The organism is Microvirga arabica (assembly GCF_016811235.1).
Lineage (GTDB): Bacteria > Pseudomonadota > Alphaproteobacteria > Rhizobiales > Beijerinckiaceae > Microvirga > Microvirga arabica.
In genome coordinates this window covers 115,344-158,856 of sequence record NZ_JAFBID010000006.1, presented here as the reverse complement: position 1 = coordinate 158,856, position 43,513 = coordinate 115,344, and the positions used below count along the sequence as shown (strand labels likewise).

The 43,513-nt window shown below is 59.6% G+C and carries 37 protein-coding genes, 2 tRNA genes and 1 pseudogene (1 of these 40 running past the window's edge); 18 read left to right on the top strand and 22 right to left on the bottom strand.

The features are described from left to right. From JQC81_RS05360 to JQC81_RS05350, 3 genes are all read left to right on the top strand, one after another. A partial coding sequence (locus JQC81_RS05360; RefSeq protein ID WP_203270779.1) for an electron transfer flavoprotein subunit alpha/FixB family protein occupies window positions 1-369 on the top strand: 369 nt, incomplete at its 5' end. Between the two features lie 72 nt (window positions 370-441). Further along, window positions 442-1,323 (top strand): 3-hydroxybutyryl-CoA dehydrogenase, encoded by an 882-nt coding sequence (locus JQC81_RS05355; RefSeq protein ID WP_203270778.1) that lies wholly within the window; start codon window positions 442-444, stop codon window positions 1,321-1,323. A 155-nt stretch (window positions 1,324-1,478) separates the two neighbouring features. Beyond that, window positions 1,479-2,048, top strand: coding sequence for an HNH endonuclease (locus JQC81_RS05350; protein WP_203270777.1), 570 nt, complete (start codon window positions 1,479-1,481; stop codon window positions 2,046-2,048). 19 nt (window positions 2,049-2,067) lie between these two features. On the opposite strand, the gene JQC81_RS05345 is transcribed toward JQC81_RS05350, so the two are convergent. Together JQC81_RS05345 and JQC81_RS05340 are read right to left on the bottom strand one after the other, a co-directional pair. Then, window positions 2,068-2,568, bottom strand: coding sequence for a disulfide bond formation protein B (locus JQC81_RS05345; RefSeq protein ID WP_203270776.1), 501 nt, complete (start codon window positions 2,566-2,568; stop codon window positions 2,068-2,070). A 68-nt stretch (window positions 2,569-2,636) separates the two neighbouring features. After that, window positions 2,637-3,218, bottom strand: coding sequence for a YqaA family protein (locus tag JQC81_RS05340; RefSeq protein WP_203270775.1), 582 nt, complete (start codon window positions 3,216-3,218; stop codon window positions 2,637-2,639). A gap of 143 nt (window positions 3,219-3,361) precedes the next feature. On the opposite strand from JQC81_RS05340, the gene JQC81_RS05335 reads away from it, so the two are divergent. Both JQC81_RS05335 and JQC81_RS05330 read left to right on the top strand, forming a co-directional pair. After that, window positions 3,362-3,446: transfer RNA gene (locus tag JQC81_RS05335), tRNA-Leu, on the top strand. A gap of 270 nt (window positions 3,447-3,716) precedes the next feature. After that, window positions 3,717-3,911 carry a hypothetical protein gene (locus JQC81_RS05330; RefSeq protein WP_203270774.1) on the top strand — a complete coding sequence of 65 codons (195 nt, stop codon included), beginning with the start codon at window positions 3,717-3,719 and terminating at the stop codon, window positions 3,909-3,911. 134 nt (window positions 3,912-4,045) lie between these two features. Here the strand turns inward: JQC81_RS05330 and JQC81_RS05325 are convergent, their stop codons facing one another. The 8 genes from JQC81_RS05325 to JQC81_RS05290 form a co-directional block, all read right to left on the bottom strand. Then, entirely contained in the window at window positions 4,046-4,792 is a 747-nt protein-coding gene (locus JQC81_RS05325; RefSeq protein ID WP_203270773.1) for a DUF1236 domain-containing protein, read from the bottom strand. Between the two features lie 211 nt (window positions 4,793-5,003). Continuing rightward, window positions 5,004-5,552, bottom strand: coding sequence for an RNA pyrophosphohydrolase (locus JQC81_RS05320; protein WP_203270772.1), 549 nt, complete (start codon window positions 5,550-5,552; stop codon window positions 5,004-5,006). A 225-nt stretch (window positions 5,553-5,777) separates the two neighbouring features. Then, window positions 5,778-7,100 carry a S41 family peptidase gene (locus tag JQC81_RS05315; protein ID WP_203270771.1) on the bottom strand — a complete coding sequence of 441 codons (1,323 nt, stop codon included), beginning with the start codon at window positions 7,098-7,100 and terminating at the stop codon, window positions 5,778-5,780. Next, entirely contained in the window at window positions 7,100-8,443 is a 1,344-nt protein-coding gene (locus JQC81_RS05310; protein WP_203270770.1) for a murein hydrolase activator EnvC family protein, read from the bottom strand. Before JQC81_RS05310 ends, JQC81_RS05315 begins: the two co-directional genes overlap by 1 nt. Before the next feature lie 2 nt (window positions 8,444-8,445). Then, a complete protein-coding gene (rlmH, locus tag JQC81_RS05305) occupies window positions 8,446-8,940 on the bottom strand; it encodes a 23S rRNA (pseudouridine(1915)-N(3))-methyltransferase RlmH (protein ID WP_203270769.1) in 495 nt (164 codons plus the stop codon). A 15-nt stretch (window positions 8,941-8,955) separates the two neighbouring features. Next, window positions 8,956-9,336 carry a ribosome silencing factor gene (rsfS, locus tag JQC81_RS05300; RefSeq protein WP_190846999.1) on the bottom strand — a complete coding sequence of 127 codons (381 nt, stop codon included), beginning with the start codon at window positions 9,334-9,336 and terminating at the stop codon, window positions 8,956-8,958. Between the two features lie 98 nt (window positions 9,337-9,434). Continuing rightward, complete coding sequence (locus tag JQC81_RS05295) at window positions 9,435-10,091, bottom strand: nicotinate-nucleotide adenylyltransferase (RefSeq protein ID WP_203270768.1); 657 nt, start codon at window positions 10,089-10,091, stop codon at window positions 9,435-9,437. Continuing rightward, a complete protein-coding gene (locus JQC81_RS05290; protein ID WP_246520256.1) occupies window positions 10,088-11,329 on the bottom strand; it encodes a glutamate-5-semialdehyde dehydrogenase in 1,242 nt (413 codons plus the stop codon). The genes JQC81_RS05295 and JQC81_RS05290 overlap by 4 nt, the downstream gene beginning before the upstream one ends. A 187-nt stretch (window positions 11,330-11,516) precedes the next feature. Between JQC81_RS05290 and JQC81_RS05285 the strand changes: the two genes are divergently transcribed. Further along, window positions 11,517-12,281, top strand: coding sequence for a DUF72 domain-containing protein (locus tag JQC81_RS05285; protein ID WP_246520255.1), 765 nt, complete (start codon window positions 11,517-11,519; stop codon window positions 12,279-12,281). Here the strand turns inward: JQC81_RS05285 and proB are convergent. The 5 genes from proB to rplU all read right to left on the bottom strand — a co-directional run bounded on the left by proB (window position 12,251) and on the right by rplU (window position 16,068). After that, the gene (gene proB / locus JQC81_RS05280) at window positions 12,251-13,366 is read right to left on the bottom strand and encodes a glutamate 5-kinase (RefSeq protein WP_203270765.1); all 1,116 of its coding nucleotides are present in this window, start codon (window positions 13,364-13,366) and stop codon (window positions 12,251-12,253) included. The two genes, JQC81_RS05285 and proB, sit on opposite strands and share 31 nt — an antisense overlap. Continuing rightward, complete coding sequence (obgE, locus tag JQC81_RS05275; protein ID WP_203270764.1) at window positions 13,363-14,397, bottom strand: GTPase ObgE; 1,035 nt, start codon at window positions 14,395-14,397, stop codon at window positions 13,363-13,365. The genes proB and obgE overlap by 4 nt, the downstream gene beginning before the upstream one ends. 147 nt (window positions 14,398-14,544) lie before the next feature. Beyond that, entirely contained in the window at window positions 14,545-15,195 is a 651-nt protein-coding gene (locus tag JQC81_RS05270) for a GNAT family N-acetyltransferase (protein ID WP_203270763.1), read from the bottom strand. 179 nt (window positions 15,196-15,374) lie between these two features. Next, window positions 15,375-15,641 carry a 50S ribosomal protein L27 gene (gene rpmA / locus JQC81_RS05265; RefSeq protein ID WP_036355650.1) on the bottom strand — a complete coding sequence of 89 codons (267 nt, stop codon included), beginning with the start codon at window positions 15,639-15,641 and terminating at the stop codon, window positions 15,375-15,377. 34 nt (window positions 15,642-15,675) lie between these two features. Beyond that, window positions 15,676-16,068: a 50S ribosomal protein L21 gene (rplU, locus tag JQC81_RS05260; protein WP_203270762.1), complete on the bottom strand. Its 393-nt coding sequence runs from the start codon at window positions 16,066-16,068 to the stop codon at window positions 15,676-15,678. 266 nt (window positions 16,069-16,334) lie between these two features. Between rplU and JQC81_RS05255 the strand changes: the two genes are divergently transcribed. The 3 genes from JQC81_RS05255 (at window position 16,335) to JQC81_RS05245 (ending at window position 19,719) form a co-directional block, all read left to right on the top strand. Beyond that, window positions 16,335-16,424: transfer RNA gene (locus tag JQC81_RS05255), tRNA-Ser, on the top strand. 415 nt (window positions 16,425-16,839) lie between these two features. Continuing rightward, window positions 16,840-19,236 carry a type IA DNA topoisomerase gene (locus JQC81_RS05250; RefSeq protein ID WP_246520247.1) on the top strand — a complete coding sequence of 799 codons (2,397 nt, stop codon included), beginning with the start codon at window positions 16,840-16,842 and terminating at the stop codon, window positions 19,234-19,236. Window positions 19,237-19,398: 162 nt separating this feature from the next. Continuing rightward, window positions 19,399-19,719 (top strand): hypothetical protein, encoded by a 321-nt coding sequence (locus tag JQC81_RS05245; protein ID WP_203270760.1) that lies wholly within the window; start codon window positions 19,399-19,401, stop codon window positions 19,717-19,719. Window positions 19,720-19,904: 185 nt separating this feature from the next. On the opposite strand, the pseudogene groEL reads toward JQC81_RS05245, so the two are convergent. The 3 genes and pseudogenes from groEL to JQC81_RS05230 form a co-directional block, all read right to left on the bottom strand. Beyond that, window positions 19,905-20,072: pseudogene (gene groEL, locus JQC81_RS05240) on the bottom strand (chaperonin GroEL); the annotation flags it as partial. 24 nt (window positions 20,073-20,096) lie between these two features. Then, window positions 20,097-22,433 carry an AAA family ATPase gene (locus JQC81_RS05235; protein ID WP_203270759.1) on the bottom strand — a complete coding sequence of 779 codons (2,337 nt, stop codon included), beginning with the start codon at window positions 22,431-22,433 and terminating at the stop codon, window positions 20,097-20,099. After that, on the bottom strand, window positions 22,423-22,677 hold the full coding sequence (locus JQC81_RS05230; protein WP_203270758.1) for a hypothetical protein: 255 nt from the start codon (window positions 22,675-22,677) through the stop codon (window positions 22,423-22,425). The genes JQC81_RS05235 and JQC81_RS05230 overlap by 11 nt, the downstream gene beginning before the upstream one ends. A gap of 526 nt (window positions 22,678-23,203) precedes the next feature. On the opposite strand from JQC81_RS05230, the gene JQC81_RS05225 reads away from it, so the two are divergent. Both JQC81_RS05225 and JQC81_RS05220 read left to right on the top strand, forming a co-directional pair. Then, window positions 23,204-23,905 (top strand): GxxExxY protein, encoded by a 702-nt coding sequence (locus tag JQC81_RS05225; RefSeq protein WP_203270757.1) that lies wholly within the window; start codon window positions 23,204-23,206, stop codon window positions 23,903-23,905. Next, window positions 23,906-24,436, top strand: a complete 531-nt coding sequence (locus tag JQC81_RS05220; RefSeq protein ID WP_203270756.1) for a restriction endonuclease — start codon at window positions 23,906-23,908, stop codon at window positions 24,434-24,436. It abuts the gene before it with no gap. 364 nt (window positions 24,437-24,800) lie between these two features. Here the strand turns inward: JQC81_RS05220 and JQC81_RS05215 are convergent, their stop codons facing one another. Next, window positions 24,801-25,649 carry an NYN domain-containing protein gene (locus JQC81_RS05215; protein WP_203270755.1) on the bottom strand — a complete coding sequence of 283 codons (849 nt, stop codon included), beginning with the start codon at window positions 25,647-25,649 and terminating at the stop codon, window positions 24,801-24,803. Window positions 25,650-25,975: 326 nt separating this feature from the next. Between JQC81_RS05215 and JQC81_RS05210 the strand changes: the two genes are divergently transcribed. The 6 genes from JQC81_RS05210 to JQC81_RS05185 all read left to right on the top strand — a co-directional run bounded on the left by JQC81_RS05210 (window position 25,976) and on the right by JQC81_RS05185 (window position 31,954). Further along, entirely contained in the window at window positions 25,976-26,968 is a 993-nt protein-coding gene (locus tag JQC81_RS05210) for a site-specific integrase (protein WP_203270754.1), read from the top strand. Window positions 26,969-27,139: 171 nt separating this feature from the next. Continuing rightward, on the top strand, window positions 27,140-27,640 hold the full coding sequence (locus JQC81_RS05205; RefSeq protein WP_203270753.1) for a hypothetical protein: 501 nt from the start codon (window positions 27,140-27,142) through the stop codon (window positions 27,638-27,640). Next, window positions 27,637-28,341 carry a hypothetical protein gene (locus tag JQC81_RS05200; RefSeq protein WP_203270752.1) on the top strand — a complete coding sequence of 235 codons (705 nt, stop codon included), beginning with the start codon at window positions 27,637-27,639 and terminating at the stop codon, window positions 28,339-28,341. The genes JQC81_RS05205 and JQC81_RS05200 overlap by 4 nt, the downstream gene beginning before the upstream one ends. A 1,253-nt stretch (window positions 28,342-29,594) precedes the next feature. Further along, entirely contained in the window at window positions 29,595-30,233 is a 639-nt protein-coding gene (locus JQC81_RS05195) for a uracil-DNA glycosylase family protein (protein ID WP_281400228.1), read from the top strand. A gap of 124 nt (window positions 30,234-30,357) precedes the next feature. Then, entirely contained in the window at window positions 30,358-31,380 is a 1,023-nt protein-coding gene (locus tag JQC81_RS05190) for an HNH endonuclease family protein (RefSeq protein WP_246520246.1), read from the top strand. Further along, window positions 31,370-31,954: a class I SAM-dependent methyltransferase gene (locus JQC81_RS05185; protein ID WP_203270750.1), complete on the top strand. Its 585-nt coding sequence runs from the start codon at window positions 31,370-31,372 to the stop codon at window positions 31,952-31,954. The genes JQC81_RS05190 and JQC81_RS05185 overlap by 11 nt, the downstream gene beginning before the upstream one ends. A 436-nt stretch (window positions 31,955-32,390) precedes the next feature. Here the strand turns inward: JQC81_RS05185 and JQC81_RS05180 are convergent, their stop codons facing one another. Together JQC81_RS05180 and JQC81_RS05175 are read right to left on the bottom strand one after the other, a co-directional pair. Continuing rightward, on the bottom strand, window positions 32,391-33,293 hold the full coding sequence (locus tag JQC81_RS05180; RefSeq protein ID WP_246520245.1) for an HNH endonuclease: 903 nt from the start codon (window positions 33,291-33,293) through the stop codon (window positions 32,391-32,393). A 357-nt stretch (window positions 33,294-33,650) separates the two neighbouring features. After that, the gene (locus JQC81_RS05175; protein WP_203270749.1) at window positions 33,651-38,774 is read right to left on the bottom strand and encodes a RecQ family ATP-dependent DNA helicase; all 5,124 of its coding nucleotides are present in this window, start codon (window positions 38,772-38,774) and stop codon (window positions 33,651-33,653) included. Window positions 38,775-40,062: 1,288 nt separating this feature from the next. On the opposite strand from JQC81_RS05175, the gene JQC81_RS05170 reads away from it, so the two are divergent. After that, the gene (locus JQC81_RS05170) at window positions 40,063-40,500 is read left to right on the top strand and encodes a hypothetical protein (RefSeq protein WP_203270748.1); all 438 of its coding nucleotides are present in this window, start codon (window positions 40,063-40,065) and stop codon (window positions 40,498-40,500) included. Window positions 40,501-40,597: 97 nt separating this feature from the next. Here JQC81_RS05170 and JQC81_RS05165 read toward each other — a convergent pair whose 3' ends face one another. Continuing rightward, a protein-coding gene (locus tag JQC81_RS05165) for a DEAD/DEAH box helicase family protein (protein ID WP_203270747.1) crosses the window boundary here: on the bottom strand, window positions 40,598-43,513 show its 3' portion. 456 nt of this gene lie beyond the right edge of the window; 2,916 of the gene's 3,372 nt are visible here — the last part of the coding sequence; its start codon lies beyond the right edge, outside the window; the stop codon is at window positions 40,598-40,600.

Here is a 43,513-nt window from a genome sequence, read left to right as displayed (position 1 = left end):
GCTAAGATCATTATCTCGGGCGGGCGATCGCTGGGTTCGGCCGATGCCTTCAAGCAGTACATCGAGCCGATCGCCGATAAACTCGGCGCCGCCATGGGCGCGTCGCGCGCCGCGGTGGACGCGGGCTATGCTCCCAACGACTGGCAGGTGGGCCAGACCGGTAAGGTGGTGGCGCCCGATCTCTACATTGCGGTGGGTATTTCAGGCGCCATTCAGCACCTGGCCGGTATGAAGGACTCCAAGGTGATCGTGGCGATCAACAAGGACGAGGAGGCTCCGATCTTCCAGGTGGCCGATTACGGCCTCGTCGGCGACCTCTTCACCATCCTCCCTGAACTGAAGGAGGAGTTGACCAAAGCCGGTCAATAAGGTCAGGAATAGTGACGGACCGGGCGGAACCTCCGCCCGGCCGTTGTGACGGTTGAATGCAGGCAGCAATCGATGGGCATTGAGATCAAGACGGTTGGCGTGATCGGCGCGGGACAGATGGGCAGCGGCATTGCCCATGTCTGTTCGATTGCGGGGTTCAACGTCCGGCTCAACGATCTCGCCGAGGAGCGGATCAATACCGGCCTCGCCACCATCAACGGCAACATGGCCCGTCAGGTCTCCAAGGGAGCCATCACCGAGGCCGATCGGCAGGCGGCGCTCGAGCGCATCAAGCCGGCACGCTCCTATGACGACCTGGGCACCTGCGATATCGTCATCGAGGCAGCAACGGAAAACGAGGAGGTGAAGCGCAAGATCTTCACCAATCTCTGCCCGTCGCTCCGGCCCGACGCCATGGTGGCCACCAACACCTCGTCGATCTCCATCACGAGGCTCGCGGCCGCCACGGACCGGCCCGAGAAGTTTATCGGCATTCATTTCATGAACCCGGTGCCGGTGATGCAGCTCGTCGAGCTGATCCGCGGCATCGCCACCGATGACGCGACCTACGAATCGTCCAAGGAATTCATCCACAAGCTCGGCAAGACCTCGACGGCTGCCGAGGACTTCCCGGCCTTCATCGTCAACCGCATCCTGCTGCCGATGATCAACGAGGCGATCTATACCCTCTACGAGGGCGTGGGCTCCGTGGAGGCCATCGACACGGCCATGCGGCTCGGCGCCAATCATCCCATGGGGCCGCTCCAGCTCGCCGACTTCATCGGCCTCGACACCTGCCTGTCGATCATGCAGGTGCTGCACGAGGGCCTGGCCGATTCCAAATACCGCCCCTGCCCGCTCCTAGTGAAATACGTCGAGGCCGGCTGGCTCGGCCGCAAGACCAAGCGCGGCTTCTACGATTACCGGGGCGAGAAGCCGGTTCCGACCCGCTAAACCTCGCCCGAGGCTCTCAATTCGGCGAGCGGCGCATCCACATCCTGTGGGTGCGTCACAGACGTCCTAGCCTTTGATCTTCACAACAGCGTCACACTGCCTATAGTCTAATCAGACGGGATAACAGTCTTCTCTTTTTCCCAAGAGGAGGTGAGGTGACGATACACGTCCAACCTGTTGTGCGACCGGAGGCCTGCCCGGCCCTCGTGCTCAATGCTGATTACCGGCCTTTGAGTTACTACCCCCTGTCCATCTGGAGCTGGCAGGATGCGATCAAGGCGGTGTTCCTCGACCGGGTCAACATCGTGTCGGAATACGACAAGGTCGTGCGAAGTCCGACCTTCGAATTTCGCCTCCCCTCGGTCATCTCCTTGAAAACCTACGTCAAGCCGTCCCGGCACCCGGCCTTCACCCGCTTCAACGTCTTCCTGCGCGACCGTTTCAGCTGCCAATATTGCGGCATCCGCGAGGACCTCACCTTCGACCACGTCATTCCCCGCTCCAAGGGCGGGCAGACCACCTGGGAAAATGTCGTCGCCGCCTGCGCGCCCTGCAACCTCAAGAAGGGGGACAAGCTGCCCCGCGAGGTTGAGATGTGGCCGCGGCAGAGCCCCTTCGCCCCCACGATCCACGACCTCCATTCCAACGGACGCCTGTTCCCGCCGAACTATCTCCACGACAGCTGGATGGACTATCTCTACTGGGACAGCGAACTGGAGCCGTAAGGCCCTGGCCTGCAGGCCATCAGCGGCCGAGGAAAAATCCCTTGCCGGCCGCCGCCTTGGCGGCGAAGGCCGCAAGCGCCAGCGAGATCAGCACGTTCCATCCCGCCAGCGAGAGGCCGAGAAAGCGCCACGCGGCCTCCGTGCAGCTGACCACGCGGGTATTCTGCAACTGGTTCAGGAAATCGCCCACATTGCCCGCGCCCTGGCCCGCCCCGCCGCCGCAATCGCTGGGCCCCGCGAAGACACCCCACTCGACGCCGGAATGGTAAGCGCCGAGCCCCGCGCTCACGACGAAGACCAGGGCGAGGAGCCACAGGCCCGCCCTGGTCCAGCGCGGCGGCAGGAGGGCCGCTACAACCCCGAGCGGAATGGCGATGTAGTAGGGATTGCGCTGGATGAGGCAGAGCTTGCAGGGCACATAGCCGAAGACGTGTTCGAATACGAGCGCGCCACCGACGGTAGCCGCCGCTGCCAATGCGACCGCGAGAGCGGCCTGCCTGACCTTGAGCTGAACCCACATTCGAAACCTCGATAACCTCGTGCATGAAGGTGGGGAAGAGCCCGCTCCCCGCAATGCCTGCTGCAGGCTTAAAGGAGAAACTTGATCGCGGCAAAACCGCCGATGAACAGGACGACGCCCAGCGCGGCAAGCAGGTTGAAATGGCGGTCGATCAACGCCTTGATGGTCGGGCCGAACTGGCTCATCAGCAAGGCGATGAAGTAGAAGCGTGCGCCCCGGGCCAGGATCGAGAGCAGGATAAACCACAGCAGGTTGTAGCCTGCGAGTCCCGACATGATGGTCACGAGCTTGTAGGGGAGCGGCGTCAGCCCGCCGAGCAGGATCACCCAGGACCCATATTCCTCATACCACGCCCGGAAGAGCTCCACCTTGCCGGAGAGCCCGTAGAACTCGATCAGCCAGAGGCCGACCGTATCGTACATCAGCAAGCCGATCAGGTAGCCGAACACCCCGCCCAGAACCGATGTGACGGTGCAGATGGTACCATAGAGCCAAGCCCTTTCCGGACGGGCGAGCATCATCGGAACGAGCATCACGTCCGGTGGGACCGGAAAGAAGGAGCTTTCCGAGAAGGACACGGCCGCCAGCGCATAGGGCGCCCTGGGCCGCGCGGCGAGGGAGAGGGTCCAATCGTAGAGACGTCTGAGCATGGGGATCCGACCGGGTTGAGGGGCTTAACGCCCGCGCCCTTTGAGCACACGACGCTCCGAAAGGCGAGAGGCCAGCCTGCGGCTTCCCTTCACATCTGGCACATTGACCAGCCTCAATGCCTCATGGTACGTCGCAGGTCCTTGCCCCTGTGGCGGAATTGGTAGACGCGCTCGACTCAAAATCGAGTTCCGCAAGGAGTGCTGGTTCGATCCCGGCCAGGGGCACCACTTGCCTTCAAGTGGCACGGCAGAACGCCGACACAAATTCAGAGAAAACGAGACGTTGAGCTCCCACCGCTCTTGGGGCTGCGCCGCGCATGGCCGCCGCCTTGCTCATCTCTATGGATTATTCCTTTCGGGCTACCTCATGTTCCACGTTGCACAGGCGGCTACGTTTGGAACAAATGCCCGCGCTGGGGATGCCGGATGCGAGTGAGGTCTTGGACAGAGACCACGCTGCATGAAGAACGCAGTCGAACCAAGCCGGGAGGGGCTATCATGGACCATGAAATCGAAGCCGTCGCGCGTGCGCTGTATTCTGCCGAAGATGATGCTCAGGTGTGGGATTGCGAACCGGAGGTCATCAAGCAAGAATTCAGGGAGTTTGCACGAACCGCCCTGGCGATGCTGGCGCAACAGCGCAGGCAGGAGCGCTACGACAGGCAGGCTGTGGTTTTTCCCTATGCCGCATAGGCTCCTGCGCCCATTGCAGTGGAGCGTTTCCAACACCTGAGACGAACAGCGTCATCGCATCCACAATGAGAACGCCCGCGGCTCGAGTGAGCCGCGGGCGCCTGGTTTCAGAAGCGTCGTCGCTGTGCTGCTGATCAGCCGCGACGCTCGATCACCGTCACGATGCGACGGGTGCGGGGCTCGAGGATCACGACCTGATCGCGCACGACGATATATTTGCACTCCGGCAGGCCGGTCAGGATGCGCTCGACCGTATCCGGGCAGTCGTACAGGGTCGTCACCGAGGCCGGGATGGTCGAGCCGACGCTGACGCTGAACTCCACATTGGTGAGCGGCTGCACGTTCACGCTGGTAAACGACCGCGAGATCTGCGTCCGCTGCTCCGAGGTCACGTTCACGCTCGTGGAGCTTGACGAGTTCGTGCTGCCCGTCGTGTTGGTGTTGGCGGCATTGCCGGTGCTGTTGGACGCATTGCCCGTGGTGCTCTGGCTGCCGCTCGTGCCGCTGGAGGCCGTGCCGGACGTCGTGCCCTGCGTCGTCCCTTGCGCTGTGCCGGAGGTGCCGGAAGTACCGGACGTGCCCGACTGGGCGCTGTCGGTGGAGCTGCCGCCCGTGGTCGAGGTGCCGGAGGAGCCGCCGGTGCTGCTGGAAGCGGAGCCAGATGAGGTCGTTCCGCTGGTCGAGCCGGATGCACCGCCCGAGGTCGATCCCGCGGCTCCGCCGGACGAACCGCCGGGCGTCATGATCGTGGAGCCGCCCGAGGCACCGCCCGAAGCGCCGCCGGTGCTGCTACCGCTCGAGCTGCCGCTCGTCTGGGCCATCGCAGCCACGCTCAGGGAAAGGGTCGCTGCCGCTACGCCGGCCAGTAAAGTGACACGCATTGGATGAAACCTCCCTATGATGGAGGGCCGACAATGGCCCTCTGCATGCCTGTCAACGGGGGTTTGAAGCTAGGGTTCCGTTCCCATCCTTAAGTGTTGGCGGCGTACATCTGCGGTTCATGAACATGAACGAAAAACCTGAAAAAGCGGGCTTTTCTGCTCTACGCGCCGTGCCGGTCGGCGTGGATCCGGGTCCGTGAAGACAGGTTCGTCAGGGATGAGCGGTGCTGTGCAGACGGTCCGGCACGAGCGGCGCAAAAGCCGTTACCACCTTCTCGTAAACAGGTCGCTTGAATGGGATGATCAGCTCCGGGAGGCGGCGCATGTCTTCCCAGCGCCATTCGTCGAATTCGGGCCTGTGACCGCCTCCGCCCGGCTGGTGGATGTTGATCTCGCTGTCGTGGCCTTCGAACCGGAAGGCGAACCACTTCTGGTTCTGCCCGCGGTAGCGCCCACGCCAGGCACGCCCTGCCACCATGGTGGGCAGATCGTAGGCGTACCATTCCGGCGCCTCGGCCATGAGGCTCACGGAACGGACGCTGGTCTCCTCATAGAGTTCGCGCAGGGCAGCCCTATAGGGCTCCTCGCCCGGGTCGATCCCGCCCTGGGGCATCTGCCAGGAATAGCCGTCGGACGCCGCATCGGCCTCGGATCGGCGCCGGCCGATGAAAACCAAGCCTTCCTTGTTGATCAGCATCACGCCGACGCAGGAGCGGTAGGGCAGATCCTTTCTGGCCTGTGATCCTCTTGCGCTCCTCATCAGACACTCTCTCCCTCGGTGACGGAACTCAGGTGCGGCCGGTTCTTATTAGTGCCGGTGCTTGGTCATGGTTCCGAAGCAAGCCGAGAGAGTGCCGCTTCATCGGCCCCTGCACAAGCCTTTCCGCAGGGCTGTGGATGCCGCAACAGAAATGGGCCCGGCAGGTTTCCATCCCGCCGGGCCCACTTTGCATTACTGTTTCTCGAACGAAAGGACGAGCCGCCCTTAGTTCGGATTTGGTCGCGCAGTCGTGTTGGTCGCATCCTTTCGGACGCCGCGCAGCAGGTCGTAGGCGGCGATGAGCTGCTTGTCCTTGCTCGCATCCGGCGGGATGTAGGCGGAGGATCCACCGCGCTCTTCCTTGTCGCCGCCATTGCTCAGGTGGCCGCGCAGACCGGCTTCGCCCTTGGTCTCGTCCTTGCCCTTGAGCTCCTCGGGGATGTCCTGCAGCACCTCGACGTCGGGATCGATGCCCTTGGCCTGGATCGAACGGCCGGCCGGGGTGTAGTAGCGCGCCGTCGTCAGGCGCACGGCCCCGTTGCCGCCGAGCGGAATGATGGTCTGCACGGAGCCCTTGCCGAAGGAGCGGGTTCCGAGAACCGTTGCACGCTTGTGGTCCTGCAGGGCGCCGGCCACGATCTCGGACGCCGAGGCCGAGCCGCCGTTCACGAGCACCACCAGGGGCTTGCCCTTGGTCAGGTCGCCAGCCTTGGCGCTGAAGCGCTGGGTGTCCTCGGCGTTCCGGCTGCGGGTCGAGACGATCTCACCGCGATCTAGGAAGGCGTCGGAGACCATGATCGCCTGATCGAGCAGGCCGCCCGGGTTGTTGCGCAGGTCGATCACGAAGCCCGCCACCTTGTCGGCGCCGATGTCGCTGGTGAGCTTCTCGATGCCGGTGCGCAGGTTTTCGTAGGTCTGCTCGTTGAACTGAGTCACGCGCAGCACGCCGATATCGCCTTCCACGCGGGCGCGGACCGGCCGCACCTTGATGGTCTCGCGGGTCAGCTTCACCACCACTGGATCCTTGGCTTCCTTGCGCTGGATCTTGAGGGTGACGGAGGAATTGACCGGGCCGCGCATCTTGTCGACCGCTTGGTTCAGGTTGAGGCCCTGGACCGGCTCGTCGTTGATGTGGGTGATGATGTCGTTGGCCAGAACGCCGGCCCGGGAGGCCGGGGTCTCGTCGATCGGGGTCACGACCTTGACGAGGCCTTCCTCCATGGTGACCTCGATGCCGAGGCCGCCGAACTCGCCGCGGGTCTGCACCTGCATGTCGCGGAAGCTCTTGGCATCCATGAAGCTCGAATGCGGGTCCAGGGAGGTCAGCATGCCGTTGATGGCAGCCTCGACCAGCTTGGCCTCTTCAGGCTTTTCGACGTAGTCCGTGCGGACCTTCTCGAAGACGTCTCCGAAAAGGCTCAGCTGACGGTACGTGTCGGCCGAGGCGGCAACCGCGCTCATGCCGGACAGGAGGCTCGTCTGCGACACCATGGTCGCGCTACCCGCACCGATGGCCGCACCGAGAATCAACAGTGATAGTTTGCGCATTATCCGCGAACCTTTTCGCTTTGCGATTTTGCCCACCAGGGACTTGGGTCAATCGAACCGCCGTCTTTCCTGAACTCAACATAGAGGACGGGATTGTTCTTTTCTATGGCGGCACCGATCAAACTCATGAGAGGAGCCTCTCCCATGGTCGCAACGGGCTCGCCGGCGAGCACGAACTGCCCGACATCGACGTTGATTTGGTCCATACCGGCCAGAAGAACATAGTATCCCCCACCGGCATTGATGATCAAGAGTCGACCATAGGAGCGGAAGGGGCCCGCGAAGGCCACCCACCCGTCCGCCGGTGATACCACGGTTGCATTCTGCCGCGTCGTGATCGAAATGCCACGCGTCGTTCCGCCGTACCCGTCGGAGGCGCCGAACTCCAGGGTGGTCTCGCCGCTGACGGGGCGCGGCAGCAGGCCCCTGGCTTCCGCAAACGGGATCTTCGGGGCCAGCCTGGCCGGGTCCCGGAAGGCCAGCTGGGCGAACTTCTCGCGGGTCTGGCGCTCCTGGGCCTCGGCGGCCCTGCGGGCCTCCTCCGAGGCTCTTTGCGCCCCTGCGATTTCCGCTTCCATGCGGTCGATGAGCTCTTTCAGCGTTCCGGCCTGCCGGGCCAGCTCCTCGGCCTTTTGACGCTCGGCACCCGCATCGCGCTCCACCTCGGCGATGCGGCCCTGGCGGGCCTCCATGAGGGCGGCGACGCGCTCCTGCTCGCGGGTGAGCGCCGTCAGCTCCCCATTCAGGGTCGTGCGGTCCGCGGTGATCGCCTCCTTCAGGCGCACCAGCTCGGTCAGGTCCGTGGCCAGGATCTCGGCCTCGACGCGCAGTTCGGGAAGAACGGCCCCCAGCATGATCGAGGCGCGCACCGCCTCAAGCATGTCCTCGGGCCGCACCAGCACGGCCGGCGGCGGGCGGCGGCCCATCCGCTGCAGGGCGGCGAAAACCTCGATGATGACACCCCGGCGGCTCTGCAGGGAGCGACGAATGGCCGCTTCGCTGGAAGTCAGGGTCTGAAGCCGCTGCTCCAGGCTCCGGATCCGGTCTTCGGTGCCGCGCACGCGCTCGGCCGTGCCGATCAGAGCCGCATTGAGCTTGGCCCGGTCCGCCTTGATGGACTCGATCTCGGCCTCCAGGCGTCGGCGGGCCTCGGCATTGGCCGTGATCGCCTCCTCCAGAACCTTCAGATCCTGCTCCCGGCGCGTCTTTTCCTCGGCCGTTTCAGCCGGAACTGCAGGCGCAGGCGCGGGCTGCTGGGCTCCGGCGGGGCTCAGGCTGGCAGCAACCATCAGGGCAGCAAGGGCGAAAACCTTGCGGGACAGAAGGGATTTGAAGCGGATCATCCTCAGGAATCATCGTGGCCGGCGCGATGATAAGGGTGTCCGGCAATGATTGTCAGGGCCCTATAGAGCTGTTCGGCCACAAGCGCCCGCACAATCTGATGCGGCATCGTGAGCGCCCCGAAGGACACCACGAGGTCGGCGCGCTGGCGCAGCTTGGGATCGAGGCCGTCGGGCCCGCCGATGACGCAGGCAATTCCGGCGCGGCCCTCGTCCCGCCACTGCCTAACTTTTTCCGCGAAAGCCTCGCTGGAGGGGCTCTTGCCGCGCTCGTCGAAGGCGATCAGCACGGAGGAGCCGACCTTTTCGAGCAGGGCCGCGGCCTCTTCGGCGCGCCGGTCGTCGTCCCGTCGCGCGCGGCTTTCCGGCAGCTCGACCATGTCGAGCCCGGCCAGACCCAAGGTCCGGCCCATGCCCTCGACCCGCTGCCGGTATCGCTCGACCAGATCCCGCTCGGGGCCGCTCTTGAGACGGCCCACGGCCAGCAAGCTCAGTCGCACGATAGATGCCTTATGCTAGCTGGCGCGATCCTGGGGACGATCGGCGCCCCACATCTTCTCGAGGTTGTAGAAGCCACGAACCTCGGGGCGGAAAACGTGGATCAGCACGTCGCCGGCATCGATGAGCACCCAATCGCAGGCCGGCAGGCCTTCGACGCGCGCGTTTCCGAACCCCTTGTCCTTGAGGTCCTTGATGACGCGCTCAGCGATCGCGCCGACATGGCGGTCGGAGCGGCCCGAGGTGACGATCATGGTGTCAGCAAGCGAGGTCTTTCCGGCCAGGTCGATCTCGACCGTGTTTTCGGCCTTCATGTCCTCGAGGGAGGCCAGGGCAGCGGCCCGGATGTCCTCTGCGGCAGGAGCGTCCGCTCCGGCGAGAGGAGGAAGCGGGTTCATGTCCGCTTCGACGGAAGATAGTCGGTTCAGGTTCAGACCCTTTCTCAGCGGCACTCGGAGGTGCCGACCCTTAAGATAATGCGGGAAGGCCCCATTTTTCAACGTCCCCCGATGGGAGAAGTTCGTCGCAACCGGCGCAGCTCTGTGGATGACAGATGTGACCTGGGCCCGTGCAGGAACGCCCAGGCGGGCGGCTTCAGGCCCGGCAGGGCGAGGGCATCGGCCTCGGCGATCCGTCCTTTGGCCAGAGCCACGGCGCTGCGGGAGCGGGTGGCCTTCAGGGTCCAGCCCGGCCGGTCGATGATGGCCATCGGCATCATCCGGGCGATGCGCCGCCAGCCCCGCCAGCGGTGGAAGCTCGCCAGATTGTCCGCCCCCATGATCCACACGAACCGGACGTTCGGGTAGCGTCGCTTGAGGTAGGACAGGGTATCGACGGTATAGCGGGCGCCGATCTCCTCCTCGAAGGCGGTCACGTCGATGCGGGGGTGATCGGCCACAGCCCGGGCTTCCTCCACCCGCATGGCCGTGGTGGCGAGCTCCCCCGTATCCTTGAGGGGGTTTCCCGGCGTGACGATCCACCAGATCCGGTCGAGCCCGAGCCGCTTCAGGGCCATTTCGCTCACATGGCGGTGCCCGGCATGGGCCGGGTTGAAGGAGCCGCCATAGAGGCCGATGCGCATGCCGGGAGCCACCCGCGGCAGACGGGCCAGGCCTGAGGGCCTGATGCGGAAGCGGGAAGTCGAAGGCTTCACGGACGCGTCTGGCCCGAGCCACGGATGCGGTACTTGAACGAGGTCAGTTGCTCGACCCCCACTGGCCCACGGGCATGCATGCGCCCGGTGGCGATGCCGATCTCGGCCCCGAAGCCGAACTCGCCGCCATCGGCGAACTGGGTCGAGGCGTTGTGGAGCACGATGGCTGAATCCACCTCGGCCAGGAAGCGCTCGGCCGCGGCCTCGTCGTTCGTCACGATGGAATCGGTGTGGTGGGAGCCATAAGATTCGATATGGGCGATAGCCTCGTCGAGCCCATCAACGACGCGCACGGAGATGATGGCGTCGAGATACTCGGTGCGCCAATCCTCCTCCGTCGCCGGGGCAACGCGTGGATCAACCGCCTGCACCGCCTCGTCCCCGCGCACGGCGCAACCGGCATCGAGCAGCATCGCCACCAACGGCTTCAGGTGGGTGGCTGCGCAGGCGCGGTCCACCAGCAGCGTCTCGGCCGAGCCGCAGACGCCGGTGCGGCGCAGCTTGGCGTTCAGCACGATGGCCTTGGCCATATCCAGATCGGCTTGAGCATGCACGAAGACGTGGCAGATGCCCTCCAGATGCGCGAAGACCGGCACCCGAGCCTCCTCCTGCACCCGCGCCACAAGGCTTTTGCCACCGCGCGGCACGATTACATCGATGTTGCCGTCGAGACCCGACAGCATGGCGCCCACCGCGGCCCGGTCGCGGGTCGGAACGAGACGGATCGCGTCGGCCGGGAGACCCGCCTGCTCCAGCCCCTCGCCCATGGCCTGCGCAATGGTGAGCGACGTGCGGAAGCTTTCCGAGCCGGTGCGCAGGATCGCGGCATTGCCGGCTTTGAGGCACAGCGCCCCCGCATCCGCCGTCACGTTCGGGCGGCTTTCGAAGATCACGCCGACGACCCCGAGCGGCGTCGCCACGCGTTCGATCTGCAGACCGTTCGGGCGCTCGAAGCGCGCCAGCACCCGCCCGACCGGATCGGGCAGGTCGGCGATGCTCTCGACCGCAGCCGCAATGGCCTCCAGCCGCTCCGGGTTCAGCATGAGCCGGTCGATGAAGGAGGCAGGCTGCCCCTTGGCCTGCGCCTCGGCCAGATCCTGCTCATTGGCGGTGAGGATCGCACCGGCCTGAGCCCGGATGCGGGCGGCCATAGCGCGCAATGCAGCATTCTTGTGCTCGGGGGTGGCAAGTGCCACCTGCCTGGCGGCCACCCGCGCACGGCGGCCGATTTCGCGCATGAGAGCGGGAACGTCCGGATTTCCGACCGAAGCCGCACCTGGCGCGTTGAGATAGTCGGCGAGCACTTCAGAAATCAAGGCGCGAATGTCGTCCATGTCCAAGTCCCAGCCCCTGATGGCCTCAGGGGGAATGCCTCATTCGGAACCCATAGCACGGCAGGCAGCCTTGGAGCCAAGCCGCTCCACCTTGCCTGAGATCCGCATCGGAACCTCGGGCTGGCACTATCGATCCTGGCATGGACCTTTCTACCCGGCGCGCCTGAAGATCAAGGATTTCCTGTCCTACTACGTCCAGCGCTTCGACACGGCGGAGATCAACAACTCCTTTTATCGCCTCCCTACCGAGCGGGCCGTGCAGGCCTGGCACGATTCCACGCCCAAGGGGTTCCTGTTCGCCTGGAAGGCTTCGCGCTTCATCACCCACATGAAACGGCTGAAGGAAATCGAGGACAGCATCGATCTCGTGTTCGGCCGCATGAGCAGCTTGAGCGAGAAGTTCGGCCCGGTCCTGTTCCAGCTGCCGCCCACCTTCAAGGCCGATGCCGAGACGCGGGAGCGGGTGGCCCGCTGCCTGTCCCTCGTGCCGCAGGGACGCCGCTGCGCCTTCGAGTTCCGCCACCCGAGCTGGTATGAGGAGGACACCTTCCGGATCCTGCGCGATCACAACGCCGCTTTGTGCATCTCCGACCATGCGGATGCGCCTGCACCCTGGGAGGCCACCGCCGATTTCGTCTATGTGCGCGCGCACGGCACCAACGGGCGCTATGCGGGCAGTTACTCGGCCGAGACGCTGCAGGACTGGACCCACCACATCGCCGGCTGGCGCAGGGACGATCGCAGCGTCTATGTGTATTTCGACAACGACATCAAGAGCGCCGCCCCCGGCGACGCGCAGACCCTGCTGAGGCTTCTGGATGAGGATCAGTCGCTGAGCGCCATGTCGTCCCGGTGAACCATCTCGGTGCGGCCGGGATAGCCGAGGATGCCTTCGATCTCGCGGCTCGGGCGGCCGATGATGCGCGCGGCATCCTCCGCGTCATAGGCCACGAGCCCCCGGCCGAGCACGCGGGCTTCGCTGCGGATCGTCACCGCGTCGCCGCGATGGAACGAGCCCTCGATCCGACGCACGCCTACCGGCAGCAGGCTCGCGCCGCTCTGCAGGGCTCGTGCCGCGCCCTCATCCACAATCAGTGTGCCGCGCGGCTCGAGCGCGCCGGCGATCCAGGTTTTGCGGGCAGTGGCGGGATTGGACGGCGTGAGGAACCACGTGCAGCGGCCGCCCTCGGCCACGCGCTTCAGGGGGTTCTTTGTGCGCCCGTCGGCGATGATCATATGCGTGCCGCCGGATGTCGCGATCTTGCCGGCTTCGATCTTGGTGCGCATGCCGCCGCGCGACAGTTCGGAGGCCGCGCCGCCCGCCATGGCCTCGATGGCGGGCGTGATGCGCTCGACCACCGGGATGTGCTCCGCATTCGGATCGGATGCGGGCGGGGCCGTGTAGAGGCCGTCGATGTCGGAGAACAGCACCAGGAGATCGGCGCCGATCATGGTGGCGACGCGGGCCGCCAGCCGGTCGTTGTCGCCGTAGCGGATCTCGGATGTCGCCACCGTGTCGTTCTCGTTAATCACCGGAACGGCGCGCATCTCCAGTAACTTCAGGGTGGTGGCACGGGCGTTGAGATAACGCCGCCGCTGCTCCGTGTCGGAGAGCGTCACCAGGATCTGACCGGCCGTGATGCCGTGATGGGCCAGCACCTCCGACCAAGTGCGGGCGAGCGCGATCTGCCCGACAGCCGCGGCCGCCTGGCTCTCCTCGAGCCGCAAAGGCCCGGAGGGCAGCCCCAGCACCGTGCGCCCCATGGCGATGGCCCCGGAGGAGACCACGAGCACGTCGGCCCCCTGCGCATGCAGATCGGCAATGTCCTCGGCCAGCGCGGCCAGCCAGGCATGGTTCAGCCGTCCGCGCGCCCGATCCACCAGCAGGGCGGAGCCGACCTTCAGGACGACGCGGCGGAACTGGCTGAGTTGCGGGCTCACGGGTGCCACTCGTCCTGGGACTGAACGGGCTCCTCCTCGACCTTCGCCTGATCGATGACGGTCAGCAGCGCCTGCAGCACCTCCTGGACACCCTGACCGGAGGCCGACGAAATGACGTAAGGAGTCCGCTTGCTGGCTTTCTTCAGCTTCTTCAGTTGCTCCTTCAGCGTCTCCTCGTCCAGGGCATCCGCCTTGGAGAGCGCCACGATTTCGGGCTTCTCGTCCAGGCCATGGCCATAGGCCTCGATCTCGTGGCGCACGGTTTTGTAAGCCTCGCCCGCATCCTCGCTCGTGCCTTCCACCAGATGCAGCAGCACCCGGCAGCGCTCCACGTGGCTTAAGAACCGGTCGCCGAGGCCCACGCCTTCCGACGCGCCCTCGATCAGGCCCGGAATGTCGGCCAGCACGAACTCGCGGCCATAGGCCCGCACCACACCAAGGCCGGGGTGGAGCGTGGTGAAGGGATAATCGGCGATCTTGGGCTTGGCTGCCGTGGTCGTTGCCAGGAACGTGGACTTGCCGGCATTGGGCAGCCCGACGAGGCCCGCATCCGCGATGAGCTTGAGGCGCAGGATGAGCGTGCGCTCGATACCCTCCTGGCCGGGATTGGCCCGGCGCGGGGCGCGGTTGGTCGAGGTGGTGAAATAGGCGTTGCCGAAGCCGCCATTGCCGCCCTTCGCCAGCAGCACCCGCTGGCCCACATGGGTCATGTCGGCGATGACGGTCTCGCCGTCCTCCTCCAGGATCTCCGTGCCGGCTGGGACTTTCAGCACCGCATCGGCGCCCTTGGCGCCGTGCCGGTTCTTGCCCATGCCGTGCCCGCCGGTCTTGGCCTTGAAATGCTGCTGGTAGCGGTAGTCGATGAGGGTGTTGAGCCCCTCCACGCATTCCGCCCACACGTCGCCGCCGCGGCCGCCATCGCCGCCGTCCGGGCCACCGAATTCGATGAACTTTTCACGGCGGAACGAGATGGCGCCGCCACCGCCGTTGCCGGAGCGAATATAGATCTTGGCTTGGTCGAGAAATTTCATAACCCGCATCCTTTACGGGACTGTCGCAGTTTTCGCAAAAGCGGATCTGCTCTCGCGGTTAAAATGCGGCCATCCACGTCTCTCATGCGGGAGCAACGCGGACAAAAGAGAAGCGCTCCCGAAAGACTTCTCGGGAGCGCTCCGATATTAGCTGGCGAGGGACACCCCCCGCTCCACCTCGACCTCAACGGAAAGAGGCTCACGGACGAAGCCGGTCTGACCCCAGGCCTTCAGGCTCTCCCAGGTGCGCCGGTCGAGCCGGAAGTGATCCACCGGATAGAGGCCGCACCGGGCCGGCAGCTCGGAGAGCCCGGCACCCTGATAGGCGAAACCGCACTTCTCCAGCACCCGCCGGGAGCCGGGATTGATCACCCGGGCGCAGGCCGTGACCTCGTCCTCCTCGCCATAGGCGAAGAAGGCGTCGATCAGCGCGCGGGCGGCCTCCGTGGCATAGCCCTTGCCCCAGTAGGGAGTGCCGAGCCAGTAGCCCAGGTCGGGCTTGCCGGTGTCCGGGCTCGGACCGATCCCCACCATGCCGATGAGGCTGTTGGGCTTGCCCTTCGGCGTGATGGCGAGCTGCAGGCCATGGCCGTCCGCATTGGACCGCCGGGACTGGAAGATGAACCGCTCGGCATCGTCCGGGTGGTACGGATGCGGAATTCGCGCCGTCATCTCCGCGACCGCTTTCTCCCCGGCGAGGCGTACGATGGCTTGAGCATCCGCAAGACGGGCCCAGCGCAGCCACAGGCCACGGGTCTCGAGGCGGAAAACATCGTCACGGGTGAGGTCGGGAAACATCGTCTTGCTCCGATCCGAATGGGCCTCCCTGGCCCGGAAAACACGAAGGGGAGGTGGACATCCCACCTCCCCTGTCGGTTCTTGGATCTGAGCTTGGCCTTTTCAGGCCTACTTCGGAGCTTCTGATCCGCCGGGTCGGTGTGATGCCGGCGGGAGCTCCTTCGTTTTGCTCTCGCCGTTTATTCTGCTGCCTCTTGGGCCGGTACGACCGATACAAAAGCTCGGCCTTGACGCGTCAGGAATCGGACTCGGCCATTGGCCGTGGCAAAGAGGGTGTGGTCTTTGCCCATGCCGACATTCGCGCCGGCATGCCATTTGGTGCCACGCTGACGAATAATGATGTTGCCGGCGACAACCTGCTGATCGCCGAAGCGCTTGACGCCCAGGCGACGGCCTGCCGAGTCGCGACCGTTGCGAGACGAACCGCCTGCTTTTTTGTGAGCCATGGGTTACTCCCGTGTCCTGTGTGAAGCCGAACGCTTATTCAGCGGTGGCCGGCGCAGCTTCGTCAGCCGCAGCCTTGGTGGTCTTCTTGGCCGCAGCCTTCGTGGGCTTTTCGCCACCGGCGAGGATCTCGGTGATCCGCACCACGGTATAGTCCTGGCGATGCCCGCGCTTGCGGCGCGAATTCTGGCGACGGCGCTTCTTGAAGGAGATGACCTTCTCGCCGCGGGTGTGTTCCACCACTTCGCCTGCCACGGTCACGCCCTCGATGAGGGGGGCGCCAACCTGGGTCGAGCCGTCGTTCGTGACCATGAGAACCTGGTCGAACGTGACGGCGGTGCCCGGCTCGCCTGCGAGCGTGGCGACGGTGATGACGTCGTTGGCGGCAACGCGATACTGCTTGCCGCCGGTCTTGATCACTGCGAACATCTTGATCCTCGTGTTCAAACCCAATTCTCAGCGGGGAAAGCCCCCCGCCGGATTGGCTTTTTGGCAGTTTCCGGCTTCGGTTCACGGCACGCTCAAGCTTGCCGCATGGATACAAGCGGGCACGCGTGCCCGCTCATAGAGGACGCCTATCTACGGGCGACCCCGGCCTTTGTCAATCAAAAACCTTGCTTTTGGCGCTTGAAGAGCCGCAAAGCCCATGATATCCACCCCGCCTCAACCAGCGGGCCTGACGGCCTTCGCACCCCGGAGAGGTGGCAGAGTGGTTGAATGCACCGCACTCGAAATGCGGCATACGGGCAACCGTATCGGGAGTTCGAATCTCCCCCTCTCCGCCATTTAATTCAATCAAAATAACAACTTAGCTGCCTCAACTTCCGCTGCTGGATTGAAGTGCGAGCTGCTGTTTCTTGGATAAAGTGTGACGGTCACAATCGCGGCACTCGTCCTCTAACCTGGTTCCTGCCCGGCTATTCCCCCTAGCCGGACAACGCTGCTTCTGCCGTGCAGGCTCTGAAGACATCAGAGAGCGCCCTGTCTCCGGTTAGGTGAGAGTGCCGTTAGCGCTGCTCAGCCTCCAGTCCTATCCTTCCGTTGACCAGCAATGTCACTGCGAGTAGTGTTCTCTATCCGTTCTCGATTGCAGGCTCGCGTCCGCTTTGGACTGAAGACCGCAATCTTATTGCAATATTGTAGGTTATGACCGCTCAATCAGCCTCACGCACGCTGTTCTTCTTTGAGAAGCCCTCAGCCATGCGCCAGCTGCAGCGGTTCTTCAAATCACCGAGCACGGTCTGCGTCTCCGCCGAGGGCCATCTCTTGGCTGCCGAGGAACCCGGCAATGTTCGGGATGAATGGAAGTCTTGGCGCCTTGATACGCTGCCGATTGTGCTCGAGCGTATTCCTGTTACATACGGCACCAGCCGCTCCGGCCAGTCGCACAAGCCGAAAATCGAGGCAATCAAGCAAGCTCTTCAGGGCGTGGAGCGCGTCATCATCGCCACCGACCCAGGCCGCGAGGGCTCGATGATTGCTTGGGAGGTGCTTGAGCATCTTGGCTATCGAGGTCGGGTAGATCGCCTCAAGCTGGGTGCTCTCGATGAAGTCTCAATCCGACGTGCCTTTGCGGCGATGGCCAAGGAGCCCGATTCCGGCGAGCGGGACTATGCTGCCTATCTAGAGGCCCTATGCCGCCAATATGAGGACTATCACCTGGGGCTCAACGGCACGCGCGCCATCTCTTTAAGGCTCCGGCCGCCAGCTTTCAGACAGCCCTGGCGCTTCGGTGGTGTGCAGACTCCGACGCTCGCGATCCTGGCTGACCTCGAGAAGCGCATCCGTGATTTCATCCCGCAAGATTATTTCAAGATTGCTCTGACTGTCGCGACAGATGGCGGAGCTGAGATCACCCTCTGGCATGCGCCAAAGGACAAGATCCTCGACAAGCAGGTGGCCGAAACGGTTCAGCAGGCGGCCGCAATCTGGTCGGGCCCGCTTGGCGTCGACCAGAAGGACGTGCGTCGATCGCCCCCTCGCTTGTTCTCCAAGGACACTCTCGCACGTCGCTGCGCCAAGCGCTTCGGCTGGGATCCACAGCATACGGCGAAACTCGCTCAGGAGCTCTACGATCAGGGCTACCTGACCTATCCTCGCACTGAATCCGAGCACCTGCCTGAGAGTCAGACAGGTGATGCCAGCGCGGTTATTGAGAGCGTCGTCGGCGCCCTGTCCGATCTTGCCAGCCTTGTGCCAGCCGCGAGCAACCTCGTGTTCCGAAAGGGCAACAAGGGCCATTACGTCAAGGATCCCGGCGAGCACCACGCCATCGTGCCGCTGCGCAAGGTGCCCCAGCTAGGGAGCATTAGCGGAGATCATCTTCGCCTCTGGGAGCTGGTCGCCAAGAGCTTTCTAGCAGCGCACCTGCCCGACGGCATCGACGCTCGCACTACGGTCGTTGTTCAGGTCCCAACACCACTTGGTCAGAAGCGCTTCTCGGTCAGCGGCAGCGTGATCAAGTCGCCTGGCTGGCGGGCAGTGTATGGAGCCGAGGCTGACGAGGAGAACGAGGCTGTCCCAGGCAAGGCCAAGCCGGACGAAGAGCCCACCACCGGACGTCTCCCGCCGATCCGCGACAACGAGCCTGGAAAGGCAGCCGACGCTCGGATCGAGACAGCGAAAACTGAACCACCACGCCGGATCACACGCGGCGAGTTGCCGGTCGTGATGGGTCGCCTCGTCGATCAGGTGGAAGACCCCAAACTCAAAGCGGCTCTCGAGAACCCGGCCAACCCAAATGAGCCCAAGGGACTCGGGACTGCCGCAACCCGCGACACGATCCTGCCGAAGCTCCAGAAGAGCCAATATGTTGAGTTGCTGAAGGGTAAGGATCCGCCGATCCAGGTGACGGAAGTTGGTCTCGCATTCATTGCAGCCGTCCGGCGTGTTTTTCCCGCCTATGGCGACCCGGTCGGCCGGGCGATGTTCGAGGCGGATCTGGCTGAGATCGGGCGTGCATCCACGCGAACTGAGGCGATCGGCAGAGCCACAGCCTATCAGGAGCGAACCCGCAGCCGTGTCAGGGAGCTGATCACGACGATCGGCCAATCGGACGCGGTTGCTCTCGATCCAGCTTCTATCCCAACGCTCTCCGCAACGGATGGGAAGCCGCCAACCAAGGCGATGATCACTTTCGCGACCTCCATTGCTGCCCAGCGTGGCCTCAAGCTCCCCCGCGGGCTCAAAAGCAATAGTGCAATCTGTCGAGCCTTCCTTGACCAGCATGTCCCGCAACGATCATCTGGGCCTGCAAAGGATGCTCCGCAGGCGGGGCCGCGTCCTCCGAGTGAAGCAATGGTGCGCTATGCTCGGTCGCTTGCCGAGCAGCAGGGGATTGAATGTCCACCAGCAGTGTTAGCTGACTTTGCCGCTTGTCGAACTTTTCTCGACGAGCACTCATCAAAAGCACAGCGTCCTCACGAAATGAACCGGACTGTCACTCCCAAAGGCCGACTTCCCGCTGTCCGGATGGGCAGTGCTAGTGATGGGCATAAGCGGTTGTCTGCGTCTGCGAGAAGACCTGCAGATACAAGAACTGAGGCCCCTCGTCGTCGCACACGAGCACGCACTGTAGCTTCCGGCAGGGACGAATAGCCAAATTCTCTGACGGCACTTACGGACCTGCTGCTCCAATTCCTGTATCACAGCCTCTCTGCGCGACAACGCTTGGAGGGCGCATCGCGCCCTTGACATGCAGAATCTCTGGCCAGACAGTCGCTCATTGGCCCCAGCCCAGTTTTCACCGAGGGCACTGCTATGACGATCGACATTGACCAGCTGACCGAGGCCGAGCTGATCGATCTCAATCACCGCATCGTCGAGCGCCTGCGCTTTCTCGACCAGATGCGCGCTCATGTGGAGATGCTGGATTTCAAGATTGGGGACCGGGTCACCTTCCAGCCTCCTGGCCAGGGCCCACTTGAGGGCATGTTGACGCGCTACAACAAGAAGACAGTGACGGTAATCACCGATACTGGGCAGAAGTGGAATGTCTCGCCCACCCTCCTCAGCAAGGTCAAACCACCCAAGGGCAACAACACGGCCGGATCCAACGTGGTCCCGCTGAATAAGCGCTGACGCGACGATTGCCTCGGGCGTGGTTGGACGAAGAACCTTAGCGACCGGATCTCACAGCCCGCGCAGTGCGGCGCACCTACCCATCCAATCTTCGCCTGTGTGATCGCCTATAGAGAATTCACAACACAAACGAAAAAGCCCCGGAGTAATCCGGGGCTTTTTCGTCGGGATGGTGGGAGCAAGACTTAGAAGTCCATACCTCCCATGCCGCCGCCCATGCCACCACCTGGCATAGCCGAAGCAGATTCCTTCTTCGGAGCGTCGGCCACCATGGCCTCCGTGGTGACCACGAGACCAGCGACCGACGCTGCATTCTGCAGAGCCGTGCGGACGACCTTGGCCGGATCGACTATGTAGATCTAAGAACTCCGACCTTACTATGATAGCCAGCGAACTGAGCCACAGGAGCACCGAAGATGTTGGCCCGGGACTTTCGCATGCCATACGGGCGTCTTGCACGCCACACAAGCGAGCGTCGAGATTACGGCTTCACATTGGTTGATCAGCTGTTCCGCTTCAGCACGAGCTACACGTCTTCCATGAGAAGCTGAATTCCCCCAAGGCACCAAAAGTGTGGCGGCCGCTTGTGCAGCCTCTATTGGTGCCTGCCATTTTTTACACGACCCATCTGCCTCATAGCATTTGAGCTTATCGTTCGCCCGACCTCTGAATCGATTCAGAAGGTCAAGAGCATTTCGCAGCTCATTTCGGGAGCCTCTAATGTGAGGGACTGGCACCTCAAGCAACTCGGCAATTATTGCCATATGCACATCCATAAGTCCGCGCGCTTTGTTGGCCGCAGCAGACGGGTCTGCATCTAGCAGGGCACGAGCAACACTAAATTCCTCACCCCGGGTATCCCACGACGATCCTAATGAGGGCGACTGCCATGGAATCAAGGTCTTGAAGCTCCACTTATCACGCGGGAGTCTATAACTCAGCTCAGTAAACCACTGATCATCATGGGTGAAGACAAGCACTTGCCGATCGCCAAACTCCGACGCAATCACATTGGCAACAAAGCATCTGTGCTCCCTATCAAAGCTCGTAACTACATCGTCCAAAATAAGCGGATGTTCAGGTTGAGCCCGTTTCGCAAACGCGAAGAAGATTGCAAGTCCGAGACTGTTGCGATGCCCCTCCGAAAGGGTGATGCGAGGGCTGGCCTGCTCCTTGCCATGGAATCTCAGGCCAACATCGATTGCCTTATCATCGTCATTATCACCGAGGCACAACTTAACTTCGTCTATTGGCTCTCCTGGGTGAAGTAGCCCCCATATCCGCTGTATATCTGAGCTAAGTTCATCAATGAGGGTCTGGGTCCTCGCATTTACTTCCTTTCTGACTTCACTCTCGAAATGCCCAAGAAAGGCAACCAGCGGCTCAATCTTTTCAACATGCCTCTCAAGAGCTCGCAGCTCAGGAATACCGCAAGCAGCTTCTACCATTCTCTGTTCGCGGAAAAGCTGCTCAACCGATGGTGCAGTTCGTTTAGCCGCCTCCTCAACGTGCGAGCACAACAACGGAACGCTCGCAACAAGGGAGCTCAGGTTGGGGAGCACAGCCTCATTCAAAAGTATGTTTTGATCAAAGGCCATGATCGCTTCAACTTGACTTTTAAGCCTTTCCTGATTGGAATGCGCTCGCCAAGCATCGACTGACGGGCGATTCAAGGCTGCCTTGAAATGTGACAGAGCATCTGCGAGCTTCCTATACGCAGCTCGACGCGCGTCATAAGCTAGTGCTGCCGCTTCGAGCCGATCAAGTTCTCGAGTGATATGTGTTTTGAATTGGCTCGCTTCGACGTTACTGCCACATGCAGGACACTGAACCTCTCCGCTCGAGCCAAGACCTGTATTGAATCGTGCCGCGGCACGTAGCACGGAGAGCCGCTCCATCAAGAAGGGCTCGCTGTGACCTGCTACTTTTCCATCAGCAGAGATGGCCTGAGACAGGGCGTCTCTGACATTCGCATCACAAGCATTCCGCAGCGCTAACAGGCAGGCTTTTTCAGCATCGAGTTCGCCTATGCGTCGAGAAACTTCGGCTGATAGCGCTGGGAGCGCCGACTTTAAACTGACTGGCGCTGCAGACGCAGGAAAATAGGTGCGATGCAGGTCCTTAATGGCGCTACCAATAGAATCCCACTCAGTTGATCCGAAGGCCGCATATAGGCGCTTCCGGATCTGATCAATCTGCCCCTTTATATGATCGAGGCTTACCTCGTCCTTTATTTTCCGGGCTATAGAGCGAACAGCGTGAGCAGTCGTGTCAAACGAGCCTAAACCAAGGAGAGGGAGGACGGCTGAGTATTTGGTCGACTTGTTGGCGTTTATGAAATTGGAGACATCCTCTTGCCTTAAGACAATGCGCTTCAAGTCCCAGTTACCTAACGTGTCTCGGTTCGCAAAAGTTGTCCGGCCAGTTGGACCGATAGAAGCACTGACATCTGCGCTTCCGATCCTGATATGAACTCTTGATGTGGCGTCAGAGGCGTGGGTGTTGATAACCGCCTTCTCGAGCTTACGACCACTATACTCGTGAGCCAGGTGCCCGATCTTCCCGCCTGATATTATGAACTCGACTCCATCCACGAATGATGATTTGCCGGATCCGTTGGGACCATAAACGGCAACGCTGCGGCCACGGGTATCTAGAGTAATCCCCGTGGCTGCACCGCGGAACCACTCGAGAGTTATGGTGTCAATCGGCATTATCAGTCTCACCGTTGACTACTGCCAACAACTCTCTTGCAATCGTCGTCACCTCTGCGGCTGTAATCATGCCAGACGAAAACTTTTCTCGCGTGAGTTCTACCAGTCTGGAGACCACCTCATCTGATACGTGCACTTTCGAGCGAGCGGCAGCAACTCGACGCTCAACCCAGTCAGTAATACGGACCTCACTTTGCAGTTCGGGCTCATCCGCCTGCAGTTCAGATACTTTATCAAGCTCCATATGCCCCAGCCTCGACCCACGACGGGTCCTTCATACCCTTATATTTTAGGCGCTTCAGAACTGGTTGGCCCCTACGGTAACCCCACCCTGAACACGCTGCGGAGGACTATGGACCAGCGAATCTCGATTCACGAAATGTTCTAATCTGCCGCTGGGGAGCAGACTGGCACGTGTTTCAAGGCTACGCCTCACTTGGGTTGGCTTATCCACATATGAGGGCTCCGGACTCTTGTATGTCTATGGAACCCGTGCGAAATTTCCCTTAGCTGGTTATAAATAACGTTTGATGATAGACACCCCTACAAAACCACCGACGTGCTTTGTCTCAGCTCCATTTGGGGTTGACTTAGGCGGCATCCGGAGCGCTCTAGAAAAAGCTGGATTCCAGTTAGCGAGACAGCAAGTGCCTGCTCCTGCAGGTGCGATGTCGTTGGACGCCATAGGAAACGTTCTCCGAAGGGCCGACCTTGTATTGGCGATAGTGCCCTCCCCTCCTGAAGCAGCGAACGTCCTATTCGAAGTCGGAGTGGCAGTTGGACTCAATAAGCCAGTTTTCTTGATCGTCTCCGAGCCGCGGGATCTGCCTTCAACATTGAAAGGCTTACCTTACATCCGAGCTCCCTACTTGGAAGATGATGACGCACTAGCATCTGCCTTGCTGCCGCTAACGGAGAATTTGAACAAGCTGAAGCCACGAGCAATCGCGCGACGCCAGGCCAAAGGTGTAGATCCTCATGGCTCCCGATTGATTAAAAGCGGGCACAGCGGGATAGCCCAGGCAGAGCCGCCCTCGGGTGGCATGCAGGTTAAGCTGGTGGAGCGAGAGACGCTCGAACGCCTATCCCAAGCTTTCGTCTCATCAGGAGCTACAGTTACACTGGAACCCAAGTCAAAGGATAAAAATGACACGTTCCGTCCAGATCTTCTTGTATGGGATTCGAGATTACCCTCTGACTTCGGGAACTTGCTAGTTGTTGAAATAAAGCACGGTTCTGATGATAAGCTGGACATTGCCGCTAAAAGACAGTTATCCGAATACCTCTCTGCGTCTCACCTAAGGACAGGAATTTTGGCCGTTAATAGAGAGCCGGCTCGCCAGCTTGAGTATACGGGCAGTGGTTATGTATTCGTTCTTTCGGTCGAAGCTTTGCTTGATGCAGTAAGCGGCAAGAGACTGCCGGAACTACTGCGTAGCATTCGCAACCGCGCGGCTCACGGTCCGTTCTAAATGCCTCGATTCCCTGCTTCACGAGTAACTGGCCTCCTGAACCGGTCACAAGATGCTACGCTCGATTCGCAGCAAAAGGGGGCACTCTTTGAGGACTTAACGGCAGCAATATTCGGCAGCGTTCCAGGAGTAACGCTAAAAAAGCGTGACCTCCTCAATGGACCGGGGAGTGAGGAGATAGATCTCTTCTTCTTCAATGTTCCATCAAAGGCTGGTTTTTACTTCTTACCGTTTTATCTACTAGTTGAATGCAAGAATTGGTCATCTGCTGTAACCAGCCAGGATGTCGCTGCTTTTGTAGATAAAGTGGAACGGAGACACCTCGACCACGGATTTCTATTTGCTGCAAATGGCGTGACTGGGGATCCAACAGACTGGTCTAGAGCGCAGGACAAGATTAGGCTGGCATTAGTGAACAAGGGAATCCATATCCTTGTATTTGATCTTTCTGATATTAGCGCCATTACTTCTTCGAAAGTGCTCGTCGAGATGATGATCGACAAGCTATGCGACCTAAAGGCCAGCGTCTGACCGTCATATGACCCGCTGCAGCTGAAAGCCTTCGGTGACAGACGAATAGAAGCGGACCAAGCCGCTGATAGGCAATACTTATATATCGTTTCGGTAACAGCCTGTAACTTGCGCTTTGGCCAGCACTTTATAGGCAAGCGCGTAAACCGCATTCGTAGTGCGGCCTACGTGCGGTCCCATAAAGGGTTTGAGCTCACTATTCCTGGCAAAATTTCTTCATATTTTCAGTAAGTTACAATTTTTCACAGCTCAGAAAGCAATTGAATGTGCGAAGCTGGGAGAATCTCCATCGATCGAGCGGCGCATTAGCGGCGCACCCGCATACCAGTGATGAAGAGAGCAAAATTCACCAGGGGCATTAACCTTAGTGACTTTTGAGGCGCACTCGGACGAGGGTTTGAAACGCAGCCCTGATCTGCCTCTTCTCATCGATGGCAAGGTCACGACCAATTGCATCCCGGCACCGCGGTAACAGCTTCCGGTCGAACTCGGATGGCACCCCGCGGTCTGTTCTCCAATATACTCGAATTGCCTCGAGCTCAGTCGCCTCCAAAGCCTCGACAAGCAGCCTTACTTCAGCTTCAAGTCGATGATCTTCGCAGAGCTGCCCTGCAGATTGCTCGCGCGCTCGGTCGACAGCTGGCTCACTCACAGCTTCATGTTCCTGCTGAGGGCGCAGCGCGAGAAAGCGCCTGACCGTTTCCGCAGGCCATTCAGTAGTTGTATCTGCTTCTTGCAGCAACTGCTGTGATTGATTGGCTCGGCTCGGCTCAATGCCAAGCAAATGGACCCTTACCCCATAGTTCTGGGCTATTTGAACGCCTACCCGGACATCCTCATCTCCAGAGATAAGGACAGCATCACAGATGGCCTTCTGCCGAGCGAGTTCGATCAAATCAGTGACGATCAGAGAATCGACACCCTTCTGCTGCCCCACACTGTTGAGAAATCCCAAGCGGAGCTTAACATCATCTTGATGCGCCATGAGTGCCTGTTCAGCAGTTGGCCTACTCCCAGTTGCCGTGCCATCATACCAGTATATTCTAAGTAGTGAACAATTTGCGGCACGTGTCTCAGCAACGCGCTTAAACTCTTGCACGACAGCGGGAGCATCAAGAACAAGATCAGGGCGGGACCGCTTACTGCCTGCGATTGCTACGCTTCCCTGTGCAAATAGGTAGCCAGCATCGACGAAAACAGCCACGCGATCCATACACGCCCACCAGAAATAGCAAGGGCTCCCGCAGGAGCCCTTTTGTATGCCGGCGCGGCCTCAGTGAAGTAGAAGTAGCAGGGCACGCCGGAGTGAGTCTTATATATCGCACCCAGCGGGGGTGCGCAATCGAAAACGTTCGAGTCACGTTTTAGTTCAGCCGACCTTGAGCAAGTGACACTGCCCAATGTTACCCTACAGGTAAGCGCCCCCTGCCTAGGAAGCAATCTCAGAAAGCAGCAAGTTCATAGGTTAAAAATCCTGAAAGCCCTTGGCGGGCCTGCACCGGTGTCCTACGCATTCTGAACTGATCCGTTGAGGGTGCGATGGCGACAATTCGAAAGCTACGTGGGCGCTGGCAGGCTGCGGTTCGACGCAAAGGCATGAAGCCAAGGGCCAAGTCATTTGACACAAAGGCAGAGGCTGAGCGCTGGGCCCGTGAGCTTGAAGCGGAAGTCGATCGCTTCGGGCGCGCGTCTGACACTCGTCCTGCCGAGAACATCACCCTAGGCGCCCTCCTTCGTCGCTATCGCGATGAGGTCTCACCAACCAAGAGAGGCGCCCTCCAGGAGATTCAGCGCATCGACGTCCTTGTTCGGCACGACATCTGTCATCGCACACTGGCAGGTCTTAGCAGCGCTGACATCGCCAGTTATCGTGACGAGCGTATGAAGAAAGTTGCATCCTCTACCGTCGTTCGCGAACTCGCGATTATTTCTCACGCAATCGAGGTCGCTCAGCGTGAATGGGGCTATCACCTCGCCTTTAATCCAGTAAAGCGGGTTCGCCGCCCCATCGTTGCAAATGCACGCAGCCGGAGATTGGAAGGCGAAGAAGAGCAGCGCCTTCTCGACGCGTGCGAGACGGGTCGGACACCTTGTCTCAAGTCGCTGCTGATCGTCGCGATTGAGACCGGGATGCGACGGGGCGAACTTCTCTCGATCACATGGGCCGATGTAGATCTCAATGCCCGCATCGTGCACCTAACGCGAACTAAGAATGGTGAATCTCGCGATGTGCCACTGTCGTCGCGTGCCATCAAAGCAATACAAGCCCTCAGGTCCACCAATACGTTATCTACGGAGCGCTTGTTTCCCTTGACGCCTGGAGCCCTCGAGCAGGCATGGACTCGCCTAAAGGCCAGAGCCAATGTAGCAGGCCTTCGTCTCCATGACCTTCGTCACGAAGCTGTCTCTCGCCTATTCGAGAAAGGCCTGAGCACCATTGAGGTCAGCGCGATCTCCGGACATAAAGAACTCCGAATGCTCTCTAGATACACCCATCTTCGCGCAACAGATCTTGCTACCCGCCTGAATTGAACCTAAATTGCAGCATTCAGATGTAAAGTAAATCAATATTGATTTACTTTACATCTGCTTCATATTTTCCAAATAATTCCATTATTTCTGGAATAAGAGCTTGTTTGGTCATTAAGCTACCCCAATTAGACAGCAATAAAACCCATCTTGCTGTCATCATGGGGAGCCATCATGACTGAAGGCGACGAAACTGCACCTCAACGTTGCGCTGTAGCGGAGGCGATCGCAATCGTCCGAGAGTTCAATGACGCGATCGAGCACATATGGAAGCAATTCTCGGGGAAAGAGATCGATCAAGCGATCTATGTCTGCCAACGAGACTACCAGGAGGATGACGACAGTTCGCTAGAAGTGCTCTTTTTATTATCCGCTTTACAAGCAAAGTTGCGGCACCTGACGAACGGGGTGGATGGAGCAATTTCGGCCAAGAAATCATCCGAGCCGTTCATGTCTATTAAAGAACAAGGAAGACTCTTAGCCGAGTATGAGGCTGAAGTCCGCGAGCGGCGCAATGCTAGGCGTCGTCAGAGGAGAAAGGATGCGCGTGAGCGGGCAGCCTCTAGGCAGCTCAAAGGCGCGCTCAAAGCCGCTCAGGGCCCGTCTGAGGAGACCAGTCCCCCAAACGATAAGCGTAGATCAAACCCAAGAGCTAGCAAGAGGCGGACGCCATGAATGATGACTCTGATCACAACCATGGTAACTCCAAGCGTTTGTCTTCGCATCCATTCAGCTTCTTGACCGAGGAAGATGTTTGCGAGGTTGACCGCCTTGATTTGCCGCTTGGAGAACATCAAGCGTGGATGTGGAACCGCGGTGTGAGCCGGATGATCAAGGCCATTTTTCCCGACACAGCCAATTCTACAGATACCTGGCACACGGCTGCTGATCAGAACAAACTGCCAAGGATCAATTATTACGCTTTGTGGCGCTCAGAACAGGAGGCCAAGACGAAGCGCCGTAAAGCGTGGAAAGATGCAGCTCGTCATGCGGCCAAGCGTGCTGAGCGAGAGTCAGAAGGATTTAAAGCTCTTGATGCGATCAAGCAAGAAGGTGCGCTACGTCTGAAGCTTCTTCGCGCAGGCACGAAGAAGCCTCGCAGCGACAAACGCTTGGAGCAGTTGCGGGGCCAGGAAGAGGTCTACGTCAAAACATGGACAGCTACTCAGCTCGCTAACCTGACGTTCGGTCCGGGGGTGAGCGCCGCGAAGATCGCAGCGCGCTATAGTGAGCATTTCCCGGGCGAGGCAGTTACTCGTCATCAGATCCGCACGTGGAGCAAGACGATCAATGAGCTGGAGCAGCCGGGCGGTGTCTGGGCTCCGGACTGTCTGATCGCTCGTCTCGAGAAGGGCAAAGCTGCGTTATCCAAATGACGCAGCCCCGCGCAGCCTGATCTTAAAGGCTCTTTCAAACCTTGCGTGGTCCAAGACAAGCAAGTCCCTGGGCCACGTAGCTTTTTTGGAATACCGGATGTTCGCCATTCCTCTATATAGAGGATGTAATCAATATATAGAGTATATAAGTATATTAACGACGTTTCCCTTTCACGGCGAGCTCCGCTCGCCTACGACGATCCTGGTCGCTTCGCTCCCGGATCGTCATGCCTTTGAGCTCCCTCTCCGGAGAGGATTACCAGGGTAAAGAAAAAGCAGGGATAGAAGGAAGAGACGCCACGGATCTCCTTGTGGGCTTCGCCTGCTTGATCTCCGGATCGCAAGTGGCGCCCCTCCGGAATACCGGCCGCCACGTATCACTGGCCTTCCAATCTCCACTCCCGGCTCGTGGGACCCATGCTCCTCCAGCACCTCGAGGGAGGGCGCCCTCGCGCGGAAGGAGCCTCAAAGAAGTCCACGGAGGGCCCTCTTCTTCTCCGGCTAGCCAGTAGCCTAAATCCCCTAAACCGCCACCAGCGGGCTTCGGAGGGGACTCTGCAACGCGTCTAATCTCGGAGCATAGCTCAATTGCCCACTCACCCTCACGTGCACCCATGAAGGCGAAGTCCTAGAAGGATCGATGCCCCTCGGAGGCCTTCCATTCTGTGTCGGCTACACCTCGACGCTCGTCCTGGGATGTCATCTTCAGCAGGAAGCTGGCAAGCGGCGTCTTCGAACCGTCGAACGAGCCACTAGTTGAAGCTGGTTAACGCTAGTCACGGTTAAAAAGACTGCGGGAAAATACCACCTCCGCTTAGGGAATACCTCTGAGCGGGCGCGCCATTGATTGTCCTCGCCGATGCCGAGCGTCTCGTCCTGCACGAACGCCGAAAAGACCAGAAACAAGCCATTCCGACGAGCGCACCAGGTTATAAAAGGCACCTTCTGTCTTGATCCTGTCTGATCCGGACAATTTGGCGAGGCTCTATCCGGTCAAAGCGGGTCGGAGGCAAGTTAAGTTCAAACAGCCTCTCCGAGGTATTTTGACCGCTTCGGACTTGGTTCGGTTGCTTCCGCTCGCTGCCATGAACCCCCGGTCTCCGCGAGACCCATATAGCCCAGAGATGCCCGATATCTCCCTTGCTGGATATCGAACCACGTGACGGCGTATGGCATAGTCCCTTAGGGACCTTGGCCTAGGATCTGAGCTATGGCAACGTCGGAAGGTGCAACGACGACTTTCGGGGCTTAGGATGGCACTTCCGTTTCACGACTTCTATACGGAGATACTTGAGGGATACCACGGTGCGAAGGTCAGAAATGAGCCAGGCTGTCGGCCCAGGGGCACCTTCACCCGCGCGAAACCAGGATCTCTCAAGTGGATGTTCGTTCTACAGAATCCTGGTGATCCTGTCGCGAAAGAGAAGAGTCTCGAAGCTGGAGCAACACCCCGTCAGTTAGTTGAGAGGCTCTGGATGCTTTCTGGGGAAATCCTAGAGAGGGATAGTCCGTTCTCTGATACACTTTCAACGGCTCGAATCGAGGCATGCCGCTTGTCCCGCTTATCACCATTAGAGCTTACACGGCACGCCATTTTCACGAATCTAGTTCGCTGCACAACATTCAAAAAGGTAGGGCAGAATGCCGAAAAGCCCAATGCCGAAGCGATCGAGCTGGGTGCTAACTGGCTCAAGAGAGAGATCGCCTTTTGGCAGCCTCAGATCATCATCGCTTATGGAAGCGTTGCTCGCGACGGGATGACCAAATACAATATACCTTTTGATGATGATCTACCACATCCAACGGCTCAGGGTAAATGGCTGAACCAAAACCTGCGGCGTCTAAGAATCGAGGAGGTCCACGAAAGATTGAAGGCCCTCAAAAAGCTCTAGTTAGATTCCGCTGGATTGAACAATAATGTTCATGCACCTTCACAAGTGTTCCACAGCTTCGGCGGGGCAGCAGGCCGTATGGCGGGTCTAACTTGCCTAAATCAATTTCAATGCGGCTGGCTTGATGATGATACACTTTCTTGATGTTGAGCCCACGCTCGCAAACCAATGGCGAGCGATCATCCTCTTTGGGCGCAACGCGGCCTCATACAAGTTTGCCCTCTCGAAAGTGCTGCTGTCGCTCTCGCCGTCCAGTGACTTGATCAAGTTGGAAGAGCTTGCACTACCCTTCGCACGTGAGGTTTGTGCTCACCTCAGGATTGCACCGCGCCAGGCAACAAACTCCTCGAGCCGCTTCCTAGAGGCGTGCAAGCAATGGAACGCCAGGGAGCTAACAGACGATCAACTGCGAAACGCGACAGCGAAACTCGGGTTCGTGAACGTCATAGATGCCTTCCACAATCTCGATGCTCGCAAACTTCCAAATCGATTCTTTGTCGATGAGCGACGAACCAATGGCGGCATTCGCTTAACAGACGATTTCTGGCGTCTCAACGCTGCCTCATCACCCGAGGGGCTAAAACATGAAACAGAATCTCGTTGGCGGCTGGTTGAGACTGCTTGGGAGCTTGGACTTAATCGCTCGTTAATCGCTTTCGATGCCCAGACAGAGGACCTCTTCGTCAGTCAATCTCATAGACGGCAGGCTGTTACCTCTTGCCGTCATGCTTTGAATGGTTATCAGAAAGGGCACTGCTTCTACTGCTATGCGCCTATCTCTATTGTTCCAGGCGACTCAGCATTGGCTGACGTCGATCATTTTATCCCGCATGTTCTCAAACCATTCCTTCCCGGCAATCTAGATGGAGTCTGGAACCTTGTGCTTGCGTGTGTTGGCTGCAATCGTGGCATGGAAGGCAAGTCAGACAGGATCCCATCCATCGCGTCGCTGGGGCGGCTTCACGCTCGCAATGAATACCTGATCCAGAGCCATCATCCACTTCGGGAAACTCTCATAATGCAAACAGGCCGATCAACACCGGAACGTGCTAGTTATCTCCAGACGGTGCACTCGGAGGCGAAACGTTTGCGGATCCATGATTGGGAGCCAGAGCAGCAAGGGAGGCCAGTTTTTGATGTCAGTTGAATTCTACAACCTGAATGCAGGCAGCTTTTTCGCCCTGACGGTCGCCGCGGACATGAGTGAGGCTCAAAATCGTTTTCTGTGCCATGTGCCGAAGGCTGGGCGCATTCTCGACGCAGGCTGTGGATCGGGCCGAGATGCTAAAGCCTTCGTGGAGCGAGGCTACGAGGTTGAAGCTTTCGATGCGTCCGCAGAGATGGTTCGTATGTCCTCCGAACATAGCGGCTTACCAGTCCGGCAAATGACATTTGAGCAGGTTGACTGGGACAATCACTTCGATGGTATTTGGGCAAGCGCCTCTCTACTCCATGTTCCTCGCTCCGACTTGTCACGCATTATCGCTAAGCTTCGACGGGCTCTGAAACCTGAGGGGATTCTGTATCTTTCCTTCAAATACGGAATGGACGACCGTGAGAAGGATGGAAGGCGCTTCACAGATATGAATGAGGAAGCTCTTCAGACTGAGCTTAGACGAGCAGGTGACCTTAACCTCATTGAGATCTGGACCTCAGAGGACGTTAGGCCCGGACGAACGGGGGAGCGCTGGCTCAGTGCTCTTTCGCGGCGAGCAGAGTAAGCCTTATGAGTAAGCATGAAACGCCTATGACTGAGGGGTTCTGGGCGACATTAGAGCGTGGAGCTTTCATTCCAGAATACCCCTTGGTGCGAGGGTCGTTTGACAGGGTTCCTCGCCGAGCCGATGCAGTGATTCTACCAGACGAGCCTCGGGGCCGGGCCCGAGTTGCTAACTATCCTTCGTTTGCTGGGCTTAACGTAATCGTGGTGCAGACAAAGACTGGCCGGATGGGCATGTATCTAATGGGGCAGGCATTGTTCTCTGCCCGCCTGGCTCAGGCAGCTGGAGCGGCAACCGTCCGCTCCATTCTCTTGTGCCACGAGACAGATGCGGCGCTCATGCCGCTGCTTACTCCGTTCCCGGAGGTTGAGGTTTGGGTATGTGACCGCGATGATCCAAGGGTTTGTCGACGGATACCGCTAATCGCAGCCAACGGTTAAGCGCCAGCCTCCTTCCGTCGGATAACTTCAATCAAAACGTCGTTCTTCGCTGACCCATGAACACCATGGTGAATTTCTCGATGGCAGCTTGGACAAACTGCTCCGACAAAGCGAGGATCGTCCGGCCCACCATCACTAAGTCGACGCGTATGATGAGGCTCCAAATAGGGCTGCCCTTTCAAGGTCATGAACGGGGCTGGCTTCTCACAGCTTTCACATACACCTGCTGCTCTCGCGAGGACGTAGCGACGCACGGCTTCTGACCGACGGTAAAGGCTGCGCCGAGCCTCGGCGCCAGTGGTCTGAGGCGTGCTTTGTGCGGCAATGAAAGCCCGTCGGCGCAGAGCTGAGAGGTCGGTCTCAGCTTGGTCGGGCAGCTGTTCTGTTTCGATCAGATCGTCTGTGGCGCTACTAGGAACGAGCTCGAATACAATAGCCCGACGCTGATTGCCTTCCCGGTCTGGTGCCATCTCGAAGCTGTAACCAGCACATTCGAACTGCCCTAGAAACCGCACTCCTTCCCGGCCCCTCGTCTGGAAGACGAGGAGGTCCTTGCCGTCCATGAGATGGTCGCGGATGGCGCGATTGCCACGTTGGAAGACCATTTCCCCAACTTGACCCTCGCCAAAGTAGCGAAAGGTGCCTTCGTTCGTCCAGCCGTCCGCATAGCCGTGCTGCTCACCGCTCTCGCCAGTGAAGACGATTACGACGGTGTGCTCACCCGGCGTGCAGATGCCGCCTTGTTGTTGTCCTCCATAGACGGCGTGGATATCACGTCGCCGATTGTAGAGTTGTTGCTCTTGGAAAGGTCCCCACGGCATAATCTTACCTGATTGTAATTTATCTAGCTTAAGTGGCTCATTAAAGCCGTAGCCGGCTTCTGCTGGCAACGACAGCATGATGAAACGAAGCGGTATTCAGGTGAAATAGGTTAACACGAGTAGCGATCAAAGCGGTTCATGAAGGATCTCGCTCAGCTCCAATATAGCCTTAATTCGGGCGCGCCGTTGATTGTTCTCGCTCATGCCCTGCGTCACACTCGGTAGTCACGTGGAAATTGCCAGAAAAAAGTCATTCTCGCGGGAGTCGAAGTTGGCGCAAGTTAAGCCCTGTCGGATCCGGACAATCTGGTGAGGCTCTAGACGTTTTATATTGGTTAGATTCATCCACAATCTTTCTCGCGGCATGGTCTCATTCATAACTCTGACAATTGCAACCAGCCACTTCGTCGTTCCAACGAGATCATGATGCGCCCCTCAATGCCGGAAAACCAACTCTGGGAGGACAACCTCCCAAGCTTCGCGCCGAAGAGCGCCGCGGAAATCCTCTGCGTTGTCGACCTTACGCCAACGGATGATTGCGCTGGCCTTGCCTCGAATGAAGCGCGAGCCGGTGGGCGGCGTGTAGCTCTGAGCCATCCGTCCAATAGTCACTCCCTTTTCATTGCGAATCTCCCAGCGTCCATCGCACTTTATCAGTTCGATAGGATCACCGGTTTGTATCCGAGCGAGAGCCTGATGGGCCGGGTGGTTTGCCGCCTGCCTGCCTACCCAGGACAGATCCACCATGCGTGGTTCTACGGTCTGATACTGCAAACCACAATCCGCCTGGGCTCTCTCATCTGGGGTGATCTGCCGCTGCAGTAAGGTTGCTGCGGCATCTTGCAAGATCGGATGCCGACCCTGCATTGAAACGATCGCGAGGCTGCGCTTTGCCCGCGTCATGGCGACGTAAAACAGCCGGAGTGGGGCATCGCGGTCCTCCCCCTTCGAGGATCGATCCCAGCCGCCGTCAAGGATGACGACATCGTCAAACTCTAGGCCTTTGGCGCGATGCGCGGTCAAAAGCAGCAATCCTCGTTGCTCCTGACGAGTGTCCCGAGTCCATTCGACCACCAGCTCGATGATATCTGCGACCGGAACAGCTTTCCCATCGAGTTCGGCGTCGAGTGCCGTGATACCGTCCGAGATCCGATCCCACCAATGGTTCGAAGGCTGCCTGGAGATAAACCCTCTCACGGCCTCGGCCGCAATCATCTTCGCAGGCTCCGCCTTGAGGAAGTTGAGGAATTCCTGAGCTTCCCGTAAACGCCAGAATGGAGGCATGGCCTCGCTTGCGAGTTGAACCGGGATGTCGAGCGCCTCACAATAGCTCCGCACTGGCTCTAGAAGCCGCCATTCCCGTGCGATGATCGCGGCCTTTGACCAAGACCAGTCGGGGACCAGTTGTGACAGACGGACCAGTTCATCGACGGCGGCGTTGGCCTGCGCTGCAAGGCCCGGTGCTGTGCGCAAAAGCTGAACCCGGCCCTGCGCGACCGGATCCTGCGAGGCCAGCACGCCGCCTTCAGGGGCTTTAGCGCGGGCGCGATTGATGGTGATGTCATGGCCAGTCTTCATCCGATTAGCGGCTGGCGCAATCACGCGGTTTGCTGCATCGATAATTGCCCGCGTCGAACGGTAGTTCTCAATCAGATAGGTGGGCTTCGCTGAGTAATCCGCTTCGAAGCGCCGGATGTAATCGATCGAGGCACCTGCGAAGGCATAGATGTTCTGGTCGTCATCACCCACGGCAAAAAGGCTCAGGCGCTGGTCCGGGTCATCGAACGAGCGGCCTGCTACGGCGGCGATCAGGGCATATTCCTCGGGGCCGATGTCCTGATATTCGTCAACGAGGATCCAGCGATAGCCCTGAATCAGGGTTTCGCGGAGCGCCTCGGCCTCGACCTTCGATAGGCCTTCGCCTTTCAGCAGGGTGACGGCCTCCATTACAATTTTGTCGAAGTCATGTGGGGTATCCGCCTCGACCTGTCCCGCAAAGCTTGCACCGACTAGTCGCATCGCTAGAGCGTGACAGGTCGAGACGGTTACGCTGTTGGCATCATCGCCGATCAGCTCCTTCAGCCGCTTGCGGATCTCGACTGCGGCATGGCGGTTGTATGTTAGAACAAGTATGCCACGCGGATCTTCACGCTTGACCCGGATCAGATAGGCAACGCGATGCACCAGCACCCGTGTTTTTCCGGAGCCGGGTCCTGCGAGCACCAGCACGTTGGTCTGTTCGCGATCATCGGCAACGATCTTCGACTGCACGGAATTTCCGAGACTTTCAACAATCTGCCGCCAGCTTTCCGGTGTGGTTTGACGGTCCAAATCGCCCGCTCGATGCGGCAACCAGCGCTTCAGGAAGGCTCCTTTGTCCAGCTGGAAATAGTCCTGCGCGAGCCTCTCTGCCTCTTTCATCGAGGTCAGCCCGCGCTCGGCATAGGCCGCCATGATATGGGTCTGGACGGTCTGTTCGCAGTAATGATCCTCGAGAGGGAGGAAATCCTTCTGAGTAAACTGTCCACCCCCGGGGCGCAGGTGAACGGTAATCGCGGGGCGGAAGATCGTCAGGCCTCGTCCAAGGGTGATCACGCCCTGTTCATGGAGCCACATGAGTGCCCTGCCGAGCAACTTAGTCACATCCCGGACTGAACCCTTCAGGAAAACGTCCCCTGTGATGGCGGACTGCATCTTGCCCATCGTGGTCTCGACCCGGACATCTTTACCGCGCGTGCCTTTTGCCACTAGCGCTTCGAGATGTTGGATTAAAAGCTCCGCCCCTCGACGCCTGATCTCCGCCGTCCGGCTCACCATTTCCCATGACCGCTGCAGTCGCACGAAGCAAGTGTTTCGATTCACCTTGCGCAAATGAATGTTGCCGCGTCCGCCGTCCTCGTCGCGCCCGTCCTGCGCCAAGCTTCGCAGATGCGCCTCAACCAGGTCCGGGCGCACGCCGAGATGGCCCTGATCGCGTAGAACCTGACAGGTCGCGGCAAGATGCAGAGGCTGCGCTTCGCCGCCCTCAGCATCTGGCGACGCCTCGCGCATAGCGTCGATCAACGCGGCCTCCAATGCCGAAGCGACCTGGAACCGCTGTTTCGACGCCCCCTCGACCCCGACATGAACGAAGATCGTAATGGCCGTATCGTCCGTCGCGATACCAAGTGCTTCGAGATCGGACAATGCCTTCCGAAGTGCGCCACCGGTCAGACCACTGGCGCCGGAAAGCTCGTCGGTCGAGACACCAGCATCGGGGGAGGCCGTCATTAGATGCCGCACCAAATCCAGTAGTTGCTTACGCCGAGTTCTGGTCAGCTCAATCTTGGAGAGAATTTCCTCGGCCTCTGTCAGCGTGCGGATACGCAGCGAGGAAGGGAAGACCTGCACCCGGTTTTCCTCCCGGGTCAGCAGAGTTGATTCTTCGAGCCAGGCAACGGCGGTCTTGACCCGCGTGTCGTCAGTGGCGTTATCGCGCTCGAATTCCTGCGCCGTCTCTTCCCGAACTATCTCGCCCGGGGTGGCGACGACCTCACCATTGTGCTTTCCACGGGTATCCAAGCGCCGGAGCGCCTTCAGGATCGCGCTGATCTCATGGCGCGCCAGACGCGAGCGGGCGCTGAGAGAGAATTGCCGTTCGACATCCTCGGTAGTGAACAAAAGCACGCAGACCGCCGGATCGCGGTCACGTCCGGCCCGGCCGGCCTCCTGCAGGTAATTCTCAAGGGAGCCCGGAATGTCGCCATGCACCACCAGCCTGATATCGGGTTTGTCGATCCCCATACCGAAGGCGTTGGTGGCCGCAATGACCCGCAGCTCACCGACACGGAAACGCTCCTGCACCTCGTGCTTGCGTTCGGGCGTCAGGCCAGCATGGAAGAAGTCCGCTGCTAACCCCTGTTGTTGCAGGAAGCTCGCGACGCGTTCAGTCGTAGCACGCGTGGCGCAATAAACCACGGCGCCTGACGCACCATCGCGCGGCAGGGCGCGTTCAATCATATCAAGAATGTCGGCGAGCTTACGGCTGCGGTGGGTCTCGTGCACCTCGAAGGCGAGGTTCTGGCGGGTCGCACCGCCGTCGAGCAGAAGCAGTTCCACTCCCAGGCGGGACTGGAAGTGATCACGGATGTCGCGCACCACCTCCGGCTTTGCCGTCGCAGTCAGGCAGATCACCGGCGCGGGCTCTTGATCCCCGGAATACTCACGGATGAAGCGCGAGACGTAACGATAATCGGGCCGGAAATCATGCCCCCATTTTGAGACACAGTGGGCTTCATCCAGGATCCAGTAGCCGACCTCGCGCTGCGCCAGGACTGCACGCACTGAGGGGCTGCGTAGCTGCTCGGGTGATATCAGCAGCATGGCCGCTTCGCCCAACCGCACCTGATCCAACGCAGCATGGCGCTCTGGCATTGAGAGAAGCCCGTTGATCGTAACGCAGCCACTGATTCCGTGACGCGCAAGGCCTTGCACTTGATCGGCCATCAGTGCGACCAGAGGCGAGATGACGACGGAAAGTGCGCCGATCTTGTCGAACCGCGCCAGCGCCGGAATCTGGTAACAGACGGACTTCCCGGTGCCAGTGGGCAGGATACCGAGAACGGATTTCCCTCCCATTGCTTCGGCGACAATGCGCTCCTGCAGCGGGCGACCGACATCGTCCTTTGGCTCCGGTCGGAAGCTGTCGAAGCCGAACCAGCGCGATAGGGCTTTCTTCGGATTGTTCTTCTCGCGGCACCAATGGCAGCCTGGGTCGTCGCACGCGCGGTCGCGCAAATGCCTAACGATTAGCGAGGCCTCACGGAACTGCGCCCGCACCCAGGGTGGCATAACGGAATCCCCGCCTGCGACCGAGATCCACGAAAGTGCATAGGCCATCGGCCAACTGAGTTGTGGTGAGGACAGGCGATTCAATGTTTGGTGGATACGCGAAGCGCATGCCTGACCATCAAGCAGCTCCTTCATCGCCTTCTCGGCCTGTGCCACGCCGGGTCGAGGTGCTTTGCGTATGTCGGTAAATAGTGCGTCGAACCCGTCACTCCCCTGCATGCAAGTGGTCAGGTAGTGATAGGCGATAAGAGCGGCAGGCCTCTCCTTCGCCAGGGTTGCAAAGGCTGCGATCTGGTTGGCCAGCACATCGAGCACAAGGCGCGCGTCGAGCTCCGGGTCATTTACATGCCCTGCGTGCAACCGCCCATCGTGATGGTGTTTGACTAGATGGTTGTATGGATTGCGCGGGAAAGCTAGCGGGTTCAGCCAAAGTGTGTCTATTGGCTTTGTGGCTAGTCGCGCGAGGCGGGGCCTCACCGCTACGAGGTGAGGGAGATCAAATCGGATAATGTTGTGACCAAGCAGGAAGTCGGCACCGGAGGCGAGGCTTTCGAGCCGGTCAAGGGCGACCGCCTGGTTCCCATTTCGGAATACCACCTTCTCCTGGTCTTGGCGGCGAACGGCGGCAAAGGCGAAAATCTTCGCTTGACCCGGATCAACCTCAAGGTCGATCGAAAGGCAGCGGTTCAGCAGAAAATCATCAATGTGCCCGGTTGTGGCTCCATCCATGCGCCTGTCTTCTGTCTACGATATTAAGTGCCTGATTTTACGAAATAAGCACGACAGATGAATGGGCGCCAGAGATAAAACATCGTTGCGACAAAGCTTAGCGAGATATGGTTATTTTCGCTTAAGGAAGTTGAGGTGCCGCTGTTCATGCAATTGAGACTTTGGTCTAAACACTCCGCGATCAGCTATACGCTTGAAGCGAGCTTACTGGCCGCCATCCCCAGTGCAACACGTGACCGGAGCACTTATTCCTAACAGCATTAGATTTGAATGTTCTTCTTATCCAACAAGCTGAAGCGCTCATGACTGGTGCGCTTCAATTCCTCAAGTTCTTTTACGGAAGTATCAGCAACAGCGCGTGGTGCTGGCATATTAAGATGGCTCTGCGACTCCTGCCAAAGCTTTTTATCCCAACCAAAGGAATCGCAAGGCGCAGATCTCTGTTGAGCGGTCACTTCGTCGAAGCAGCGGAGCTTAGTGCAAACGTCATTGTTCAAGCGCTTTATGACGGGCGCGCGGCCGTTGACACCTAGGCGCCTCCCGCCTAGGATAGCTGCGATGACTACTGAAATGCCTGACGTCAAAACCCGGCTAGAAACCTTATTCGGTCCTGTGTGGCAGGCCGCTCTAGACCATGCTGGCATCCTTTCTCGTCGCCGTGCTCGCGAGATCGGAGCTGGCGAAGGAACATCCAGCTCATTGGAGGCTATTGTGGAACTGCTTGAATCGCTGCCCCCATCAGATTGGCCCGAGCGCTGGACTGGTCTCGGTAAAAGCTCAGACCGCTGCCCAACACTTCTTACTGAGCGCTTTGCCGACAGATTGCAGAATGGGTGCATCGGACGAGAAGACGCTGTCATCCTCTGGGATGTGCCACTGAGCGACCCAACTAGCCCTCCTATCCTCAATGTCGCTGTTGGTTTTCTGCCGCCAGGAGCGTTTTCTGGCCTACCCCGCGATCACATTGAGCGCACAAGGTGGCGAGTGTGGACTAGGCAATGGTCGCACATGCATGGCTTGCCGCTCGTCTCTGGCGCTCTCCAGACTGCTGGCGCAACACCAGAGGGCAACGTAGCTCAGTGGATCGTGCATACCGGATTTGAGGGTGAAGCTCGGGAGAATGCAATCACGCACCTAGAGGAACGCATCCACGACTTCTCCCGCCATCGTGTTCAGAAATTTGTAGACCAATATCGTGCTCTTTACAGCGGAGACGATGAGGCTTCTGACTAAATACCACTCGAGCTTGAAGCGATAAGGTCAGCTGTGCGCTGCTGGGAGACTCGATATGAAAATCGCCAAATGGAACTGGATAGCTCTACATTACGACTCTATTCAGATTGGCGCATGGATCAATGATGAGACGAGGCAGGGCAAGAAGACGACGTATATGACCACTGCTCATTACGACCCTCGGACATTCGCCCGTATAGGTCCCCAATCGACGGTATCAATCTTTAAGGATGGCAGTTGGGTTGCTTATACCGGCGTTCGCTCCCGCCTCGAGCTTGAGAGCTATGTCACCGACATTTTCAAACGAGAACTTCGGGACTGCGGCATAACGAGGCCTGCTGGTCAGTCTTGGCCGAAACCATGGAGAGAACTCAAAGGTGAGCTCCTCGCAATCATGCAGGACCCAAGGCATGCTCTGATGAGGAACCCATTGGCGAAGGTAGTCGAGGGGCAAATCGACCAAAGGAAGCTAGAAGTTCCCGGCGAGGTTTAGGTGCGAAGCAATCTCCCAAACTATTGAGCTTATAAGGTCTATGGTGGCGCAACCTCATTGAGCGCCGAAGATGCAACAGTAGTAATATCTGGCTTCCTCAGGCGACTGCGGCATCGTTGAGCTGCTCGATCGTCCGAAACAGCTGGGTCACTGTGCTTTCATCAAACACTTGCTCCGGGCCTTGCGGCGCAATGTCCGTGAAGGGACTCTCGTAGAGTGAACTTGGCTCCATCACGCCGCGCGCGGTTAGGTGCTCCACGACCATGCTGATGAACTCGATCTGGTCCTTGGTCGCCATGCTGTTAGCGATGAAGGCCGAGAATGTTTCACTGACAGCCTTGCGCTCTAACCCCACTAAGGACCGGATGAACCGGCCGAGACCCTGGCTCGTCTCCTTAGCGCGCGCGATGTCCTCCGTGCGGGCGATGCCTGCTGTGACTAGCATGGATTCGAGTTCCGAGAGGTCCGTCAATGTCAGTGGTTTGCCGTAGCGCAACTTACGGAGAGCGATATGGTCCTCGTGCTGCTTCAGAAAGGCCCTCGCCTTCTGCTTAAAGCGCACGAAATCAACCTCCCCAACCTGCGGCAATGTATGCTCAACCTCTTCTCCGACTTCATCGGCGAAGTTCGAGTAGACAATTGCCCGCGAGCATTTCTCGATATGCTGGACGAGATCACGAAGGCGCAGACGAACCAACTCTAGGAGAGGCACCGTCACGCCCTCCCACCAGTGGTCGGTTTGCACGGCCTCGATCAGCTCCGCCTGGGCGGCGATACCCGGAATGCCGGATTGATCCTCTAGTGCGGACGCGATTTGGATTAGCTGCTTCCTCAGCCCGTCGAATCGCTTCGAGCCCTGCAGAAGCGCGAGCTTAAGGGAGAACATCAGCAGGTCGAAACGCTTGGCCTCTTCAGTTCCGTGCCGTATCGCGCTTGGCAGCGGCGCGAGCTCGGTCACGAGTTCATCGTGCGCCGAGGCGTCAATAACTGCCCAGGCCTCGGCGCGGGCATATTTCTCAACCGTGCGTCGGCGCTGGCGGACGATAAAGTTGTCCGGGTTCATCCCGGCAACGGTCTCCTGCAGAACTCGGAGCGCATCCTGACGCACCTCGACCTCGCCTTCCACGGCGCCGTTGCTCTTGCTCTGCTTTTCATCAAGTGCCCGCACCAAATCGAGCCGGGCTTGGAACAGCCGCTCGGACAGGGACTTACCTGCGGACGCGTCCTTCAGCTCCGGGTTGGCGCCAAAGAACTCGAGGTTCGCGCAATAGTCGAAGACGCGGAAGAACTCCTTGTCCTGCCCGGGGCCGAAGAGGTCGGGGCAGAGTCGCGTGCCACGACCCATCATCTGCCAGAACTTGGTCTTGGAGCGCACGGGCTTGAAGAAGACGAGGTTCACCACCTCCGGCACATCGATGCCCGTATCCAGCATATCGACTGAGATCGCCACGTGCGGAGCCTTGTCCTTCTCGGAAAAGTCATCGATCAGGCTTTGCGCGTAGTCGGTCTTGTAGGTGATGACGCGGGTGAAGTGCCCGGCAAAATGCGGATAGGCGGCATTGAAGCGCTTCTCGATGAATTCGGCATGGGGCTGGTTCTTCGCGAAGATGATGGTCTTCCCAATGCGGTCACCACCCTCGACCTTCACGCCCTTTTCCATAAAGTGGGCGATGACCTGGTCGGCCGTGTCCTCATTGAACAGCCGCTTGTTGACTTCAGCGGCTTCAACGCTGTCGGGGATCTCCTCCTCGCCCCATTCGAGCGCGTCCCACTGATCTTTCTCCTCCTCCGAGAGGTCATCGTAGCGCAGGCCGGAGCGTATGATCTTCAGCGGGACGGAGATGGCCTGCGGCGGCACCAGGTGCCCATCAGCCACCGCCTCGTCGAGGGTATAGGCGTCCGTAGGCACGCCATCCTCCAGGTCGAACAATGCATAGGTGTTCCGGTCGATGTCCTCCTTCGGCGTCGCGGTGAGGCCGACGAGGAAGCTGTCGAAATACTCGAAGATGGCGCGGTAACGCTGATAGACGGAGCGGTGGGCCTCGTCGATGACAACGAGATCGAAATGGCCGGGGCCGAACTGGCGCGTGCCTTGTGCCTTCCCGTCTATGAGGTTCATCATGGTCGGATATGTGGAGAGGAAGACCCGCCCCTCCACCGTCCGTTCCGTCACGAGGTTCACCGGTGCAGAATCCGGCAAGTGCGCCTTGAAGGCGCCGACTGCCTGGTTCACGAGGGAAACCCGGTCCGCCAGGAAAAGAACGCGCTTCACCCAACCGGCCCGCATCATCAAGTCCACGAGGGCAATCACCGTGCGGGTCTTGCCGGAGCCGGTCGCCATCACGAGCAACGCTTTGCGCTCCAAATGCTCCTCGAAGCTTTTCGCGATGGCGCGGATAGCGCGGTGCTGATAGGGTCGTTCGACGATTTTGCGATCAATGCGCTCTGCGGCGAGAACCTTGCGGCTCGTGCGGCGCTGGATCAGTAATTCGAGCTCGTCACGCTTGTAAAAGCCACCGATCTGGCGCGGCGGGTAGCGGGTGTCGTCCCAAATCCAGTGCTCGTAGCCGTTGGAGAGGAAGATCACTGGGCGCTGGCCGAAGCGCTTCTCGAGGCAGTCAGCGTAGAGCTTCGCCTGCTGCTGACCTTTCTGGGCGCTGTGCTTCGTCGCCTTAGCCTCGACGAGGCCGAGCGGCTTGCCGTCCACGCCCCAGAGCACGTAATCCACATAGCCGATGCCCTGGGCATTCGGCATGCCCTGGACTTCGAACTCAGTATCCTCTGGCCGGTCCAGCGCCCAGCCAGCTTCTCTGAGAAGCAAATCGATGAAGCGGTCGCGGGTCTCGGCCTCATTGTAGTCGTGCCGGTCAGGGATTGCCACGTTAGCTCTTCGGGCCGCCTCTACCTCGGCGCGAAGACGCTTCAGCTCCACGTCGAGATGGGTCTTGTCCCGCAGGAGTGCAGTGAGCTCACCGTCCTTGGCCTCTAACGCCGCCTGCTGCTGTTTGAGGTG

Bases quoted from the DNA above. Each gene is read 5' to 3' on its own strand.
- JQC81_RS05355 (WP_203270778.1), top strand. From the start codon at position 442: ATGGGCATTGAGATCAAGACGGTTGGCGTGATCGGCGCGGGACAGATG.
- JQC81_RS05345 (WP_203270776.1), bottom strand. From the start codon at position 2,568: ATGTGGGTTCAGCTCAAGGTCAGGCAGGCCGCTCTCGCGGTCGCATTG.
- JQC81_RS05340 (WP_203270775.1), bottom strand. From the start codon at position 3,218: ATGCTCAGACGTCTCTACGATTGGACCCTCTCCCTCGCCGCGCGGCCC.
- JQC81_RS05330 (WP_203270774.1), top strand. From the start codon at position 3,717: ATGGACCATGAAATCGAAGCCGTCGCGCGTGCGCTGTATTCTGCCGAA.
- JQC81_RS05325 (WP_203270773.1), bottom strand. From the start codon at position 4,792: ATGCGTGTCACTTTACTGGCCGGCGTAGCGGCAGCGACCCTTTCCCTG.
- JQC81_RS05320 (WP_203270772.1), bottom strand. From the start codon at position 5,552: ATGAGGAGCGCAAGAGGATCACAGGCCAGAAAGGATCTGCCCTACCGC.
- JQC81_RS05315 (WP_203270771.1), bottom strand. From the start codon at position 7,100: ATGCGCAAACTATCACTGTTGATTCTCGGTGCGGCCATCGGTGCGGGT.
- JQC81_RS05310 (WP_203270770.1), bottom strand. From the start codon at position 8,443: ATGATCCGCTTCAAATCCCTTCTGTCCCGCAAGGTTTTCGCCCTTGCT.
- rsfS (WP_190846999.1), bottom strand. From the start codon at position 9,336: ATGAACCCGCTTCCTCCTCTCGCCGGAGCGGACGCTCCTGCCGCAGAG.
- JQC81_RS05290 (WP_246520256.1), bottom strand. From the start codon at position 11,329: ATGCGCGAAATCGGCCGCCGTGCGCGGGTGGCCGCCAGGCAGGTGGCA.
- obgE (WP_203270764.1), bottom strand. From the start codon at position 14,397: ATGAAATTTCTCGACCAAGCCAAGATCTATATTCGCTCCGGCAACGGC.
- JQC81_RS05270 (WP_203270763.1), bottom strand. From the start codon at position 15,195: ATGTTTCCCGACCTCACCCGTGACGATGTTTTCCGCCTCGAGACCCGT.
- rpmA (WP_036355650.1), bottom strand. From the start codon at position 15,641: ATGGCTCACAAAAAAGCAGGCGGTTCGTCTCGCAACGGTCGCGACTCG.
- rplU (WP_203270762.1), bottom strand. From the start codon at position 16,068: ATGTTCGCAGTGATCAAGACCGGCGGCAAGCAGTATCGCGTTGCCGCC.
- JQC81_RS05250 (WP_246520247.1), top strand. From the start codon at position 16,840: ATGCGCCAGCTGCAGCGGTTCTTCAAATCACCGAGCACGGTCTGCGTC.
- JQC81_RS05245 (WP_203270760.1), top strand. From the start codon at position 19,399: ATGACGATCGACATTGACCAGCTGACCGAGGCCGAGCTGATCGATCTC.
- JQC81_RS05235 (WP_203270759.1), bottom strand. From the start codon at position 22,433: ATGCCGATTGACACCATAACTCTCGAGTGGTTCCGCGGTGCAGCCACG.
- JQC81_RS05230 (WP_203270758.1), bottom strand. From the start codon at position 22,677: ATGGAGCTTGATAAAGTATCTGAACTGCAGGCGGATGAGCCCGAACTG.
- JQC81_RS05220 (WP_203270756.1), top strand. From the start codon at position 23,906: ATGCCTCGATTCCCTGCTTCACGAGTAACTGGCCTCCTGAACCGGTCA.
- JQC81_RS05215 (WP_203270755.1), bottom strand. From the start codon at position 25,649: ATGGATCGCGTGGCTGTTTTCGTCGATGCTGGCTACCTATTTGCACAG.
- JQC81_RS05210 (WP_203270754.1), top strand. From the start codon at position 25,976: ATGGCGACAATTCGAAAGCTACGTGGGCGCTGGCAGGCTGCGGTTCGA.
- JQC81_RS05205 (WP_203270753.1), top strand. From the start codon at position 27,140: ATGACTGAAGGCGACGAAACTGCACCTCAACGTTGCGCTGTAGCGGAG.
- JQC81_RS05200 (WP_203270752.1), top strand. From the start codon at position 27,637: ATGAATGATGACTCTGATCACAACCATGGTAACTCCAAGCGTTTGTCT.
- JQC81_RS05195 (WP_281400228.1), top strand. From the start codon at position 29,595: ATGGCACTTCCGTTTCACGACTTCTATACGGAGATACTTGAGGGATAC.
- JQC81_RS05190 (WP_246520246.1), top strand. From the start codon at position 30,358: ATGATGATACACTTTCTTGATGTTGAGCCCACGCTCGCAAACCAATGG.
- JQC81_RS05185 (WP_203270750.1), top strand. From the start codon at position 31,370: ATGTCAGTTGAATTCTACAACCTGAATGCAGGCAGCTTTTTCGCCCTG.
- JQC81_RS05180 (WP_246520245.1), bottom strand. From the start codon at position 33,293: ATGCTGTCGTTGCCAGCAGAAGCCGGCTACGGCTTTAATGAGCCACTT.
- JQC81_RS05175 (WP_203270749.1), bottom strand. From the start codon at position 38,774: ATGGATGGAGCCACAACCGGGCACATTGATGATTTTCTGCTGAACCGC.
- JQC81_RS05170 (WP_203270748.1), top strand. From the start codon at position 40,063: ATGAAAATCGCCAAATGGAACTGGATAGCTCTACATTACGACTCTATT.